The sequence below is a fragment of the Pseudomonas juntendi genome (assembly GCF_009932375.1).
Lineage (GTDB): Bacteria > Pseudomonadota > Gammaproteobacteria > Pseudomonadales > Pseudomonadaceae > Aquipseudomonas > Aquipseudomonas juntendi.
The window spans coordinates 1-48,399 of record NZ_BLJG01000115.1 but is presented as its reverse complement, the minus strand read 5'-3'; the positions used below and the strand labels follow the sequence as shown (position 1 = coordinate 48,399).

Genomic DNA, 48,399 nt, shown 5'->3' with positions numbered 1-48,399 from the left:
GCTTCGCGGAGGAGGGTTGGGGCAAGCGAGGGGGTTTTCTTGGGGGTACGGGGGCTCATGGCCGTGCTCGTATGGCCGTGGTTGCAGGTATGGAAGTGATGCAGTGCTGCCCAGGTGCCCTCTCGGTGGCGCCCGGTCCCCTGAAGCAACCACGACCGCCAGCCGTGTGGCGATCATGGGGGGGCGGGCAGGCCGCGAAGTGGCCGAAACCGGTTTAACCGGCAGTTGGCTTTTTGACCGCCCGTGGTTTCTTCGCCGCCGCGGGTTTTACCCCCGGCAGTGCCGCGACCTTGGGTTCGGCCGGCGGCTTGGGCTCGGCTGCCGACTTGGGTTTGGCAGGGGCCCGCTTGCGCGGTGCGGCTTTTGGCGCCAGGGCCTCGGCCTCGGCCAGCTTGCGGGCCATTTCCCAGTGGCGGTCTTCTTGGCCGGCGGGTTTACCTTCTGACTCCCAGATCTGGTAGGCAAATTCGCGAATACGCTTTTCATCGACACTCATCGAAACGCTCCTGATGCTCAAGATTGTTGGATCAACAGGTTGACCGGAAACTCCGCCAGCACGGCGCTCAACATCAGCTCCCTTGATGAGCTGACCGCCGCGCATGGGAAAAGTCCCGTCGAATTGGCAGGTGATACGGCAAACGGTAAAACCAGCCGGGTGTCGTCCCAGTTCTGTGCCGGGATCAACGGTGTTGGCGCGCTGCCGAGCAGGCTGCTGGCCAGGCGCGGGGCCACGACGATGGCGCGTTCGCCTTCACCCAGCCGGGCGAAGGCGATGACCTTGTCGGCATGCCGGCCCTGTACCGTCAGCGGCAGGTAGGCACCGCGGCGGAACAGCTCGGCATGTGCCTGGCGGCAGTCCAGTACACGGGCGACCAAGGCCTGCTTGAGGCGGCCATCGCGCCAGTGCGACAGCAGCTCGGCCACGGGGGTGGCGCTTTCCAGGGTGGCACGCCGCAAAGCGTAGTCCACGGCGCGGCGGTTGTCCGGGTCGACCAGGCTCAGGTCCCAGTATTCGTTGCCCTGGTACAGGTCGGGCACGCCCGGGGTGGTCATGCGCAGCAGGGCCTGCACCAGGCCATTGAGGGCGCCGGGGCAGGCGAGCAGTTGTGCGGCATCGGCCACCGATTGGCGCAACTGCTGGTTTTCACTGCCCAGCAGCAAACCGTCCAGGTAGCGGGCACAGGCCGCCTCGTAGGCTTCGTTCGGTGCGTTCCAGCTGCTGCGCAGCTTGGCCTCGCGCAGGGCCTTCTGCTGCCACTGGCGCACGCGTTCGGCGTATTGGCGCAAGGCGTTGGCGTCGTGCAGGTCAAGGTCCAGCGGCCAACTGCCGAGCAGCGTCTGCAACAGCATCAGCTCGTCGCCGGGGCTGGGCGCCAGGCCGTCCTCCAGCGGCGCACGCAGCGGCGCCGCCAGCTCGCGCCAGTGCTCCACGCGGCTGGCCAGCCACGGCCCACGCTCGCTGAGCACGGCCAGGCGGGCGCGTGTGTCTTCGCCACGCTTGTGGTCATGGGTGGCGGTGGCCAGCAGGTTGTCGGGGAAGTCGCGCAGGCGCCGTTGCGCTTCGTTGTGGAAGTGTGCCAGCGGGGCACTGAAGCGCTCGGCCTCGAAGCCCACATCGTTGCGCGACAGCAGCCGCGCGCTGCGGTAGAAGGCCGTGTCCTCCACCGCCTTGGCGGCACTGGGTGCGGTCAGTTGCTGGAAGCGCACGCAGGCATGGCGCAACTGCTTGCGCGCGCGCCCCGGCGGCAATTGCCGCCAGCCTTGGCCACCCAGCCACTGTTCCAGTTGGTCGAGCAACGGCCAGTCGGCTTCCGCCAGGTCCTGGCGGGCATTGGTCAGGGCTTGCTGGAAAAACCCTTCGTCTTCAGCCGGGCGCCCGCAAGCATTGAAGTAGGTGCGGTACACCGGATAGTGCGCCACCAGCGCCTGCAAGGCACGGCGGATGGCGCCCAAGGTCAGGTCGCGGGTCATCAGGTCGTTGCGGGCGACCTGCAACAGCGCCTGGGCTACCGACTCGCAGTCGCCTGCCAGGCTGGCGTTGAGCACCAGGTGGCGCGCCTGGCGCACTTCTTCAGCAAAGGCCGGGCGCTCGCTGACGTTGGCCCACAACTCGGTCAGCGGTGCCTCGCCGGCCGGGTCGTGCTGCAGCAGCGATACCTGGTTCATGAACTCGTAGCCAGTGGTGCCGTCGGTGTGCCAGTCGAGGTGCAGGTGTTCGCCGCTGCCGAGAATCTTTTCCACGTAGATCGGGAAGTGTTCGACCGCGGCGTTCAGCGGCCGACTGGCCAGCAGGCCGTCGACGCGCCGGCGCAGCTTGCGGCAATAGCCGCGCGGGTCGGCCAGGCCGTCGATATGGTCAATGCGCAGGCCGTCCACCAGGCCGCGTTCGATCAGCTCGAAGAGCTTGGCGTGGGTCGCCTCGAACACCACCGCGCGCTCGACCCGCAGGCCACCCAGTTCGTTGATGTCGAAGAAGCGCCGCCAGTTGATGTCGTCGGCGGCGGTGCGCCAGCTGGCCAGCCGGTAAGTCTGGCGCTCCAGCAGCAGGTGCAGGCGCTTGAAGCCGCTTTCGGCACGGCTGTCGAACGCCACCAGGGCCGATTCGAGGTCTGCACCCTGCTGCACCAGGCGCGCCAGTTCGGCGTGCAGGGGCAGGGCGTCAGCCAATGGTGTGGCCGCTTCGCCCAGCGCCGTGAAATGCTCTGCAAGGGCCTGCAAGGCGGGGTCCGGGCTCAGGGCCAGGATCCAGCCGTAGTCGATCGGGCAAATCGGGAAACGGTGCTGGTAGTGGGCGACTTGCAGCACGCCTCGGTCCTTGTCGAACTCCAGCGGAAGTTCGCCGTTTTTCAAGCACACGCCATAGTCGTTGCCCAGGAACGGCAACAGCAATTGCCCGGCCAACAGCGGATCGCTGGAATGCCACTGGATGTCGAAGAATTCTGCGTACGGGCTACGCCGGCCCCAGGCCAGCAGGCATTGCCACCACGGGTTGTCCGCGCCGCCTACGGCCATGTGGTTGGACACGGTGTCGAGGATCAGCCCCATGCCATGCTGGCGCAAGGCCGCGACCAGGCGCTGCAACGCCGCCTCGCCGCCCAGCTCGGGGTTGACCTGGGTCGGGTCGACCACGTCGTAGCCGTGGCGTGAACCGGCACGGGCCTTGAGGATGGGTGAGGCATACAGGTGGCTGATGCCCAGTTGGGCGAAGTAGGGCACCAGCGGCACGGCGTGGTCGAGGGTGAAGTCACTGTGGAACTGCAGGCGCAAGGTGGCGCTCAAGGGCTTCATCGGTCACGCTCCCAGGCTTGTTCGCGGGCTTGGGCAAGCAGCTCCAGGCGCCGCGCGGCATCGTCGTCATTGAGCAGTTCATGCACCGGGCGGGCGAAGCGCCGGCGCCAGTTGGGGTGGCCGGTGGTGGTGCCTGGCAGGTTGGGTTGCTCGTCGCAGCCCAACAGGTCTTCCAGCGGTATTAGCACCAGGGGCGCCCGGGTATGGCCCACGTAGCGGATGGCGGCATCGATCACGGCGTCATCGTCCTTGAGCACGCCATAGTTGGCCTGCAAGGTGCGGCGCAGGCCGTCGTGTTGTTTCTGGCGGTCGTGGCGCCAGTGCAGTTCGGTGGCAGCGTCAATGAGTTGCAAGCGGTGGCTCCAGTCGATGTCGCGGTTTTTCAGCCAGCCGGCCAGGGGCGCCAGGTCGTGTGTACCGGTAGTGGCCAGGGCGTTGTCGGGCCAGTCCAGTATCGGCGTGAACTGCCCAGGCTGGCGCTGCTCGAAAGGCAGCACGCGCATGCCCAGCACGGCTTTCTCGGCCAGGGCTTCGCGCAGGCCGGCGGGCACCGTGCCCAGGTCTTCGCCAAGGATGATGGCCTGGTGGCGGCGCGATTCCAGCGCCAGCAGCCGCAGCAGGTCCTCCAGCGGGTAGTTGAGGTAGGCACCTTCGCTCGGCTCGGCACCTTGTGGTATCAGCCACAGCCGGCGCAGGCCCATGACGTGGTCGATGCGCAGGCCGCCGGCATGCGCCAGGTTGGCCCGCAACATTTCGATGAACGCGCGGTAGCCGTTGCGCTTGAGGCCTTCGGGCGAAAAGGCGCAAATGCCCCAGTTCTGTCCGGCCCGGTTGAGAATGTCGGGCGGTGCGCCCACATTCAGGCCCGACAGCAATTCGTCCTGGCGGCTCCAGGCCTGGCTGCCGGCACCGTCGGCGCCAACTGCCAGGTCGGCGATCAGGCCCACCCTCATGCCGTTGCCGCGGGCGGCCTCGTGGGCGCGTTGCAGGCCACGCTCGGTGAGCCATTGGCAGAACGCGTGGAATTCCACCTTGGCCGGGTAGGCCTCGGCGATGGCCTGGACTTGCGGGTGACAGGGGTCTTGCCAGGGCGTGGGCCAGTGCCGCCAGTCGGCGCCCAGGCCGTGCTCCACGGCATGGGCCTGCAGCACTTCGAAGCGGCAGTGATGCTCCAGCGCTTCACCGGCGGCTTCGCGGAAGCTGTCGAAGTCCTCGCGCAGCGGGTGGCTGCCTTGGCTGAACCCCTGGTACAGCGCCTCCAGCACACGCAGCTGGGCGCTGGCGGCACGTGGCCAGTCAACCAGCGGGCGCTGCTGCAGGTCTTCCAGCTGTTGCTCCAGGCCGCAGGCTTCGATGGCCATGCGCACTTCCCGTTCACCCAGCAGGGCGGCGGGGCTGGCGTACAAGGTATTGAGCAGCAGGCGGCTGGAGGGCGAGTAGGGGCTGTAATGTTCCTGGTCGATGGCCGACAGGGCATGAATCGGGCTGATGGCCAAGGCATCGGCGCCGCGCTCTGCGGCCGAGCGGGCCAGTTGTTCAAGGGCCAGGCAGTCGCCATAACCGCCGTCGCCAGGGCGGCGCAGGCTGTACAGCTGAACCGCCAGCCCCCAGCAGCGCGCGGGTGTTTGCTGCGCGCTGTGCTCAAGGCTGTCTTCAAGGCTATGGCAACGGGGCGGCGCTACGGCCACCGTGAAACGGCGGCTGTCGATTTCGACCTGGTGGTAGCCGACAGGCAGTTCACCGGGCAGGCGGGCCTGCCGGTCAAGTTCCAGCACACGCGTGGCGCTGTCCTCGAGGGTGCAACGGGCGACCCTGGCCGCGCTGAAATAGCGCGACAGGTCCAGCGGCTGGCCCTGGTCGGCCGTCAACAAGGGCGGTAGGTGCTCACTGTCGTCAGCGGTCTCCAAGGCCTGCAGGCTTGCGGCGATTGCCGCATCGTCGCCGGCCGGGTGGCCCAGGCTTTCGAGCAGGTTGCGCAGCACGTGGTCGCTCACGCGCTGAGGGCGGTCATTGGCGTCGATCCAGTCGCGGCTAAGCCCGACGCGGCTCGCCAAGCGGTGCAGGGCGGTTTCGCTCATGGGCGCTCCTGGGCAGGGGGAAGCAGGCTGACCACGCAGCTGTACGCCGCCAGTTGGCTGTCGGGGTGGCGAGCATCGCCGCTGTCGAACAACCGCAAGGGCGGTGGCGGCAGCTCGACCGGCTGCGGGCTGTCGGCCAGGTTCAGGTCGATGCGCAAGGTGTTGCCATTGCCCAGCCGCCAGCGTGCGGTGACTGCCTTGTCACCGTGCACCTCGGCGCCCAGCGCACAGCTGCCAGGCAGGTGCGGTACCACATGGTGGCGGCGCAGGTCGAGCAACTGCTGATACAGGCCGTGCCAGCCGGCCAGCACCTGCTTGCTGTAAGGGCGCGATGCGGCATAGGTCTGTTCGGCGTTGGGATCGGGAATGTGCTCGCGCTGCTCGGGGTCAGCGAAGGCCTTGAAATGGGCGAACTCGCCACGGCGGCCTTCGCGCACTGCATCGGCCAGTTCGTCGTGGAAGTCGGTAAAGAACAGGAAGGGCTGGCAACTGCCTTCTTCGTCACCCATGAACAGCAAGGGGATCATCGGTGCCATCAGGAGCAAGGTGGTGGCAGCGCGCAGCGCCGGCGGTGGGCACAGGCGGGTCAGGCGCTCGCCCAGTGCGCGGTTGCCCACCTGATCGTGGTTCTGCAAGAACAGTACGAAGGCACTGGGTGGCAGATGCGCACTGGGTTCGCCGCGCGGCGTTCCGTGGCGGTTGGCCTGGCCCTGGAACACGAAGCCTTCGGCCAGGCAGCGTGCCAGCTGGTCGATGGGGCGGTCCTTGTAGTCGGCATAATAGCCTTCGGTCTCGCCGGTGAGCAGCACATGCAGGGCGTTGTGGCCGTCATCGTTCCACTGCGCGTCGAAACCCTGTTGCAACAGGGTGGCCTGGTTGTGCTCGTTCTCCAGCACCAGCCACACGTGGCGCCCGGGCTCCACTGCGGCACGCACGCGCTCGGCCAGTTCCACCAGAAAATCGGGCTGGTCGATGGCATGTACGGCATCCAGGCGCAGGCCGTCGCAGCGGTAGTCGCACAGCCACATCAGTGCGTTCTGGATAAAGTATTCGCGCACCTGCGGGCGGCGGAAGTCGATGGCCGCGCCCCAGGGCGTCTGCCGGTCTTCCCGGAAGAACGGGCTGGCATACTGGTGCAGGTAATTGCCGTCGGGGCCGAAGTGGTTGTACACCACGTCCACCAGTACCATCAGCTTTTCACCATGGGCCTGGTCGACCAGCGCGCACAGTTGCTCAGGGCTGCCGTAGGTGTGCTGCGGGGCGTAGGGCAATACACCGTCGTATCCCCAGTTGCGCTCGCCCGGGAACTGCCCCAGGGGCATCAGCTCTATTGCGCTGATACCTAGCGCGGCCAGCTTCGGCAGTTGCCGGGCTACGCCCTGGTAGCCATCGAGCAGGCCTACGTGCAGCTCCTGAATGACCGCCTCGTGCCAGGGGCGGCCTAACCACGGGTGCTGCCAGGGGTAGCTGGCCACATCCACCACCTGGCTGGGGCCGTGCACGCCAGTGGGCTGGTAGCGCGACGCCGGGTCGGCCACCTGCAGTTCATCATCAATTCGAAAGTGGTAACGGTCGCCGGCCCGGCAGGGCGCCACGCCGCTGAACCAACCGTCTTCATCGGGCTGCAGGGCGATAGCCGGCTGCTGCTCCAGTTCCACGCTCACGCTGCGCGCATCGGGTGCCCAGAGGGCGAAGCGCGCCGACGTGGCGTCCAGCAAGTGTGCGCCATGCCTGTGCATCTTACTGCCCTCGCTCAGTAGTGGCTCAGTTGTGCTTGCTTGACCAGGTCTTCGTACAGCCGGGCGTAGGGTTCCACCGCCTGGCACCAGTTGAACGGCTGGGTCATCGACAGGCAGCGCATGGCGTTGAGCAGGTCCTTCTTGCCATAAACATAGAAGGCGCGGCCAAGCGCTTCGCGGTAGCTGTCGACGGTCGACTCGTTGAACAGGAAGCCCGTGACCCCGCACTCGATGGTGTCAGCCAGGCCGCCGGTATTGCGCGCCACTGGCAGGGAGCCAAAGCGCTGGGCATACATCTGGCTGAGCCCGCAGGGCTCGTAGCGCGAGGGCATCAGCAGGAAATCACTGCCGGCGAACATGCGCCGGGCGTCGGTTTCGTTGAAGCCGATGCGTACCCCGATACGGCCTGGGTGGCGCAGCGCCAGTTCGCGCATGGCCTGTTCTTCCTCGGGCTCGCCACGGCCGATGATCGCGATCTGCCCGCCTTGTTCGACGATGTAGTCGGCCACGCCCAAGGTCAGGTCCAGGCCTTTCTGGTAAACCAGGCGCGAAACCACTGCGAACAGTGGGCCGTCGGAGTCGTCCAGGCCGAACAGTTGGCGTACTTCGTGGGTATTGCGTGCCTTGCCTTCCCAGTCATTGATGCTGAAGTTGTGCTGCAGGTGCTTGTCGGTGGCCGAGTCCCAGCTTTCGTCGATACCGTTGGGTATGCCGCCAAGCAGGCCTTGCTGGGCTTTGCTGGCGAGGAAACCATCCAGGCCGCAGCCGAATTCCGGGGTGGTGATTTCCCGGGCATAGGTGGCGCTGACCGTGGTGATGTGGCTGGAGTAGGCAAGGCCGGCCTTGAGGAACGACAGCTTGCCGTAGAACTCCATGCCTTCCTGCTGCATGGCGTGTTCCGGGATGGCCAGTTCGGGGCTGCAACCACGGCTGTACACACCTTGGTAGGCCAGGTTGTGGATGGTGAACAGGGTTGGCGTGTTGAGGCCGCGCCAGTGCATGTAGGCTGGCGCCAGGCCGGCAGGCCAGTCATGCGCATGCACCACTTCGGGCTTCCAGTGGATCATGCCTTCGCCGGCTGCGATTTCCGCCGCGGCCAGGCCCAGGCGAGCGAAACGGATGTGGTTGTCTGGCCAGTCGCGACCGTTGTTGGCGCCGTAGGGGGTGCCGTCGCGCTGGTACAGTTCGGGGCAGATGAGCACATAGATGACCAGGCCGTCGGGCATGTCCATGCGGCCGATCTTGCATGGCGGCAGGGCTGCGTGGCCGCCCAGTTCGCCGACGATATGGATCGGGTTGTCGCTTTCGACCACCTGCGGGTAGCCCGGGATCAACACCCGAACATCGTGCAGGTGCGCCAGGGCGCGCGGCAGGGCTGCAGACACGTCACCCAGGCCGCCCGTCTTGACCAGGTCGGCGATTTCCGAGGTCACGAACAGAATCTTGCGCTTGTTGGGGTTGTGCTGGCGCTGGGCGCCGGGTGCCTTGGCTGTCGTGGCGAAATCCGGGGTGAGCGGTTCGCGCTTCTCGGTGGTGAACGTGTTTACGTGTGGCTCGACAGCGGCACTGATCATACTTCTCTCCGTCCCTATGCTTGCCGGGTGCTGGCACCCGTGGCGTTGTTTCGTGCTAATTCTCTCTGCTTGCTGAATACGTACTGCTTTCCATGCCCCAAGGTCGTGCGCACAGGCACCGCGCTCCCGGCGTTCCGGCCGAAGGCGTTTGAGCGGGTAGGGGTGGTGGCCGAAGCTGGGAGATCCCGTTGCGTTTGGCCTACTTAGTTCCTGACCTGCCCGCGTTCCGTAAAGTTCGACTTATTTTCGTCACTCTTCCATTGAGCAAATCGCGGGCCGAAAACCGAGTGTAGGAGAGAAAAGGCAGAAAAGGTGACCCACCGGTCACATTTGAGAGCACGCGGGCTAGACGCAAACGTTGGCGTTTGTGAGTGGATGTGAACAAGCATGAAGCGGGGTGGGTAATTGCGTGCTGATGCCGCGCCTTTTTGTGGCGCTATGGAGGGCATGCGCCATGTTGGTGCGCTTGTGCTCGCCCGACAAAGGGCCGCCGGTTGGGCGCGGGGTTTATCCGCGAAGCGCCGCTCGCGCGGCGCTCGATCTGGCAGAAGGTGAGCCGCTACAGGCCTTCACCCAGCACCCGGTCGATGCTGTCGACAAAGTAATCCACGCTGGCCCGGCTGGTGCACATTGGCGGCTTGATCTTGAGAATGTTCAGGTGATCCCCTGTGGGTTGCATGAAGATGCCCAATTCCCGCAGCCTGTCGCAGAGCAGCTGGGTTTCCTGCGTCGCGGGCTCTAGTGTTTCGCGGTCACGCACCAGTTCCAGGCCCAGGTAGAAGCCCGAGCCATGCGCGGCGCCGGCCAGCGGGTGCTTGTCGACCAGCGCCTGCAGGCGCGCCTTGAAGTAGCGCCCGGTGTCGCGGGCGTTGTCCCACAGGCCTTCTTCCTGCATCACGTCCAGTACTGCCATGCCAATGCGGCAACTGACCGGGCTGCCACCGGCAGACGAGAAGAAATAACCCTCGGCCTCCAGTGCTTCGGCAATGTCGCGGCGGGTAATGACCACCCCCAGCGGCTGGCCGTTACCCATGCCCTTGGCCATGGTGATGATGTCGGGCACCACGCCTTGCTGCTCGAAGCCCCAGAAGTATTCACCCAGGCGGCCATAACCGACTTGCACCTCGTCGGCGATGCACACGCCGCCCCTGGCCCGGACCTTGGCATAGGCCTCGCGCAGGTAGCCCGCTGGCAGCGCGATGCCACCGGCATTGCCGTACACCGGTTCGCAGATGATGCCGGCCAGCTGTCGGCCGCGGGCATCGAGGTCGGCCAGCTTGGCGTCGACATCGCGCAGGTAGTCTGCTGCGCAGTCGGCGCCACGGTAGCGGCCGCGGAAGGTATTCGGCGCCTCGACCGGGTGCACCCAGTCCGGGCGGGTGTGCAACGCTTGCGGGTTGTCGGCGATCGACGTGGAGATGGCATCGGTGGCCACCGACCAGCCGTGGTAGGCCTCCAGCACGCTGAGCAGGTCGCGCCCGCCGCTGTAGGCCCAGGCCAGCCGTATCGCCAGGTCGTTGGCTTCGGTACCGCTGTTGACCATGAAAACCCGGTCGAAACCTTCGGGTACCAGCTTCAGCAAACGCTCGGAGAATTCGGTGACGGCCGCGTAGTGAAAGCGCGAGTTGGTATTGAGCAACGACCACTGCCGCGCCGACTCGGCGACCATGCGCGGGTGGCCATGGCCCAGTACCGCAACGTTGTTGAGCATGTCGAGGTAAGCGCGGCCTTGCATGTCGAACAGGTAGTTGCGCCAGCCACGTTCGATGTGGGGTGGCTGCGCGTAGTAGTGTTTCTGCGAGCGCGCGAAGCTGGCGTCGCGACGCGCCAACAGGGCCTGTGGGTCAGGCAGTGGCTCGGCATCGCAGTCCAGGCCCAGCAGCGGCGCGGGAGAAGGGCACAGGGCCAGCCAGGCATCGGCATGGGACGGGGGGGCGAAGAACGGTGGCTGGGTGTCGGTGCCCAGGCACACTTGTACGCGAAGCACGCCGCAACTACGGCCCAGCGCCTGGCCCTGGGCCACGGCCTGGCCATCGGCTGGCGCATCCTGCAGCCCCTGTAGCCACAGGGCCCAGTGCGCAGTACGCAGGCAACCGCCAGCATCGCCATGGCGCTGCCAGGTGCCTGCCGCCGGTGCCTGGAGCAGGCTTGCGTGCGGCACATGCAGTTCAACGCCGAGGGCGCAAGTGGCCGGTTCTGCGGCGCGGTCGATATGGGTTTGCGACAGTCGATACTGCCCGTACAGGGTGCAGGCAGGGGCAGGTTGCCGGGTGAGCAGGTGCTGGTCGAAGCCAGGTTGCTCCCAGTTGCCCGCCTCATAGTGCGCACTGAGCACGCCGAGGTCGAGCCGGTGCACCGCCTGCCCATGCAGTTCGGGAAGCAGCGGCGCGCAGCCGCTCATGTCTGGCGTGGCGACCGGCAACCCCGCAGCCCGCAGGATCGCTGCCTGCATCAAGGCGAAGGGCACGGCGGTGGCGGTGTCGAAAATTTCCCACTCATGGGCGACATTGTCGCGGGTGTACTGGTTGCCTGGGTCCACCGCCAACTGCTGTGCGCTGCTCAGCACCAGTACTGCGGCGCGGTTCAGCACCAGTGGCCACAAGGCCCGTAGCTCTGCCTCCGTGAGTGGGTTGTGGGCCTGATAGGCGCTGATCGCCGGGAGGATCCGCAGCGGGTCGCCTTCGGCGTGGTGCAGCAGCGCCGCACAGGTTACCGACAGGTCGGCGATGCGCCAGGTACGTAGCAGGTCGCCGAAGTCGATCAGCCCTCGCAATTGCCATTGGCGCTGGTCGTCGCGCGCCCACACGGTGTTGTCGTCGGTGATGTCCAGGTGCACGGCTTGGCTTGGCAGGCTGCCGATCAGGGGTGCCAGGTGGTGGGCAGCGACCGCGGTGGCCTGTGTGATGCGGCGGCGCTGGTCGGCATCGTGCAGCACAGGGAGCAGGTGCTCTATCAGCGTTTGCGCATGCTTGGGGTCCCATTGCAGGGTGCGCTCGAGGCCAGGGTGGTCGAAACCGGCCAAGGCCCGATCAAGCTTTGCGCAAAGCCCGCCCAGTTCGGCCATCAGTTGCGCCGGGAGGTGGGCAAGGCGCGTCAGCGGTTGCCCCTCGATGTATTCCAGCAGGCGGACCCGCAATGGCTGGTCTGCGACGTCCAGGGCCAGCAAGGCTTCGCCACTGAGTGCCGGGCGCACGCCTGGCACGGGCAGGCCATGCTCGCGCAGGTAGGCGAGGGCCGCATGCTGGGCCTCCAGTTCGACCTGGGCGTAGCTGCCATGGCATGCCTTGAGCACGAAGCTGCCTTGCGGCGCGACCACACGCAGGTTCAGGTCCTGCTGGCTGCCCAAGGCCGACAACTCACCGGTGAGGCCGTAGTGGGCCTGCAGCAGGCCTTGCGCCTGGGGGGCGCTGAGCACAGGGCCTGGCAAGCTGGAACGCTGGACCAGCGCGTGGAGGGCAGGGGAGGCAGTTTGGGGGTGACTGGGCATGGGCTCTACCGTTGAGGCGGGTGGACGGAGCGACTTTATGCCCTACCTAGCTGATGACTAAAGACGATCGTCATCAGATTTTCTGATGACTGGTGCAGTGGCTGTTACACACTGAAACGGTACGTGTGTGCCCGTGAAACCGGGGGTTGGTGAACTTCCTTCGTGGGCCGATCTCTTACTAGGCAGGTGATGTTGCATCACCGTCTGTCGAAATTTAATGCGAAAAGTTGTACAAAAATTTCTCTCTGTACAAGTATTGATGTAGCGTAGTGCTATTACTCTATGCTTGGGTCCGCGTGGGACAGGTGAGATGCCATGAAAGTTGCCCCCGTTCCGCCCAATGAACCCGACCGTTTGGCGAAGATCGCCGAATGGTGCGTACTGCATCAGCCGCAGAGCAGCGAACTGACTGCGCTGGTCGAGATGGCCCGCCGCTACTTTTCCATGCCGATCTGCCTGGTTTCGATCGTAGGGGAGTGTGAGCAATGGTTCATGGCCAAGGGCGGGCTGGCCGCTGATGCCACCCCCCGGGATGTTTCATTCTGTGCCCACACCATTCTCCAGGCACAGCCACTGGAAGTGCTGGACGCTGCCCTGGACCCGCGCTTTGCCGACAACCCTCTGGTCACGGGTGAGCCTGGCATTCGTTATTACTGCGGGGCCCCGCTGCTGGTAGACAGCCAGGTGGCCATCGGCAGCTTCTGCATCATCGATACTGCACCACGGCCCGCCCTGGATGAGGCGCAACGGTCGATGCTGACGTGCTTCAGCGAAATGGCCATGCACATCATCGCCGGCATGCGCCGCAACAATTTTCACGACCAGGCCACCGGCCTGTTCAACCGCCTGAAGCTCGAGTGTGATGTGGTGGCGGGCCTGGACCGGGGTAAGTCGCTGACCCTGTTGGCGGTGGACATCATGGCCGCCGAGGCCCTCAGCGATATCATCCGCGGCCTGGGTTACAACTTCGCCCACGACCTGACGTTGCAGGCCAAGGCGCGCATCGCCAGCCAGCTGGATAACGGCTTGTCGTTGTACAAGATCAGCCCGACCCGCTTCGGTGTGCTGCTGGAAGACGCAGCCGACGTACAGCCTTTGTGCGAGCGGATTGTCGACGCCCTGCAGGCGCCTGCGCAATGCCACCAGATTCCGGTGTTGCTGGACGCCGGTATCGGCATCGCCCCCATCACGCAGCAGTGCGAAGACCGTGACGGCATGGAGTGGATGCGCCGGGCAGTCGCGGCAGCGGATACCGCGCGGCGCAGGCCTGGCCGGCATGGGTGGTACGAGCCGGACGTGGACGCTGCGCAACGCCGTGCGTTTCTGTTGCTGGCGTCGTTGGCCCAGGCGCTGCAGAGCGACGATGAACTGAGCCTGCACCTGCAACCGCGGATCGAGCTGCCTTCGGGCCGATGCTGTTCTGCCGAAGCCTTGCTGCGTTGGCGCCACCCGTTACTGGGCGATGTCGCCCCGGCGGAGTTCATCCCTTTGGCTGAAAAAACGGCGCTTATGGCCAGCCTCAGCCTTTGGGTGATGCGCGCAGCCTTGCGGGTGCTGGCCTGTACCCGGGACCTGGATTTCAGTCTCAGCTTCAACGTCACCGCGCGCGACCTGGAAAGCGCAGGGTTCATGGATGCACTGCTGCACAGCTTGCAGGCCCAGGCCATCGAGCCGCAGCGGGTACAGCTCGAATTCACCGAGAGTGTCTTGATCGAACAGCCCGAAGAAGTGCTGCAGCAACTGCTGCGTGCGCACCAGGCAGGCATCGCCATTGCCATCGATGACTTCGGCACGGGCTACAGCAACTGGGTTTACCTGACGCAAATCCCCGCCAGCATCGTCAAGCTCGACAGGTCGCTGGTGCACCGTGCCGCTTCGGGTACGCGTGAAGCATTGCTGGTGCAGTCGGTGGTAGGGCTGGCCAACGAACTCGGTTATCAGGTGGCCGCCGAAGGGATCGAAACCGCCGAACAGCTGGTCCAGGCCTGCGCCTGGGGCTGTGTTGAAGCGCAGGGCTATTTCATCGCCAGACCGATGCCTGTAGCCGTTTTCAAGGAGTGGTTTCACGACACTCAACAGAAAGTGTCTGTTGTCTGACTTCCCATCATGATGCATAACATCGCAGGTCTTATTGATGTTTAATCGCCACCTCAAAACTGCACTGGCAGCGCAACAGACCGAGCTCGTGCAACTGCGTCAGCGGCTGGCCGAACTCGAGCAGGGTGCCATGCTGCGTCTGGACGGGCAGAACCGTATCGCGGAGTGCACCGCGGGTTTTGCCCAGGCACTCGGCGCCGCGCCGGGCAATGTCGTGGGCATGCCCCTGCAACAGTGGCTGGCCGCGCCTGGGCTGGAAAGCCAGGCGTTGCTCGAGGCCTTGCTGCGTTCCACGGCGATGATCCAGTTTGGCCTGGACGGCAGGGTGCAAGCTGCCAACCCGATGTTTCTCGCCGCCATGGGCTACCGCCTGGAGCAGCTGGTCGGCCAGCACCATCGAATTTTCTGTGATGCCAAGGAAACCGCCAGTGCCGAGTACACGGCGTTCTGGCGCACGCTCAATGCTGGCCGGTACGTGACCGGGCGATTCCGGCGTATTGACAGCCAAGGGCGCGAGATCTGGCTGGAGGCCAGCTACAACCCGGTCCATGATGCCAGTGGCAAGCTGGTGAAAGTGGTCAAGTTCGCCACGGTGGTGACCGCCCAGGTCGAGCGTGAACAGGCGGTAAGGCAGGCGGCCAACATGGCGCTGGACATTTCCCGGCGCACGGACGCCAGTGCCAGCGATGGTGTCACGGTGATGCAGGGCATGCAGCAGGCCATGCAGAACGTGGCGAGCCAATTACACTGCGCTGGCGATACCATTGCTGCCCTGGGCCAGCAGTCCACGGTCATCAGTACGATCGTGCAGACCATTGGGGCCATTGCGTCGCAGACCAACCTGCTGGCCCTGAATGCCGCGATCGAAGCTGCGCGCGCCGGCGACCAGGGGCGGGGCTTCGCCGTGGTGGCCGATGAAGTGCGCAAACTGGCGGGGCGCACCAGCACCGCCACGGCCGAGATCGATGCGGTGGTCGCGCACAATCATCTGCTGGCCAACCAGGCGGTCAGCGAGGTCGAGCGCAGCCGCCAGGAAGCGGCCAATGCGGTGGATTTCGTTACCCAGGCGAGTACGGCCATAGGCGGTATTCAGGCCGGTGCCAGGCAAGTGGTGGCGGCCGTTGGCCGGGTGAGCGAAGACCTGTAGCCAGGCAGCGGGCAACGCGCCGCCCAGGCTCGCATCACCCCAGCAAACTGTCCGGGCGCGGCTTCACGAAGGCTCCACCTCCAGAAACGCCGCCTCCAGTAGCTGCCGGGTATACGGATGTTGCGGGGCATGGAAGATTGCCTGCGCATCCCCCTGTTCAACCACCTGCCCATGCTTGATCACCATCAACTGATGGCTCAGTGCTCTGACCACCGCCAGGTCATGGCTGATGAACAGGTAAGTGAGGTTGTATTTTTGCTGCAGATTACGCAGCAACTCGACCACCTGGCGCTGCACCGTGCGGTCCAGCGCCGAGGTCGGCTCATCCAGCAGAATCAGCGCCGGCTTGAGCACCAGCGCCCGGGCGATGGCAATGCGCTGGCGCTGCCCACCCGAAAACTCATGCGGGTAGCGGTGCCGGGTGCCCGGGTCGAGCCCTACCTCTTCCAGCGCCGCAATGATGGCCGCCTCCTGCTCCTGGGCATTGCCGATACCGTGAATGCGCAAGCCTTCCCCAACGATGTCTGCCACGCACATGCGTGGGCTGAGGCTGCCGAAGGGGTCCTGGAACACCACCTGCATCTCGCGCCGTAACGGGCGCACGGCTTTCTGGTTCATCCCCTGCAGGTCTTGCCCATGGAAGCGGATACCCCCCTGGCTGGAAATCAGCCGCAGGATCGCCAGGCCCAATGTCGACTTGCCCGACCCGGACTCCCCGACGATGCCCAGCGTTTGCCCCTGCGGCAAACTGAAGTTGACCCCGTTCACCGCCTTGACATGGTCGACAGTACGCCGCAGCAGGCCTTTCTTGATCGGGAACCAGACCTTGAGCTCATCGACTTGCAGCAGCGGCGCGCCTACCGGGTTGTGCGCCGGCAGCCCGCTGGGCTCGGCATTGATCAGCATCTGCGTGTAGGGGTGTTGCGGCGCGCTGAACAGGGCCGCGCAGTCTGCCTGCTCGACAATCTGCCCGCGCTGCATCACGCACACGCGGTGGGCAATGCGCCGCACCAGGTTCAGGTCATGGCTGATCAGCAGCAGCGCCATGCCCAGGCGTGCCTGCAGTTCCTTGAGCAGGTCGAGAATTTTCAGCTGCACGGTCACATCCAGCGCCGTGGTCGGTTCGTCGGCAATCAGCAGTTCCGGCTCGTTGGCCAGGGCCATGGCGATCATCACCCGCTGGCGTTGCCCGCCGGACAGCTCGTGGGGCAGGGCCTTGAGGCGTTTGCGCGGCTCCGGGATGCCGACCATTTCCAGCAGCTCCAGGGTGCGCGCAGTGGCTTGCTTGCCGGTCAGGCCCTTGTGCAGCAGAAGGATTTCATTGATCTGCTTTTCGATGCAGTGCAGCGGGTTCAGCGACGTCATCGGCTCCTGGAAGATCATCGCAATGCGGTTGCCGCGAATGCGCTGCAGGGTTTTTTCGTTCTGCTGCAGCAAGTCCTTGCCTTCATGGCGGATGCTGCCGCGGGGGTGCTGGGCCAAGGGGTAGGGCAGCAGGCGCAGGATCGAGTGCGCAGTCACCGACTTGCCCGAGCCGCTTTCACCGACCAGCGCCAGCGTCTCGCCTTTGCGGATGTCGAAACTGATGCCATCGACCACCCGGTTGACTTGGTCGCCGGTTACAAACTCGACGACCAGGTCGCGCACTTCGATCAGGTTCTGTTCACTCATGTCACTTCCTCGGGTCGAAGGCGTCGCGGGCGGATTCGCCGATGAATACCAGCAGGCTCAGCATCAGCGCCAGCACCGCAAAGGCGCTGATGCCCAGCCAGGGTGCCTGCAGGTTGGACTTGCCCTGGGCCACCAGCTCGCCCAGCGAGGGCGAACCGGCGGGCAGGCCGAAGCCGAGGAAGTCCAGGGCCGTGAGGGTACCGATGGCGCCGGTGAGAATGAACGGCATGAAGGTCATGGTCGAGATCATGGCGTTGGGCAGGATGTGCCGGTACATGATTGCGCCGTTGCGCATGCCCAGGGCTCGGGCGGCACGCACGTACTCCAGGTTGCGGCCGCGCAGGAACTCGGCGCGCACCACGTCGACCAGGCTCATCCAGGAAAACAGCAACATGATGCCCAGCAGCCACCAGAAGTTCGGCTGCACGAAACTGGCAAGAATGATCAGCAGGTACAGCACCGGCAGCCCCGACCAGATTTCCAGAAAGCGTTGCCCGGCCAGGTCGACCCAACCGCCATAAAACCCCTGCAAGGCACCCGCGAGGACGCCGATGATGGAGCTGGCCACGGTCAGGGTCAGGGCGAACAGCACCGATATGCGGAAGCCGTAGATCACCCGCGCCAGCACATCGCGGCCTTGGTCGTCGGTGCCTAGCCAGTTGTCCGCCGAGGGCGGTGCCGGGGCCGGAACACGCAGGTCGTAGTTGATGCTCTGGTAGCTGAACGGGATCGGCGCCCACAGCACGAAGCTGTCTTTCTTGGCCAGCAGCTCGCGGATGTAGGGGCTCTTGTAGTTGGCTTCCAGCGGGAACTCGCCGCCGAACGTGGTTTCCGGATAGCGCTTGAAGGCGGGGAAGTACCACTGGCCGTCGTAGCGCACGGCAATCGGTTTGTCGTTGGCGATCAGTTCGGCACCCAGGCTGAGGCCGAACAGGATCAGGAACAGCCACAGCGACCACCAGCCACGGCGGTTGGCCTTGAAGCGCTCGAAGCGCCGTCGGTTGAGGGGGGACAAGGCCATGTCAGTGCTCCCGGCTGGCAAAGTCGATGCGTGGATCGACCAGGGTGTAGGTCAGGTCGCCGATCAGTTTCACCACCAGCCCCAGCAGGGTGAAGATGAACAGGGTGCCGAAGACCACCGGGTAGTCGCGGTTGATGGCCGCCTCGAAGCTCATCAGGCCCAGGCCGTCGAGGCTGAAGATCACCTCGATCAGCAGGGAGCCGGTGAAGAAGATACCGATGAACGCCGAAGGGAAGCCGGCAATCACCAGCAGCATGGCGTTGCGGAACACATGGCCATACAGCACCCGTGGCCGGCTCAGGCCTTTGGCCTTGGCGGTCACCACGTATTGTTTGTTGATTTCGTCGAGGAAGCTGTTCTTGGTCAGCAGGGTCATGGTCGCGAAGTTGCCGATGACCAGCGCGGTGATTGGCAGCACCAGGTGCCAGAAGTAGTCCAGCACCTTGCCGGTGGTGCTCAGCTCATCGAAGTTGTTGGAGGTGAGGCCGCGCAGCGGGAACCAGTCGAAGTAGCTGCCGCCGGCGAACAGCACGATCAGCAGGATGGCGAACAGGAAGGCGGGGATCGCATAGCCGACGATGATCGCCGAACTGGTCCACACGTCGAAGGGGCTGCCATGGCGTACCGCCTTGGCGATGCCCAGCGGGATCGACACCAGGTACATGATCAGGGTGCTCCACAGCCCCAGCGAGATCGACACCGGCATCTTTTCGATGATCAGGTCGATGACCTTGGCATCGCGGAAGAAGCTGTCGCCGAAATCCAGTCGGGCGTAGTTCTTGATCATGATCCACAGGCGTTCGGGCGGCGATTTGTCGAACCCGTACATGCGCTCGATTTCGGCGATCAGCGCCGGGTCCAGGCCTTGGGCGCCACGGTAGTTGGAGCCCGCCACGGACACCTCGGCACCGCCACCGGCAATGCGGCTGGTGGCGCCCTCGAAGCCTTCGAGCTTGGCGATCATCTGTTCGACCGGGCCACCAGGGGCAGCCTGGACGATGATGAAGTTGATGATGAGGATGCCGAACAGGGTCGGGATGATCAGCAGCAGGCGGCGCAGGATGTAGGCCAGCATCTCAGTTGGCCTCGTCCGCAGGAGCTGCGCTGACGGCCGGGCTTACCCCGGGCTTGATCCACCAGGTGTCGATGCCGATGTCGTACTTGGGCGACACTTTCGGGTGCCCGATGTGGTTCCAGTAGGCGACCCGCCAGGTCTTGATGTGCCAGTTGGGGATGACGTAATAGCCCCACAGCAATACCCGGTCGAGGGCGCGGCAATGGTCGATCAGGCTTTGGCGCGAGTCGGCATTGATCAGCTGGTCGACCAGCTGGTCGATGGCCGGGTCGCGCAGGCCGATGAAGTTGCGGCTGCCGGGGTTGTCGGCGGCGGCACTGGACCAGAATTCGCGCTGCTCGTTGCCAGGCGAGTTGGACTGCGGATAGCCGCCGACGATCATGTCGAAATCGCGCGAGCGCAGGCGGGTGATGTACTGCGAAACATCGACCCGGCGGATGTTCAGCTCGATACCCAGGTCAGCCAGGTTGCGCTTGAACGGCAGCAGGATGCGTTCGAACTCGGTCTGCGCCAGCAGGAACTCGATGCTTACCGGCTTGCCCTGGGCATCGACCATCTTGTCGTCGACGATTTTCCAGCCGGCCTCCTGCAGCAGCTTGTAGGCCTGGCGCTGCTGCTCGCGGATCATGCCGCTGCCGTCGCTGACCGGGTTGTGGAAGGCCTCGGTGAACACCTGGTCGGGTACTTTGCCGCGCAGCGGCTCGAGGATCTTCAGTTCGCTGGCGCTGGGCAAGCCACGGGCGGCCATTTCCGAGTTTTCGAAGTAACTGCCGGTACGGGTGTAGGCACCGTTGAACAGTTGCTTGTTGGTCCATTCGTAGTCCAGCAGCAGGCTCAACGCGTGGCGTACGCGCACATCCTGGAATACCGGCCGGCGGATGTTGAAAATGAAGCCCTGCATGCCAGTGGGGTTGCCGTTGGGCAGCTCTTCCTTGATCAGCCGGCCTTCGCGCACGGCGGGCACGTCGTAGGCGGTGGCCCAGTTTTTCGCGCTGACTTCCAGGCCATAGTCGAACGCCCCGGCCTTGAGCGCTTGCAGGGCTACGGTAGTGTCACGGTAGGCGTCGAAGGTCATGACATCGAAGTTGTAGAACCCGCGGTTGATCGGCAGGTCCTTGGCCCAGTAGTCCTTGACCCGCTCGTAGCGCACCGAGCGCCCGGCCTTGACCTCGGCCACCTTGTACGGGCCGCTGCCCAGTGGAATTTCCAGGTTGCCGCGGTTGAAGTCGCGGTTTTCGTACCAGTGCTTGGGCAGCACCGGCAACTGGCCGAGGATCAGCGGCAGCTCACGGTTGTTCTGGTGCTTGAACTTGAACAGCACTTTCAACGGGTCTTCGGCGACCACCTCGGCGACGTCGGCATAGTACTGACGATACAGCGGCGCACCATCCTTGATCAGGGCGTTGAAGGTAAACACCACGTCGTCGGCACGCATGGGGTGGCCATCGTGGAAACGTGCTTCGGGGCGCAGGTAGAAGCGCACCCAGCTGTTGTCCGGGGCTTTCTCGATCTTGCCGGCGACCAGGCCATATTCGGTGAAGGGTTCGTCCTGGCTCTGGCGCATCAGGGTGTCGTAGATGATGCTGATGTTTTCGGCCGGCACGCCCTTGTTGATGAACGGGTTGAGGCTGTCGAACCCGCCGAAACTGGACTGGCGGAAGGTGCCACCCTTGGGCGCCTCGGGGTTCACGTAGTCGAAGTGCTTGAAGTCGGCAGGGTATTTGGGCGGCTCGTCGTACAGGGTGAGCGCATGTTGCGGTGCGGCCAGGGCGGGAAGGCTCAGGCAGGCGAGCAACAGGCTGCCAGCCAGCCGGCGCAGGCGGTGCGTTGGCATCATTGGGCTTTCTCCGAAGTCTTAATCCACCAGCTGTTCAGCCCAAGGGTATAGGGCGGTGTGGTGACGAAGGCGTACCGGTTGCGGTAGGCCAGGCGATGGTTGTCCAGGTACCAGTTGGGGATCATGTAGTACTGCCATGAGAGGACGCGGTCCAGGGCGCGGGCGGCAGCCACCTGGTCGTCGCGGGTGCGTGCGGCCAACAGGGTGTCGAGCAGGTGGTCGACCACCGGGTCCTTGACCCCTGCATAGTTCTTGCTGCCCTTGGTGCCGGCCTGGCTCGAATGGAAGTACAACCACTGCTCCAGGCCGGGGCTCAGGGTCTGATTGAGGGTCATCAGAATCATGTCGAAATCGAACTGGTCCAGGCGTTGTTTGTACTGGGCACGGTCCACGGTGCGCAAGCGCGCATCGATACCGATGCTGGACAGATTTTCGACATAAGGTTGCAGGATGCGTTCAAGGTTGGGGTTTACCAGCAACAGCTCCATGCGCAACTGCTGGCCTTTGCTGTCGACCAGGCGCTGGCCGTTCAGCTTCCACCCCGCCTCGGCGAGCAGGGCCAGTGCCTGGCGCAAGGTTTCGCGGCTGACGCCACGGCCGGCGGTGTGGCTGACCTGGTACGGTTCGCTGAACAGTTTGGCGGGTAACTGGTCACGGAATGGGGCCAGCAGCAGCCATTCCTTGCCGGTGGGCACACCGCTGGCGGCGAACTCACTGTTGGGGTAGTAGCTGGTCGAGCGCCGGTAGGCGTTGCTGAACAGGGCGCGGTTGGTCCACTCGAAGTCGAGCATCAGCCCCAGTGCCTGGCGTACCCGCGGGTCGCTGAAGGTCGCCCGGCGGCTGTTCATGAACAGGCCCTGGGTTTGCGTGGGGATGCGGTGCGGGATCTGCGCCTTGATCACCTCGCCACGGCGCACGGCCGGGAAGTTGTAGCCGTTGGCCCAGTTCTTCGCCTGGTGTTCGATATAGATGTCGAATTCACCGGCCTTGAACGCTTCGAAGGCCACGGTGGCATCACGGTAGAATTCGTACTCCACGCGATCGAAGTTGTACTTGCCTCGGTTGACGGCCAGGTCCTTGCCCCAGTAACGCTTGACGCGCTCGAACACCAGCCGGCGCCCCGGCTGCACCTCGGTGATGCGGTACGGGCCACTGCCCAATGGCGGCTCGAAGGTAGTGGCCTTGAAGTCACGGTGCTGCCAGTAGTGCTTGGGCAGCACGGGCATCTCGCCCAGGCGCAGGATGAGCAGTGGGTTGCCAGCGCGCTTGAACACGAAGCGGATGCGCAGCGGGCCGAGGATGTCGACCCGCTGCACCTCCTGCAGGTTGGTGCGGTAGATCGGGTGGCCGTCCTTGAGCAGCGTGCGGTAGGAGAAGGCCACGTCTGCCGCGGTGATCGGCTTGCCGTCATGCCAGCGGGCTTCCGGGCGCAGGTTGAACACCACCCAGCTACGGTCCTCGCTGTATTCCACCGAGCGGGCGATGAGGCCGTAGCTGGAGGTGGGCTCGTCGCCGGACGGGTCGTATTGGCCGGTACCGACCATCAGCGGCTCGTTGAGCTCGCTGATACCGTACTGCTGGAAGTTGGGCGTGGTAACCGGGCTCGACCCCTTGAAGGTATAGGGGTTGAGGGTGTCGAAGGTGCCAAAGGCCATCGCCCGCAACGTGCCGCCTTTGGGCGCTTGCGGGTTGACCCAGTCGAAGTGGGTGAACGTGGCTGGGTACTTGAGCGTGCCGAACTGCGCGTATCCGTGGCTTTCGCTCACCATCGCGACTGCGGGAAAGCTCAAGGCCAGGCTGATTGACAGCAGGAGGGGACGTATCAAGTCGGCATCCGATCCAGAGGCGTTGGGCTTTTGTCGGCGTACAGTAACAGCTTGGGGGGGTGGGAAAAAGAGAGCTGCAAGCTTGAAGCTTCAAGCTTCAAGCTTCAAGAAAAAGCGGCGGTGTACGCGCATTGCTTTTTTCTTGCTGCTTGCAACTTGCAACTTGCAGCTTGCAGCTTGCAGCTTGCGACTTTCAATGCCCGACGTAGACGGTCAGGGTCTGCCCGGGCTTGAGGGCATGACCGCTGCGCGGGTTCCAGCGCTTGAGGTGCTTCATTTCCACGTTGAAGCGCTTGGCCACCAGGTACAGCGAGTCACCCTTGCGCACCTTGTACTGGGTAGAGCGCTGCGCCGACGCCGCTACGCGATTGCCGGCGGCGCTCGGGGCGTTGCCGCCGCGCAGGGCCAGGACCTGGCCAGCGCGGAGGTTGTTGCCGGACAGGCGGTTCCAGCGCTTGATGTCCTTGATCGATACGCGGTTGGCCTTGGCAATGGCGCCCAGGTTGTCGCCACGCTTGACCCGGTAGCTGCGTGCAGCCGCCGGTGCCCTGGTTTCGGCCACGGCACGGGCGAACACGGCCTTGTTCGGTTGCAGGGCGACCAGCTGCTCGGGGTTGAGGTTGGACAGGCTGTTGCTCAGCAATTGTGCCTTGGCGGTCGGCACCAGCAATTGCTTGGGCCCGTCCACGGTCATGCGTTTCTTGAAGGCGGGGTTGAGCTGGATCAGCTCGTCTTCGTCGATGTTGGCAAAGGCCGCCACCCGCGACAGGTCGAGCCGATCATTGATGGCCACGGCTTCGAAGTAGGGTTCGTTGGCGATCGGGTTCAGGTTCACGCCGTAGGCTTCAGGGGTAAGCACCACTTGCGACAGGGCCAGCAGCTTGGGCACGTAGTCGCGGGTTTCCTGGGGCAGCGGCAGGTTCCAGTAGTCGGTTGGCAGGCCCAGGCGCTCGTTACGTTCGATGGCGCGGCTGACCGTGCCTTCGCCGGCGTTGTAGGCGGCCAGGGCCAGCAGCCAGTCGCCGTTGAACATGTCATGCAGGCGGGTCAGGTAGTCCAGCGCGGCATTGGTCGAGGCGGTGATGTCGCGGCGGCCGTCATAAAAATTGGTCTGGCGCAGGTTGAAGTGGCGACCGGTTGCCGGCATGAACTGCCACATGCCTGCGGCGCTGGCCCGCGAATACGCCATCGGGTTGTAGGCGCTTTCGATGGCTGGCAGCAGCGCCAGCTCCAGGGGCATGTCACGCTCCTCGAGGCGCTCGACGATGTAGTGTAGGTACAGGCTGCCGCGCTCGCCGGCGCTTTCGATGAAGGTGGGGTTGCTGGCGAACCACAGGCGCTGCTGCTCGATGCGCGGGTTGACGTCGATGCTGTCCTGCAGGGCAAAGCCCTGGCGCATGCGCTCCCACACGTCCTGTGGCGCCTGCTCGGCCGGCTTGACCAGCAGCGGCGCGGGCTTGTGCTTGATCCGCGCCTGGTAGTTGTGCGCGCGAACGCTATCGGATTCGTCGAGCTGACGGGTGCTCTGGCAACCCACCAGAGTGGCGGCCAGAGCCAGCGCACTGATTTGGGCCAGGCGCGTCAGGGCGACTGAATGAGAGGTTCTGCGGCTACGGGAAGACATCGGCTGAGACAGGTATCCGGGCAAAAAATTTCGGCGATTCTAGAAACCGCTCCGGGCCGGGTCAACCGTTGAACACAGGTTGCGATATATCTTGCGGTTATCAGAAGGTGTCTTTCCAAGACCTCAAGGCAGCAAAAACAGCGACATGCGTAGCGTTTGAATGTCCCTTCCATTCGTCTGCTTTTTGTTTAACTAATGTTTCAGAGGTGCGCAAAAAAGGGTTGGTCAGGCGCTCCAGGCCAATCGTCGACGGCAATGTGATGCGCTGGTCGGCGCGCAACCGGGTCACCTCGTCGAAGCGCTGCTGCACGTGCCGGTTGTCGGGCTCGACGGCCTTGGCGAAGCGCAGGTTTGCAAGCGTGTATTCGTGGGCGCAGTACACCTGGGTGTGCTCGGGCAGGGCCGCCAGGCGGGCCAGGGCAGGTTGCATCTGCTCGGGCGTGCCCTCGAACATGCGCCCGCAACCGGCCGCGAACAGGGTATCGCCGCTGAACAGGAGCGGGGTTGCCGGCTGGTCACTGAAGAAAGCGATATGGCCCAGGGTGTGGCCGGGCACCGCCAGCACCTGGAACACCACGCCCAGTACTTCGACCTCGGCGCCCTCGTCCAGCGCCAGGTCACGGCAAGGAATCTGCTCGTTGGCCGGGCCACAGACCCGTGCGCCGGTCAGTTGCTTGAGCCTTGCCACGCCGCCGACGTGGTCGTTGTGGTGGTGGGTAATGAGGATGTCGCTCAGCGCCCAGCCGGGGTTGGCGGCCAGCCAGCGCTCCACCGGGCCGGCGTCGCCGGGGTCGACCACCGCACAACGGCGTTTGGCAGTATCCTGTAACAACCAGATGTAGTTGTCGGAGAAAGCGGGAAGAGCATCGATCTGTATCATGGTGCGGATCCGATTCACCTAGCGTGGCACATGAAGGCATCTTAGCCGCGATGGCGCGGCGGGAGAACCTTCGAGGGAGAGCGCAATGACCGACCAAGCCTTTGCCCAGGCCGATCCGGACTGGGTCGAGCTGATCAGCCTGGCCCGTGAGTGGTTCAATGGCCCACTCGGCCAGCTGATGCTCAAGGAAGAAGACCAACTGCTGGAAGAAGAGCTGGGGCGCTTTTTTGGCGGTTACCTGGTGCATTACGGGCCCTGCGCCGAAGCGCCGCCCAAGGCACCCCAGGTGCAGCGCAATGTGCGCCTTGGTGCGCCGTTGCCGGGGGTTGAAATTGTTTGCGAGGAACAGGCCTGGCCGCTGAGCGAGCATGCTGCCGACGTGGTGGTGCTGCAGCATGGCCTGGACTTCTGCCTGTCGCCCCATGGCCTGCTGCGCGAGGCAGCCAGTGCCGTGCGCCCGGGCGGGCACTTGCTGATCGTGGGCATCAACCCGTGGAGCAGTTGGGGCATGCGCCATTTCTTCAGCCATGGCGCCTTGCGCAAGGCGCGCTGCATCTCGCCGTCGCGGGTTGGCGACTGGCTCAACCTGCTGGGCTTCGCGCTGGAGAAACGCCGCTTCGGGTGCTATCGTCCGCCGCTTGCCTCACCGGCCTGGCAGCAGCGCCTGCAAGGCTGGGAGCGGCTGGCCGGCGGCTGGCAAGGTGCCGGTGGTGGGGTCTACCTGCTGGTGGCGCGCAAGATGGTGGTCGGGCTGCGGCCCCTGCGTCAGCAGCGTCGCGAGCCCATGGGCAAGCTGCTGCCGCTGCCGCTGGCCAAGGTCAACCGCACGGCAGCCAACCCTGAAACTGACAAGCACTGAATTCAAGAGTGGTACATGAGCGATAGCGTCGAAATGTTTACCGATGGTGCCTGCAAGGGCAACCCTGGCCCAGGTGGCTGGGGGGTGCTGATGATCTACAAGGGCGTCGAGAAGGAACTGTGGGGCGGCGAACGTGAAACCACCAACAACCGCATGGAGCTGATGGCGGCGATCCAAGGGCTGATGTCGCTCAAGCGTGAATGCGAAGTCGTGCTGACCACCGACTCGCAATATGTGATGAAGGGCATCAACGAGTGGATGGTCAACTGGAAGAAGCGCGGCTGGAAAACCGCGGCCAAGGAGCCGGTAAAAAACGCCGACCTGTGGCAACTGCTCGATGAGCAGGTCAACCGCCACAAGGTCACCTGGAAGTGGGTACGCGGGCACATCGGCCACCCCGGCAACGAACGGGCCGACCAGTTGGCCAACCGTGGGGTCGATGAGGTGCGCGCCCAGCGTTGAGCTGGGGTACAATCGCCGCTTTGTAACTGATGCAAGTTGGAGCGCCCGGCGTGGAGCAGCAGCAAGATAAACGGTACGTGATTCTCGATACCGAGACCACGGGTATGCCGGTTGGCGAAGGTCACCGGATCATCGAAATCGGCTGTGTCGAGGTGATCGGCCGGCGGCTGACCGGGCGGCATTTCCATGTCTACCTACAGCCGGACCGCGAAAGTGACGAGGGGGCGATCAACGTCCACGGCATCACCGACGCGTTTCTGGTCGGCAAGCCGCGCTTCGCCGATGTAGCCGATGAATTCTTCGAGTTCATCCAGGGCGCCACGCTGGTCATCCACAACGCGGCGTTCGACGTAGGCTTCATCAACAACGAATTCGCCTTGCTGGGCCAGCAGCATCGCGCGGACGTGTCCCAGTACTGCACCGTTCTCGACACCTTGCTGCTGGCGCGTTCGCGCCACCCGGGGCAGCGCAACAGCCTCGATGCGCTGTGCAAACGCTACGATATCGACAACTCAGGTCGCGAGCTGCACGGCGCACTGCTCGACTCGGAACTGCTGGCCGACGTCTACCTGGCGATGACCGGTGGCCAGACCAGCCTGTCGCTGGCCGGTCATGGGGCGGATGCCGAGGGTGACGGGCAGGCTGGCGGCGGTAGCGAAATCCGCCGGATCACCGGGCGAGCGCCGGGGCGCGTGATCATGGCCAATGCCCAAGAGCTGGAAGCGCATGCCGAGCGGTTGGCAGCCATAGCCAAATCGGCAGGCGGGCCTTCGATGTGGCAGGTGCTGACCGAGGCATCTGCCGGCTGATTGTGGCTAGCAGTCATGCTGCTGCCGGTCATCCATCACCGGCCATGCGCCACGGCTTGCTTCACGGAATGCGGATGAGCTCGACACCGCTGCGCGCCAGCTCGAAGCGGTTTTCACCCAGGTAATTGACCTTGTCGCCGATGGCCAGGCGATAGGTGGTGATGGGGGCGCCCAGTGTGCTGCCGTCAAGTTGCAGGGTCGACTCCTGAAACTCGTGCACGGGGTAGATGCGGCCTTCGGCGTCACGGGCGTGGAATTGGCCGACCATTACTGCTGCCATTTGGGTGGAAACCTCTGAAATACGTAGGAAATGTCTGTAGTCATAGACCGTGCAGGAGGGCTGGAAGTTTTCGCGTCGATGAAAAAAAACCAAAGCGGCGAGAAACGGTCATCTATAACTACATCGTCCTTTAACCCGTATAGGTAGGAAATTGCCATGAGCCAGGTGTATTCGGTTGCGGTTGTTGTCGGTAGCTTGCGCAAGGAGTCCTACAACCGTAAGGTCGCCCGCGCACTTGCGGAGCTGGCATCGTCCAGCCTTGCCCTGAAAATCGTCGAAATTGGCGATCTGCCGCTGTACAACGAGGATGTCGAGGCCGAGGGTGCTCCCGAGTACTGGAAACGGTTTCGCGATGAAATTCGCCGCAGCGATGCCGTGCTGTTCGTCACCCCTGAATACAACCGCTCGGTCCCCGGCTGCCTGAAGAACGCCATTGACGTTGGCTCCCGGCCTTACGGGCACAGTGCCTGGAGCGGCAAGCCCACTGCGGTGGTGAGCGTTTCGCCAGGGGCTATCGGCGGCTTTGGTGCCAACCATGCCGTGCGCCAGGCGCTGGTATTTCTGGACATGCCGTGCATGCAGATGCCCGAAGCCTACATTGGCGGTGCCGCCAACCTGTTCGACGAGTCGGGCAAGCTCAACGACAAGACCCGGCCATTCCTGCAGGCCTTCATCGACAAGTTTGCTTCATGGGTAAAGCTGAACCGGTCGGTCTGAACCGCCAACCCACTCGTGGGATGCCCCTTGCCGCAGTGGCCTGGCCCGCTGCTGCAAGGGGCGCCATGCGTCAGCGGAAGCTGTAGGAAACCCCGGCGTATACGCTGAAGCCTTCGCCCGGGGTGGAGCGCGCATTGTCATTACCGGCATCGTTGTAGGCGGGCGTCACCGTCGCTGCATAACGCTGGTTGGTGAGGTTGCGCAGGTCCAGCCAGGTTTGCCAGTCCTGGCGGGGTGAATCCCAACCGATACGCGCGCCGAGCAGGGCATATTCATCAGCGTGGTAGCTGTTGGCGTAGTCCACCTGAACCTTGGATGCCAGCTGGGTATTCACCCCGGCATGGAAACCGTTCGGCCAGTCGTAGCGCAGCTCGGCTTGGTAATAGTGCATGGGGATGCCAGGCAGGCGATTGTCACCGAACGCCTCGTCATCGCGGTAGTGGAAGTCACTGAATGTATAGGCCTGGCGCAGGCTCAACTTGCCCGTGCCTGCGCGTTCCCACAACGTGCTGACGAGGCCGGCTTCCACACCTTGGTGCACTGTGGCGCTGGCATTGAACTCGGAGGTGAAGTTCGGCACCACTTCCACGGCGAGCAGTTCGTGGCGCACCTGTGCGTAGTACCAGGCCAGGTCCCAGCGGCCGATGGCCGAATCGCCACGTGCGCCCACTTCCAGGGTGGTTGCAGTCTGGTTCTGCATTTCGATCGGCTGGATCTGTTTGCCGCCAGTACTCGGTGCGCTCCAGATCAGCGACCAGGGGTGTGGCGGCTCGACTGAACGGCTGAGGTTGCCATACACCTGCAGGTCCGGCCGAAGGTCGTAGCGCAAGCCCACACGGGGGGCGTAATCCCAGTCATGCATGCTCACTTTGCCGCCCTCGGCAGGGTAGGTGACGTCGCTTTCACGCCGGGTGTAGATCATGGCCAGGCCGGTGGTCAGCCACAGGTTGGGCACCAGTTCCAGGTCATTGCCGGCATGCAGCACGGTATCGGAGCCCTGGTAGGTGAAGTCCCGCGTTCTTGCACCGAACACGTCGCCAGTGCGGGCGAACTGCGAGGCGCCGCTGTTTGGCAGGTGTTTGGTGGTGCGCCAGCCGAGAGTGGTCTTGCTCTCGTGGCCGTACAGGCTGTCGCGGCGCGAATAGTTGAGCGTGCCGCTGACGTCGGTATAGGCCACCTTCAGGCGCATCGGCCCTTCGCGCAGGTCCATGGGGTAGTCGTGGTAGACCAGGCCGGCTTCCACCCGCGCGTCATCGTCGAGGTAGAAGGTAGTCTTGTTGCCTACCCAGGTGCTGCCCGGTTGCGGGCGGCTATCGTCACGGGCCAGGTAGGCCGGGTTGGCCGCCCGAGGGTGGTGTTTGATCTGGTCCTTGGTCAGGCGCCCGGCCAGTTCGTTCTCGGTTTCCCGGTAGCGCAGGTAGAAGCGCGTTTCGAGGTTGGGGTTGAAGCGGTAGCCGACATTGGCAGCCACGCCCTTGGCACTGCCGCTGCTGTGAGCCTGGTAACCGTCGTATTCGGCATCGGTCAACGCGACGTAGTAGTCGAGGTTGCCCAGCACCTGGCCCGAGCTGATATGCCGATGCTGGTAGCCGCGGCTGCCCACCTCGTAGCGTACCTGCAGCGGTGCAGCGTCATAGCCGGTGTGGGTGACGTAGTTGATCGCGCCACCCAGTGCCAGCGCGCCCTGATCGAAGCCGTTGGCGCCGCGCAACACTTCGGCGCGGCTTAGCCACAAGGGTTCGAACAGCTCGTAGGGAGTGCCCCCCGGGCCGGTCAATGGCAGCCCGTCGAACATCGTGTAGATGCCAGAGCCATGTGCCCCCGGGGCACGATTGAGGCCTGAGCCGCGGATCGACAACTTGATCCCGTCGTTGCCTGCCGATTGTGCGAACACACCGGGCTGGTAGGCCAGCACGTCCTGGTTGCTGGCCACCCGGCCTTGGCCGACGCGTTGCATGTCCACCAGGTTGCTGGCGCCCGGTATTTCGCGCAGGCGCTGGGTGGCGGCCGTCAGTTCGGTCTGCTCCTCGTCGGTGATCAGCACCTGGTCGAGCTCGACCGAGGGTGCCGCCACGACGGGCTGGGTGGCGCCCATGGCAGCCAGCAGGCCCAGGCAGGATGACAGGGGCATAACGCGACGCATTGTACGACTCCAGGCGAAAAGCGAATGGACAACGGCGTTGAGACGAGCGAAATGCCGCCGGGAGCACGAAGAAAAGCACTCATTTTCCCGCTGCTTTCGTCAGACGCTTTTGTACGAAAGTTCTTTACAAGCGGCGGCGATGGAGGCTGCCGCCCGGGCTTCGTAAGGTGAACGCAGATCGGCAAGCGTGCCGTGCTCACTCACCCGCGGAGTTCAAACATGACCGACAACGCTCGACATTCGCAGCACCCTCTGGCGGACGCCCCGGTGCGCCTGACACCACGTGAACAGCAGGTGCTGCTGTGGTGCGCCTATGGCAAGAGTTCCTGGGAAATCGGGCAGATCCTGGCGTGCAAGGAGTCGACCGTGAATTTCCACGTGTCCAACATCCTGCGCAAATTCGATGTGCCCACCCGGGTAGCTGCAGTGATCAAGGCTATTCGTTACGGCATGCTGGCCGAGCAATGAGGAGGTGACGCATGAGTACCGATCGCCTACCACGCATTGCCGATAGCCACGACCCGTTCTGGCCGCGGGTGGACTTGGGCAGGTTGCATGAACGGCTGAAGCTGCAGCAGCCAGTCAGTGATGCGGCGCTGGAGGTGGCCGCGCGCTGTGCCGTGATTGCCGCGGCAAGCGAGTTCGCCCGCTGGCGAGCGGCGCTGCGTGAGCGGGGCTACCAACGCCTCGAGGACGTGGCCGGGTATGACCATGGGCGCGCCTTGCACGTGTGTTACACCCGTTTTGTCGAAGCCGCGATCCTGCATACTTTGGGTTCCGCGCCTTGCCTGGCTGGACCGCGACGAGGGCTGAAACATGCCTGAACAATGGTTCTGCGACCACTTGGGTTCAACCCTGGCGCAGATGCTGGGGGTGGATGGCAATGTGTTGTTCGCCGCGCTGCTGGGGGCGTTGCTGGTCAGTGCCGCACGCGACCGGTTGATCACCAACACCGCCAAGCGGCTGACACTGGCCAAGAAACTCTTGCTGGTGTTCGTCACCGTAGGCGTGGGCCATTTGTTCGAGCCGCTGATTTCGGAGTCGGCGCCCTTGCTGTCACGTGGCATGGCCGGTTTTGTGGCAGCGGTAATCGTCATTCCGGTCAGCCTGAAGGTCATGGTGCTGGTCGACACCCTCGACCCGCGTGAACTGATCCAGCGCTGGCGTAAGCGGGGTTAACCTGCCAGCTCGCTCAACCGCTGTTCCAGTTGCCGGATTCGCTGCTTGTCTTCGATGAACAGCAAGATGGCTTGGCGGTCGCTGGGCGACAAGGCGCGCAGGCGTTCGAGCACATCGGCTTCCCAACCCGTCAGGCCCCGGCTTGCCGGGGCCTGCTCGCCATGGCCGAGCAGAAGCCAGTCCAGCGAGCAGGCATGTTGCCTGGCGATCTCGATGCAAAGGGAATAGGGAATGCTATCGCGCACTTTCCAGCTGCTGAGCGTCTGCGGGCTCACCGACAGTGCGCGCGAAAGATCGGCGTCGGACTGCGCGCCAGTTAGAAGCTTGAGCCGCGTGAGCACCGCAGCCAGTACGTGAGTACTCATAACAAATATCCATGACTGGTTTAATGATATTCCATGGGCTTAAACTACTCGTTATGAATACAGCCCTGCGTTTTAAGGAGCATTTCTGCAATGAGAAACACCAAACTGAAGAATAGTCCCGATTTTGTGGCCAATACTGACACACTCTCGCGAGCATTCTCACTGAAGTTGAACCTGAACAGTGCTTGCAGGTACTTGCCGTGAGTACTTACAAGCTTGTCTGCCCGCACTGCCACAGCAGGATGCGCATCCGCACCAGTGAAGGTCGCCATATTTTCCTGCGCATTGCTTATTTGCAATGCACAACCGAGGCCTGTGGCTGGTCGGTACGTGCCGAATTCGAAATGACCCATGAACTGTCGCCCAGCGGCATGCCCAACCCGGAAGTCTACCTGCCTTCAGCCAATGGTGATTTGCGCAAGGCGGCCCTGCCTGGCGCAGGGCTGGGTAGCCCTGGTGAATGAGCAGGCATGCTCAGCAACCTAAAACACGCACATAAAAAAACACCCCGCATCAGCGGGGTGTTTTCATTGCCAGGGCAATCAGCCGATCAGTTGCAGGCCGGCTTGCTGGACCATTTCCAGCAGGGGTTGCGGGTACACACCCAGTACGAAAGCAAGAATGGCGATGGCCAGCAGCATGACGCCACCGGTGCGCTGCTCCCACTTCAGCGGTGCGTCGTGGCGACGCAGGTTCGGCTCGACCAGGTACAGGGTGACCATGACACGCAGGTAGTAGTACACGCCAATGGCGCTGCCGATCACCAGGGCACCAACCAGCCACCACAGGTGCGACTCGACACCGGTGGCGATGATGTAGAACTTGCCGATGAAACCGGCGGTCAGCGGGATGCCCGCCAGCGACAGCATCATCACGGTCAGCACTGCAGTCAGGTACGGGCGGCGCCAGAACAGGCCGCGGTATTCGTACAGGGCATCGGCGTCACGGCCGCCATAGGGCGAGGACATCAGGGTGATGACCCCGAAGGCGCCCAGGCTGGTGATCACGTAGGTGACCAGGTACACGCCCATGGCTTCCAGGGCCAGGCCCTTGCTGGCGATCAGGGCGATGAGCAGGTAACCGAAGTGGGCGATGGACGAGTAACCGAGCAGGCGCTTGAGGTTGCTCTGGGTCAGCGCCAGCAGGTTACCGACCAGGATGGAGGCAACGGCGATGACCGCCAGTACGGTGCTCAGCACGCCGCTGCTGGCAGCAGGGGAGAGCATGAACAGGCGCACGACCACGGCGAACACCGCGACCTTGCTGGCGGTTGCCAGGAACGCGGCAACCGGCGCCGGGGCGCCTTCGTACACGTCCGGGGTCCACAGGTGGAAAGGTACCAGCGACAGCTTGAAGGCCAGGCCGACCAGCATCATGCCCAGGCCCAGTTGGGCCACCAGGCTTGGCATGCTGGTAGCCGCCAGGGCCTTGCCGATCTGGTCGAAGCTCAGGCTGCCGGCGTCGGCGTACAGCAAGGCCATGCCGAACAGCAGGAACGCTGACCCGGCGGCCGACAGCACCATGTACTTGATACCGGCTTCCAGCGAGCGTTTGTTGAAGAACGCATAGGCCACCAGGCCGTAGACCGGCACCGACAGCAGCTCCAGGCCGATGAACAGCCCCGCCAGGTGGTTGGCGCTGACCAGCACCAGGCCACCGAGTGCCGACATCAGTAGCAGCAGGTAGAGCTCTTCACGGTTGCCCGGGAAGCCTTTGGAGCCTTCGCCCAGGTAGGCGTGGGCCAGGGTGACGCAAGCCAGCGTGGCCACCAGGATGATCGCCATGTACAGGCAGGCGAACTTGTCGATGGTCAGCAGCGGGGTGACCGCCAACGGTGCCACCTTCAGCACCGGCAGGATCGACAGCAGCGCCAGGTTCAGGCCCACGGTGGACAGCAGGAAGGTTTGCGAGTGGTTGCGCTTCCAGGCGATCGCCAGCATCACCACCACCGTGGTGATGGTGGTGATCAGCATCGGCGCCAATGCGATGAAGTGTTGAGTGGTGAATTCCATAGCGCTCTTACCGGGCCGAAGCGAGTTGAGTGAAAGCGGAGCCGAGCCACTGCTGCACACCACTCATGGTGGCGGCAGAGGTGTCGAGGAATGGCTGCGGATACACGCCCAGCAGGATCAGCAGGACCGCAAGGCCCAGCACCATGATCAGCTCGCGACCGTCCATGCCGGCCAGTACGGTGTCGCTCTTGGCCGGGCCGAAGTAGGCGCGGTGGATCATGATCAGCGAGTACACCGAGCCAAATACCAGGCCGGTGGTGGCGATCACGGTGATCCACGGTACATGCACGAAGCTGCCGAGCAGGATCAGGAACTCGCCGACGAAGTTGCCGGTGCCGGGCAGGCCCAGCGAGGCAGCGGCGAAGAACAGGCTGATGGCGGGCAGGTAGGCGATACGGTGCCACAGGCCGCCCATCTGGCGCATGTCACGGGTGTGCAGGCGCTCGTACAGCTGGCCCGACAGGATGAACAGCGCGGCAGCCGACAGGCCGTGGGCCAGCATCTGGATCACCGCGCCTTGCAGGGCCTGCTGGCTGCCGGAGTAGATACCGATCAGCACGAAGCCCATGTGCGAGACGCTGGAGAAGGCGATCAGGCGCTTGATGTCGGTTTGCGCGAAAGCCAGGAACGCACCGTAGAAGATGCCGATCAGGCCCAGGGTCATGGCAATCGGCGCGAACTCGGCCGAGGCGTTCGGGAACAGCGGCAGGGCGAAGCGCAGCAGGCCATAGGCCGCAGTCTTCAGCAGGATACCGGCCAGGTCCACGGAACCTGCAGTGGGCGCCTGGGCGTGAGCGTCAGGCAACCAGGAGTGGAACGGCACCACCGGCAGCTTCACCGCAAAGGCGATGAAGAAGCCCAGCATCAGCAGGTATTCCACGCCCGCAGGCAACTGGGCCTTGAGCAGGTCGCTGTAGTTGAAGGTGAGCACGCCGGTGGTGTTGTAGTTGACCAGGACCAGGCCAAGGATCGCCACCAGCATGATCAGGCCGCTGGCCTGGGTGAAGATGAAGAACTTGGTCGCCGCGTAGATCCGGGTCTTCTTGCCATCTGCCGAGCTGTGACCCCAGAGCGCGATGAGGAAGTACATCGGCACCAGCATCATTTCCCAGAAGAAGAAGAACAGGAACAGGTCCAGTGCCAGGAACACACCGACCACGCCGCCCAGGATCCACATCAGGTTGAGGTGGAAGAAGCCGACGTGACGCTGGATTTCTTTCCACGAGCACAGGACCGACAGCACACCGAGCAGGCCGGTAAGCAGGATCATCAGCAGCGACAGGCCATCGAGGGCCAGGTGGATGCTGATGCCGAAGCGCTGGATCCACTGGACTTTGTATTCCAGGGCCCAGGCCGGTTCGGCGCCAGGTGCGGGGGCGAGGGTGTAATCGCCGTGAGCCCACAGCCACAGGCCGATGCCTAGCAGCAGGGACATGGTCAGCAGCGCGATCCAGCGCGGCAGGGTGGCGCCGAAGCGCTCACCCAGCCAGCACAGGAAGCCGCCGATGAAGGGGATCAGGATCAGCCAAGGCAAAATCATGACGGGTTCGTTTCCTTTTGCAGGGTCGCAAGGTTCGCAAAGTTCATGGTCATACCGCAGCCACTACCACAGCGCCGAGTACCAGCACTGCGCCAACGGCGATCGAGGCGGTGTACCAGCGCAGTTGGCCTGTCTCGGTCTTGCTCATGGCGACGTGGCCGCCGCGAGCCAGGCGAGGGATGAGGCCAATGCCGCGGTCAACCGGATCCTTGCGCAGCATGTGGCTGATCAGCAGGTAAGGTTTGACGAACAGCTTGTCGTAGATCCAGTCGAAGCCCCAGGCAGCGAACCACCAGGCCGAAAGCACGCGGCCGATGCTGCTGTTGGCCACCGCACTGACGAAGCTGCGCTTGCCCAGGAACAGCAGGGCTGCCAGCAGGATACCGGCAATGGCGATCGACCCCGAGGTGATTTCCAGCGCGTGCTTGGCGGCGCCACCGGCATGGCCGGCGCTTTCAGGCAGCACGCCGGCCAGCGGTGGGGTGATCCAGGCACCGATGAAGGTCGACAGCACGATCAGTACGCCCAGCGGCAGCCAGTGGCTGATGCCGTGGCCGGCATGCGCTTCGGTCTTGGCTTCGCCATGGAAGGCGATGAAGATCAGGCGGAAGGTGTACAGCGAGGTCATGAACGCGCCCACCAGGCCGGCGTACAGCAGGCCGGTGTTGCCGCTGGCGAAGGCTTCCCAGAGGATCTCGTCCTTGGAGTAGAAGCCTACCGTCACGATCGGCAGTGCGGCCAGGGCCGCGCCACCGATCACGAAGCTGGCATAGGCCAGGGGCAGTTTCTTCCACAGGCCGCCCATCTTGAAGATGTTCTGCTCGTGGTGGCAGGCAACGATCACCGCACCGGAGGCCAGGAACAGCAGTGCCTTGAAGAACGCGTGGGTCATCAGGTGGAAGATCGCCGCGTCCCAGGCACCGACGCCCAGGGCCAGGAACATGTAGCCGATCTGGCTCATGGTCGAGTAGGCGAGGATACGCTTGATGTCGGTTTGCACCAGCGCGGCGAAGCCGGCCAGTACAAGGGTCACGCCACCGACTACGCCTACCAGGTGCAGGATGTCGGGTGCCAGCAGGAACAGGCCGTTGGTACGGGCGATCAGGTACACGCCCGCAGTCACCATGGTCGCGGCGTGGATCAGTGCCGAAACCGGGGTCGGGCCGGCCATCGCGTCCGCCAGCCAGGTCTGCAGTGGCAGCTGGGCCGATTTACCCACCGCACCGCCCAGCAGCATCAGCGTTGCCAGCACCATCCAGGTGTCGCCCGCCTGGAATTTCTGTGGTGCCAGTACCAGCAGCTCCTGCACGTTCAAGGTACCCAGCTGGGCGAACAGGATGAACAGGCCGATGGCCATGAACACGTCGCCGATGCGGGTGACGATGAATGCCTTGAGCGCGGCATTACCGTTGTTGCGGTTGCTGTAGTAGAAGCCGATCAACAGGTACGAGCACAGGCCCACGCCTTCCCAGCCGAAGTAGATGAACAGCAGGTTATCGCCAAGGATCAGGAACAGCATGCTGGCGATGAACAGGTTGGTGTACGAGAAGAAGCGCGAGTAGCCGGCTTCGCCACGCATGTACCAGGAGGCGAACAGGTGGATCAGGAAGCCGACACCGGTGACCACGCCGAGCATGGTGACCGACAGGCCGTCCAGGTACAGGGTGAAGTTCGGCGCGAAGCCGTCCACCGACATCCACTGCCACAGCAACTGGCTGTAAGCGCCGCCTTCAGGTGGGGCGACGTTGAATTGCCAGATGACGTAGGCGGCCGTGGCCGCCGACAGGCCTACCGAGCCGACGCCGATCAGCGCGGACAGGTTCTCCGAGAACCGTCCGCGCGAGAACGACAGCAGCAGGAAGCCGATGAGGGGGAAGACGAAAGTCAGGAAGAGAAGGTTCATCCGCGCATCTCACTGGCAGCATCGATGTCGAGAGTGTGGAACCGGCGGTACAGCTGCAGCAGGATGGCCAGGCCAATGCTGGCCTCGGCAGCTGCCAGGCTGATCACCAGAATGAACATCACCTGGCCGTCGGGCTGGACCCAACGGGCCCCGGCGACGACGAACGCCAGGGCAGAGGCGTTCATCATGACTTCCAGGCTCATGAGCACGAAGAGGATGTTGCGGCGGACCATCAGGCCAACCAGACCTAAGCAGAACAGGATGCCGGCGACTGCCAGGCCATGTTCGAGAGGGATAGCACCCATGATTTACTCCTTCGCCTCGTTGCGGCCCAGGTGGAAGGCGGTCACAGCTGCCGCCAGCAGCAGCATCGACGCCAGTTCGACCACCAGCAGGTAGGGGCCGAACAGGCTGACACCCACGGCTTTCGGGCCCACGGTGGTACCGCTGATGCCGGCGCCGCTCGGGGTGACGAACAGCACGTACAGCAGCTCTGCCAGCAGCAGGGCGCCAAGGATGACCGGCCCGGCCCAGATGCCGGGCTTGAGCCAGCCGCGCTCCTGGGCCACCGAAGCCGGCCCGAGGTTGAGCATCATCACCACGAACACGAACAGCACCATGATGGCGCCGGCGTAGGCGATCACTTCCAGGGCACCGGCGAACGGTGCACCCAGGGAGAAGAAGATCATGGCCACGGAAATCAGCGAAATGATCAGGTAAAGCAAGGCGTGCACGGGGTTGGTGCCGGTCACCACCCGAAGGGTGGACACCACGGCGATCCCGGATGCGAAGTAGAAAGCGAATTCCATCTTTCTGTCCTTATGGGAGCAAGCTCTTCACGTTGATCGGCTCGGCTTCGTTCTGTGCAGCGCCTTTCGGCTTGCCAGCGATGGCCATACCCGCAACACGGTAGAAGTTGTAGTCAGGGTTCTTGCCGGGGCCGGAGATCAGCAGATCTTCTTTCTCGTACACCAGGTCCTGACGCTTGAACTCGGCCATTTCGAAATCCGGAGTCAGCTGGATCGCGGTGGTCGGGCACGCTTCTTCACACAGGCCGCAGAAGATGCAGCGCGAGAAGTTGATGCGGAAGAACTCCGGGTACCAGCGGCCGTCCTCGGTTTCGGCTTTCTGCAGCGAGATGCAGCCGACCGGGCAGGCCACCGCGCAGAGGTTGCACGCTACGCAGCGCTCCTCGCCGTCGGGGTCGCGGGTGAGCACGATGCGGCCGCGGTAGCGCGGCGGCAGGTACACGGGCTCTTCGGGGTACTGAAGGGTGTCGCGTTTGCGAAACCCGTGGGAGAACACCATGGCCAGGCTGCGCAGCTGGGTGCCGGTGCCTTTAACGATGTCGCCGATATACTTGAACATGGGTCAAATCCTCACTGGGCCGCGACGGCTGGCGTGTTGTAGAGCACGAGCGCAGCGGTCACCAGCAAATTGATCAGGGTCAGCGGCAGGCAGAACTTCCAGCTGAAGTCCATCACCTGGTCATAGCGTGGGCGCGGGATCGAGGCGCGCAGCAGGATGAACAGCATGATGAAGAACGCGGTCTTCAATGCGAACCACAGGAACGGCAGTTGCGGCAGGATGCCGAACGGGCCGTGCCAGCCGCCGAAGAACAGGGTTACCAGCAGCGCCGAGATGAGGATGATGCCGATGTACTCACCGACGAAGAACATGCCCCACTTCATGCCGGCATACTCGATGTGGTAGCCGTCGGCCAGTTCCTGTTCCGCTTCCGGCTGGTCGAACGGGTGACGGTGAGTCACGGCCACGCCAGCGATGAAGAAGGTGCAGAAGCCGAAGAACTGCGGAATGATGAACCACAGGTTCTGCGCCTGGTACTCGACGATGTCGCGCATGTTGAACGAGCCCACCTGCACCACCACGCCCATCAGCGCCAGGCCCAGGAACACTTCGTACGACACGGTCTGTGCCGACGCCCGCAAGCTGCCCAACAGGGCGTACTTGTTGTTCGACGACCAGCCGGCAAACAGCACCGCGTAGACCGACAGGCCGGCCATGGCGAAGAAGAACAGCAGGCCGATGTTCAGGTCGGCGACGCCCCAGCCCGGGGTGATCGGGATGATCGAGAAGCCGATCAGCAGGGCGCTCATGGCCACGACTGGCGCCAGGGTGAAGATCATCTTGTCGACGAAGGGCGGGTTCCAGTCTTCCTTGAAGAACATCTTCAGCATGTCGGCTGCGATCTGGAACATGCCGAACGGGCCGACACGGTTCGGACCGTAGCGGTCCTGCCACCAGCCCAGCAAGCGGCGTTCGACGAAGCTGAGCAGGGCGCCGCAGACCACCACGGCCAACAGCACCACGATAGCCTTGACGACCTGGATGATCACATCGATCACTTCGGGGGTGAACCAGCTCATTGTGCTGCCTCCTGCAGACCTTCGACGGGTGCACCGAAGATGGCAGGCGGAATGCCGGCCAGGCCTTTCGGCAGCGCGACCAGGCCAGCGCCCAGCTCTTCATTGATACGCAGCGGCAGGCGCAGGGCCACACCGGCAACGGTCAGGCTCAGCAGCGCACCTTCGTTGACGCCCAGGCGGTCGGCCTCGGACTTGGCCAGGGCCACGTAGGCCGCCGGAATACGCTGTTGCACCGGGGCGGCGCGCGAGGAGCTTTCTTCACTGCCGAACAGGTGGAAGAACGGCACCGCCGTCCAGGTGCCACGGGCCGGGTTGAAGGCGCCCGGAATGGCGCTGAACCAGTTCAGGCGGTCGCCTTGCGACTCGATCAGGCGCACGCCCGGGTCACCAGCACGCAGGTGGCCACCGACCTCGTCCTGGAACTTGTTCCAGGCTTGCGGCGAGTTCCAGCCCGGCGACCAGGCGAACGGCACCTGCTGGCGCGGTTCGGCCGAGCCCGAGTAGCCTTCCATGGAGAAGGCGAACGCGGTGTCCTTGTCTTGCGGGGTACGTGGCTCGTGCACGCTGATGTTGGCGCGCATGGCGGTACGGCCGGAGTAGCGCAGCGGCTCGCGGGCCAGCTTCATGCCCTTGATGCGGAACGCGGCGCTTGGCGCGGCATTGACGATGCCGGCCAGTTGCGGCGCGGCAGCCGCACAGGCGCTGGTGACGTGGTCCAGTTGCGTCCAGTCGACCGGCTTGTTCAGCAGGGTGGCACGCAGGGCGTGCATCCAGCGCCAGCCTTCGTGGATCTGGATGCTGCTGTCCAGGTACTGCGGGTCGAACACCTGGAAGAAGCGCTGGGCACGGCCTTCCTGGCTGACCAGGGTACCGTCGCCTTCGGCGAACGAGGCGGCCGGCAACACCAGGTGGGCGCGGTCGACCGTCGGGGTTTTCGAGTGGTCGGCGACGATCACCACTTTGGCGGCCGCCAGAGCTGCGTCGACCTTGGCAGCCGCTACGCGGGCGTACAGGTCGTTTTCCAGCACCACGATCGCATCGGCTTTGCCGCTGATGACGGCGTCCAGCGCGGCATCCACCGACTCGCCACCGAGCATGGCCAGGCCGATGCTGTTGGCCTCTGGCACCACCAGGCTCAGGGAGCCGTTTTTCTCGCGCAGCTTCAGGGCCTTGGCGATGTTGGCGGCGGCTTCGATCAGGGCCGGGTCGGCCAGCGAAGTGCCCGCTACCACCAATGGGCGCTTGGCGGCCACCAGGGCGTCGGCGATGCGCTGGGCCAGGGCTTTGGCTTCGGCGTCCAGGCCTTCGACAGCCGGGGCGCTCGGGTCGATGGCGTGAGCCACTGCGAAGCCGAGGCGGGCCAGGTCGGCGGGGGCTGCGTGCACGCACTCTTCAGCCACGTCGTCCAGCTTGGTTTGCGCCAGCGAAGCGATGAACAGCGGGTACAGCGCGTGCTGGCCGATGTTCTTCACGGCAGCGTCGAGCCAAGGCTGCACCTTCATCGCTTCGGCCATGGCCTCGGCCTTGCCCTTGGTCGCCTGGCGCACAGCCAGGGCGACGCGGGCAGCGGTCTGGGTCAGGTCTTCACCCAGCACGAACACGGCGTCGTGGTCTTCGATGTCGCGCAGGGTCGGCACCGGCAGCGGGCTGTTGTTCAGCACGTCCAGGGCCAGGCGCACCCGGGCCAGCTCGCCAGCTTCCATGCCCGAGTAGAAGTACTCGGCACCGACCAGCTCACGCAGGCCGTAGTTGCTTTCGAGGCTGGCGCGTGGCGAACCGATGCCGACGATGGTGCGGCCGCGCAGCAGGTCGGCGGCCTTGTCCAGGGCGGCGTCCAGGCCCAGCTTGGTGCCGTCGGCCAGTTGTGGCTGGCGCGGGCGGTCCGTGCGGTTGACGTAACCGTAGCCAAAGCGGCCGCGGTCGCACAGGAAGTACTGGTTCACCGAACCGTTGAAGCGGTTTTCGATACGGCGCAGCTCGCCGTAGCGCTCGCCCGGGCTGATGTTGCAGCCGCTGGAGCAGCCATGGCAGATGCTCGGGGCAAACTGCATGTCCCACTTGCGGTTGTAGCGCTCGGAGTGGGTCTTGTCGGTGAACACGCCCGTTGGGCAGACTTCGGTCAGGTTGCCGGAGAACTCGCTTTCCAGCACGCCGTCTTCGACGCGACCGAAGTACACGTTGTCGTGGGCGCCGTAGACACCCAGGTCGGTCCCGCCGGCGTAGTCCTTGTAGTAGCGCACGCAGCGGTAGCAGGCGATGCAGCGGTTCATCTCATGGGCGATGAACGGGCCGAGGTCCTGGTTCTGGTGGGTACGCTTGGTGAAACGGTAGCGGCGCTCGTTGTGGCCGGTCATTACCGTCATGTCCTGCAGGTGGCAGTGACCGCCTTCCTCGCACACCGGGCAGTCGTGCGGGTGGTTGGTCATCAGCCATTCGACGACGCTGGCGCGGAACGCCTTGGACTCTTCATCGTCGATGGAGATCCAGGTGCCGTCGGAAGCAGGGGTCATGCAGGACATGACGATACGACCACGGGTGTCGTTCTCGTCGGTGTACTGCTTCACCGCGCACTGCCGGCAGGCACCCACGCTACCAAGCGCGGGGTGCCAGCAGAAATAAGGGATGTCGAGGCCGAGTGACAGACACGCCTGTAAAAGGTTGTCAGCACCGTTGACTTCGAGCGCTTTGCCGTCTACGTGGATAGTGGCCATTGTTCAAAGTTCTTCGTTGGCCCGCGTGAGCGGGCGTGGCTAATGGAAATCGGTGAGCCTGCGGCACGCCACGAGTCATTCGGGCCTGCCGGCGGGCTGGCGGGTGGCACGGACCACCCGCGTTCTATCTTTTTATGCGCCGACCACAATCGGCTTCGCCAGGTTCGGGCGCAGGGTGCCAGCGCTTTCAGGCGCCACACCGGCCTCGAACTCCGAGCGGAAGTATTTGATGGCACTGCCCAATGGCTCGACGGCACCCGGTGCGTGAGCACAGAAGGTACGGCCTGGGCCGAGGAAGTTGACCAGCCCCAGCAGCGTCTCGATGTCTTCGGCGCGGCCCTGGCCGTTTTCCAGTGCGCGGAGCATTTTCACGCTCCACGGCAGGCCGTCACGGCAAGGGGTGCACCAGCCACACGACTCGCGGGCGAAGAACTCTTCCATGTTGCGCAGCAGCGACACCATGTTGACGCTGTCGTCGACCGCCATGGCCAGGCCCGTACCCATGCGGGTGCCGACTTTGGCGATGCCACCGGCGTACATCTGCGCGTCGAGGTGCTCGGGCAGCAGGAAGCCGGTACCGGCGCCGCCTGGCTGCCAGCACTTGAGCTTGAAGCCGTCACGCATGCCACCGGCGTAGTCTTCGAACAGCTCGCGGGCGGTAACGCCGAACGGCAGTTCCCACAGGCCCGGGTTCTTGACCTTGCCGGAGAAGCCCATCAGCTTGGTGCCGTGGTCTTCGCTGCCTTCACGGGCCAGCGACTTGTACCAGTCGTTGCCGTTGGCGACGATGGCTGGCACGTTGCACAGCGTTTCGACGTTGTTCACGCAGGTCGGTTTGCCCCATACACCCACCGCAGCAGGGAAGGGCGGCTTGGAGCGCGGGTTGGCGCGGCGGCCTTCCAGCGAGTTGATCAGCGCGGTTTCTTCACCGCAGATGTAGCGCCCGGCACCGGTGTGCACGAACAGCTCGAAATCGAAACCGCTGCCCAGGATGTTCTTGCCCAAAAGGCCTGCGGCCTTGGCTTCATCGATGGCGCGGTTGAGGTTTTTCGCGGCGGTGGTGTATTCGCCGCGCAGGAAGATGTAGCCGCGGTAGGCCTTCAGGGCGCGGGCGCTGATCAGCATGCCCTCCACCAGCAGATGGGGCTGTTGCTCCATCAGCATGCGGTCCTTCCAGGTGTTGGGCTCCATTTCGTCCGCGTTGCACAGCAGGTAGCGGATGTTCATGGATTCGTCTTTGGGCATCAGGCCCCACTTCACCCCGGTGGGGAAGCCGGCGCCACCACGGCCCTTGAGGCCGGAGTCCTTGACGCTTTGTACGATATCGTCGGCCGACATGTCTGCCAGCGCCTTGCGCGCGGCGGCGTAGCCGTTCTTCGATTCATACTCGGCCAGCCATACCGGTTCGCCGTCGTCACGCAGGCGCCAAGTCAGCGGGTGGGTTTCGGCCGTGCGCGCGATGCGGTTGGCCGGGCCGAAGGAAGTAATGGTCATACGTAACCCTCCAGCAGTTTGGAAACGCCAGCCGGCTGCACGTCACCGAAGGTGTCGTCGTCGATCATCAGCGCCGGGGCTTTGTCGCAGTTGCCCAGGCAGCATACCGGCAGCAGGGTGAAGCGGCCGTCTGCGGTAGTCTGGCCAAGGCCGATGCCCAGTTCGTTCTGGATCTGGCTGACCACCGATTCGTGGCCGCCGATGTAGCAGACCATGCTGTCGCACACGCGGATGATGTGGCGGCCGACTGGCTGGCGGAAAATCTGGCTGTAGAAGGTGGCTACACCTTCGACGTCGCTGGCCGGAATACCCAGCACTTCGCCGATGGCGTGAATGGCGCCGTCCGGCACCCAGCCGCGTTCCTTCTGAACGATCTTCAGGGCTTCGATGGACGCCGCGCGCGGGTCCTCGTAGTGATGCATTTCGTGCTCGATGGCCGAGCGCTCGGTTTCGCTCAGGGCGAAACGGTCTGTCTGGATAAGCGTGCTGTTCATGCTTAGCGGTCCACGTCAGCCATAACGAAGTCGATACTGCCCAGGTACGCAATGAGGTCGGCGACCATGCTGCCTTTGATCACCGAAGGGATCTGCTGCAGGTGCGGGTAGCTCGGGGTACGGATCCGGGTGCGGTAGCTCATGGTGCCGCCATCGCTCGTCAGGTAGTAACTGTTGATGCCCTTGGTCGCCTCGATCATCTGGAACGACTCGTTGGCCGGCATCACCGGGCCCCACGAGACTTGCAGGAAGTGCGTGATCAGGGTTTCGATGTGCTGCAAGGTGCGCTCTTTCGGCGGCGGCGTGGTCAGCGGGTGATCCGCCTTGTACGGGCCTTCCGGCATGTTGCGCAGGCACTGGTCGATGATGCGGATACTCTGGCGCATCTCCTCGACACGGACCATGCAGCGATCGTAGGCATCGCCGTTGTGGGCCAGCGGTACTTCGAACTCGAAGTTCTCGTAGCCGGAGTAAGGGCGGGCTTTGCGCAGGTCGAAGTCGCAACCGGTGGAGCGCAGGCCGGCACCGGTGGTGCCCCAGGCCAGTGCTTCCTTGGTGTTGTAGGCAGCGACGCCGATGGTACGGCCCTTGAGGATGCTGTTCTGCAAGGCCGCCTTGGTGTACTCGTCGAGGCGCTTGGGCAGCCATTCGACGAAGTCCTTGACCAGTTTGTCCCAGCCGCGCGGCAGGTCGTGGGCGACGCCACCGATGCGGTACCAGGCCGGGTGCAGGCGGAAACCGGTGATCGCCTCGATCACGGTGTAGGCGCGCTGGCGGTCGGTGAAGGTGAAGAACACCGGGGTCATGGCACCCACGTCCTGAATATAGGTGCCCAGGAACAGCAGGTGGCTGGTGATGCGGAAGAACTCGGCGAGCATGATGCGGATCACGTCGACCTTCTGCGGCACCTGGATGCCGGCCAGCTTCTCCACCGCGAGCACGTACGGCAGGTTGTTCATCACCCCGCCGAGGTAGTCGATACGGTCGGTGTAGGGGATGAAGCTGTGCCAGGACTGGCGCTCGGCCATTTTCTCGGCGCCACGGTGGTGGTAGCCGATGTCCGGTACGCAGTCGACGATCTCTTCACCGTCCAGCTGCAGCACGATGCGGAATGCACCGTGCGCCGAAGGGTGGTTGGGGCCGAGGTTGAGGAACATGTAGTCCTCGTTGGCGCCCTGACGCTTCATGCCCCAGGCTTCAGGGTTGAAGCGCGCCGATTCCTCTTCGAGCTGCTGCTTGGCCAGGGTCAGGCTGTACGGGTCGAACTCGGTGGCACGGGCCGGGTAGTCCTTGCGCAGCGGGTGGCCTTCCCAGGTGGGGGGCATCATGATGCGGCTGAGGTGCGGGTGGCCGGCAAAGTCGATGCCGAACATGTCCCAGACTTCGCGCTCGTACCAGTTGGCGTTCGGCCAGATGTTGGTCACCGATGGCAGGTTGAGGTCGCCTTCGCTGAGCGACACCTTGATCATCACGTCGCTGTTACGCTCGACCGACAGCAGGTGGTAGAACACGCTGAAGTCGGCGGCTGGCAGGCCGCGGCGCTGGGTACGCAGGCGTTCGTCGACGCCGTGCAGGTCGTACAGCATGCTGTACGGCTTGGCCACGCCACGCAGGAAGCTCAGCACTTCCTTGAGTTGGGCGCGCTTGACCCACAGCACGGGCATGCCGGTGCGGGTTTCCTGGGCGACGAAAGCTTCGGCGCCAAAACGGTTGTGCAGTTCGACGACCACATCCTGGTCGTCAGCCTTGTAGGGCGGAATGAAAATAGCGTTGTCCGCTGTCATGGTCTCGGTCGCTTTGGGTCAACGTTAAGAATGAAGCCAGGCCGCCGGCTCCATGGGGAGCGGGCGGCAGGTCGCTGGATCAGACTTCGTCGGGGCTGCGCAGGTTGGTTACTGCAATGCGCTGCTCACGACGCAAGTCTTTCTGGGCTGGCATCTCGGCACGGTAAATACCTTGATCACCAACAACCCAGGAAAGCGGGCGTCGTTCTTGGCCGATCGACTCCTGCAGCAGCATCAAGCCTTGCAGGAAAGCCTCAGGGCGTGGCGGGCAGCCAGGCACATAGACGTCCACGGGGAGGAACTTGTCGACCCCCTGAACGACCGAGTAGATGTCGTACATGCCACCGGAGTTGGCGCACGACCCCATGGAGATCACCCACTTGGGCTCGAGCATCTGCTCGTACAGGCGCTGGATGATCGGCGCCATTTTCACGAAGCAGGTACCGGCAATGACCATGAAGTCGGCCTGACGCGGCGAGGCCCGGATGACTTCGGCACCGAAGCGGGCGATGTCGTGGGGTGCCGTGAAGGCCGTGGTCATTTCCACGTAGCAGCAGGACAGGCCGAAGTTGTACGGCCACAGTGAGTTCTTGCGACCCCAGTTGACCGCGCCACGCAGCACATCTTCGAGCTTGCCCATGAAGATGTTCTTGTGGACCTGGTCCTCCAGCAGCTGATCGGTGACGGTTTCCCGTTCACCGACCGGGTACTGCTCGTTGGGCGCATCCGGATCGATTCTGGTGAGATTGTATTGCATGCCAAAGCCTCATTGTTTCAGCTTCGCTTGCCGCTTGCGGCGACCTTCGGGAGCCCAATCAAGTGCCCCGACGCGCCATAGGTAGACAAGACCTGCCAACAGAATTGCTATGAAAACGAGTGCTTCGACGAACCCGGTCCAGCCGCTTTCGCGGACGGACACAGACCATGCAAAGAGAAAGAGGGCTTCGATATCGAAGATCACGAACAGCATCGCGACCAGATAGAATTTGGCGGACAGGCGCAGGCGGGCGCTGCCGACGGGCAGCATGCCGGATTCGAAGGGTTCGTTCTTGGCGCGGCCCCATGCCTTGCTACCGAGCAGGCTGGACAGGCCGAGCATGAAGGCGCACAGGCCGACGACACCCAGGAGGAAGATGGCAAAGCCCCAGTTGTGGGCGATGAGTCCTGCCGAATCGGACATGCTAGAAATCCTTATACAGAGACCCAGCTCTGCAGTCTGAAATAAGTGTAGAGCGGCGACCTGGTGTCGCACATGCAGTGACCAAATGTCGCAGCTGAATCAATCGCGCTGATTTTATGGGTAAACCTGGTGCAAGTAAAATTTCTGTAGCAAATTTATCCGTAGGATTTAGTGCAACAGCAGCGCGTAAATGGCTGAAAGCCTTGAAATTCGGGCATTGCGTGCGCTTTTGTTAATTATGTTTCTTGCGAGTGGTAACGAATTACAAGTTTCGTAATGATAATTAATATCATTTGGCCTGGTGCCATTTAATTGGGCTGTTCTGAGCCTTGTAAAGTTCATCTGGCGAGTCCCCCTACTTGTAAATGCGAAAGGGCCGTGTTCTAGCAGCTTTGCGCGGCGGTTGCACCGCTCTGGGTCAATACTTTAGTGGTTGGGTCATGACTGGCTGATGAAGCGGCCGGCCAGTGCTGCCCTGGGTGCGGTGCTGCCACAAGCATAGACGTGATTGTGGGGTTTGTTGGGCTGGCGTGGGTCGCGTGAGGGCCGCCATTTGTATGGCGAAAGGAATGCAGCGCCTGTGAGACCGAGCGCCGCCCGCGCGGCGCATCGCCGGCAAGCCGGCTCCCACATCTGTTTCGGGCCAATGATGCCTGTGTCATTTGCGCGCGGCCCCTTTGGCGCATGGCTCGATACCGCGCCGTATGTACTAGGCGGTCGCCTGCGCTGGTCAGGA

The 48,399-nt window shown here is 63.8% G+C and carries 39 protein-coding genes and 1 pseudogene; 11 read left to right on the top strand and 29 right to left on the bottom strand.

Features of this window, described 5'->3' with window-relative positions; genetic code table 11:
• Positions 1-214: 214 nt before the first annotated feature.
• From GYA94_RS16360 to GYA94_RS16335, 6 genes are all read right to left on the bottom strand, one after another.
• Positions 215-496, bottom strand: coding sequence for a DUF2934 domain-containing protein (locus GYA94_RS16360; protein WP_110676759.1), 282 nt, complete (start codon positions 494-496; stop codon positions 215-217).
• A 17-nt stretch (positions 497-513) separates the two neighbouring features.
• A complete protein-coding gene (locus tag GYA94_RS16355; RefSeq protein ID WP_161892717.1) occupies positions 514-3,288 on the bottom strand; it encodes a malto-oligosyltrehalose synthase in 2,775 nt (924 codons plus the stop codon).
• A complete protein-coding gene (malQ, locus tag GYA94_RS16350) occupies positions 3,285-5,366 on the bottom strand; it encodes a 4-alpha-glucanotransferase (protein ID WP_161892716.1) in 2,082 nt (693 codons plus the stop codon). Before malQ ends, GYA94_RS16355 begins: the two co-directional genes overlap by 4 nt.
• On the bottom strand, positions 5,363-7,105 hold the full coding sequence (gene treZ / locus GYA94_RS16345) for a malto-oligosyltrehalose trehalohydrolase (protein WP_161892715.1): 1,743 nt from the start codon (positions 7,103-7,105) through the stop codon (positions 5,363-5,365). The genes malQ and treZ overlap by 4 nt, the downstream gene beginning before the upstream one ends.
• 14 nt (positions 7,106-7,119) lie before the next feature.
• Positions 7,120-8,679 carry a glycogen synthase GlgA gene (glgA, locus tag GYA94_RS16340; protein ID WP_054912205.1) on the bottom strand — a complete coding sequence of 520 codons (1,560 nt, stop codon included), beginning with the start codon at positions 8,677-8,679 and terminating at the stop codon, positions 7,120-7,122.
• A 559-nt stretch (positions 8,680-9,238) separates the two neighbouring features.
• Positions 9,239-12,166: an aminotransferase gene (locus GYA94_RS16335; RefSeq protein WP_161892714.1), complete on the bottom strand. Its 2,928-nt coding sequence runs from the start codon at positions 12,164-12,166 to the stop codon at positions 9,239-9,241.
• A gap of 315 nt (positions 12,167-12,481) precedes the next feature.
• Here GYA94_RS16335 and GYA94_RS16330 point away from each other — a divergent pair, with 315 nt between their 5' ends.
• The 3 genes and pseudogenes from GYA94_RS16330 (at position 12,482) to GYA94_RS28740 (ending at position 15,410) form a co-directional block, all read left to right on the top strand.
• Positions 12,482-14,263, top strand: a complete 1,782-nt coding sequence (locus GYA94_RS16330) for a sensor domain-containing diguanylate cyclase (RefSeq protein WP_161892713.1) — start codon at positions 12,482-12,484, stop codon at positions 14,261-14,263.
• 37 nt (positions 14,264-14,300) lie between these two features.
• Positions 14,301-14,876: pseudogene (locus tag GYA94_RS28745) on the top strand (PAS domain-containing protein); the annotation flags it as partial.
• Between the two features lie 30 nt (positions 14,877-14,906).
• Positions 14,907-15,410, top strand: a complete 504-nt coding sequence (locus GYA94_RS28740) for a methyl-accepting chemotaxis protein (protein WP_223809676.1) — start codon at positions 14,907-14,909, stop codon at positions 15,408-15,410.
• A gap of 63 nt (positions 15,411-15,473) precedes the next feature.
• On the opposite strand, the gene GYA94_RS16320 is transcribed toward GYA94_RS28740, so the two are convergent.
• From GYA94_RS16320 to gloB, 7 genes are all read right to left on the bottom strand, one after another.
• Positions 15,474-17,081, bottom strand: a complete 1,608-nt coding sequence (locus GYA94_RS16320; RefSeq protein WP_161892712.1) for an ABC transporter ATP-binding protein — start codon at positions 17,079-17,081, stop codon at positions 15,474-15,476.
• Between the two features lies 1 nt (position 17,082).
• Entirely contained in the window at positions 17,083-18,102 is a 1,020-nt protein-coding gene (locus tag GYA94_RS16315; RefSeq protein ID WP_029886648.1) for an ABC transporter permease, read from the bottom strand.
• A 1-nt stretch (position 18,103) separates the two neighbouring features.
• Positions 18,104-19,177 (bottom strand): microcin C ABC transporter permease YejB, encoded by a 1,074-nt coding sequence (locus tag GYA94_RS16310; protein ID WP_161892711.1) that lies wholly within the window; start codon positions 19,175-19,177, stop codon positions 18,104-18,106.
• A 1-nt stretch (position 19,178) separates the two neighbouring features.
• Positions 19,179-21,014, bottom strand: a complete 1,836-nt coding sequence (locus GYA94_RS16305; RefSeq protein WP_110676780.1) for an extracellular solute-binding protein — start codon at positions 21,012-21,014, stop codon at positions 19,179-19,181.
• The gene (locus tag GYA94_RS16300; protein ID WP_212623502.1) at positions 21,011-22,840 is read right to left on the bottom strand and encodes an extracellular solute-binding protein; all 1,830 of its coding nucleotides are present in this window, start codon (positions 22,838-22,840) and stop codon (positions 21,011-21,013) included. Before GYA94_RS16300 ends, GYA94_RS16305 begins: the two co-directional genes overlap by 4 nt.
• A 193-nt stretch (positions 22,841-23,033) precedes the next feature.
• Positions 23,034-24,464 (bottom strand): lytic transglycosylase domain-containing protein, encoded by a 1,431-nt coding sequence (locus GYA94_RS16295; protein ID WP_029886645.1) that lies wholly within the window; start codon positions 24,462-24,464, stop codon positions 23,034-23,036.
• 100 nt (positions 24,465-24,564) lie between these two features.
• Positions 24,565-25,344 carry a hydroxyacylglutathione hydrolase gene (gene gloB, locus GYA94_RS16290; protein ID WP_161892710.1) on the bottom strand — a complete coding sequence of 260 codons (780 nt, stop codon included), beginning with the start codon at positions 25,342-25,344 and terminating at the stop codon, positions 24,565-24,567.
• A gap of 85 nt (positions 25,345-25,429) precedes the next feature.
• On the opposite strand from gloB, the gene GYA94_RS16285 reads away from it, so the two are divergent.
• Genes GYA94_RS16285 through dnaQ form a run of 3 tightly spaced genes read left to right on the top strand, consistent with a single transcriptional unit; the run spans position 25,430 to position 27,474 of the window.
• Positions 25,430-26,203, top strand: a complete 774-nt coding sequence (locus GYA94_RS16285) for a class I SAM-dependent methyltransferase (RefSeq protein WP_161892709.1) — start codon at positions 25,430-25,432, stop codon at positions 26,201-26,203.
• Positions 26,204-26,218: 15 nt separating this feature from the next.
• On the top strand, positions 26,219-26,665 hold the full coding sequence (gene rnhA / locus GYA94_RS16280) for a ribonuclease HI (RefSeq protein WP_029886642.1): 447 nt from the start codon (positions 26,219-26,221) through the stop codon (positions 26,663-26,665).
• Between the two features lie 50 nt (positions 26,666-26,715).
• The gene (dnaQ, locus tag GYA94_RS16275; protein WP_110676786.1) at positions 26,716-27,474 is read left to right on the top strand and encodes a DNA polymerase III subunit epsilon; all 759 of its coding nucleotides are present in this window, start codon (positions 26,716-26,718) and stop codon (positions 27,472-27,474) included.
• Positions 27,475-27,535: 61 nt separating this feature from the next.
• Here dnaQ and GYA94_RS16270 read toward each other — a convergent pair whose 3' ends face one another.
• Positions 27,536-27,754, bottom strand: coding sequence for a hypothetical protein (locus GYA94_RS16270; protein ID WP_009686408.1), 219 nt, complete (start codon positions 27,752-27,754; stop codon positions 27,536-27,538).
• Positions 27,755-27,910: 156 nt separating this feature from the next.
• Here GYA94_RS16270 and GYA94_RS16265 point away from each other — a divergent pair, with 156 nt between their 5' ends.
• Complete coding sequence (locus GYA94_RS16265) at positions 27,911-28,471, top strand: NADPH-dependent FMN reductase (protein ID WP_161892708.1); 561 nt, start codon at positions 27,911-27,913, stop codon at positions 28,469-28,471.
• A 70-nt stretch (positions 28,472-28,541) separates the two neighbouring features.
• Here the strand turns inward: GYA94_RS16265 and GYA94_RS16260 are convergent, their stop codons facing one another.
• Positions 28,542-30,614 carry a TonB-dependent receptor family protein gene (locus tag GYA94_RS16260; RefSeq protein WP_161892707.1) on the bottom strand — a complete coding sequence of 691 codons (2,073 nt, stop codon included), beginning with the start codon at positions 30,612-30,614 and terminating at the stop codon, positions 28,542-28,544.
• Between the two features lie 219 nt (positions 30,615-30,833).
• Here GYA94_RS16260 and GYA94_RS16255 point away from each other — a divergent pair, with 219 nt between their 5' ends.
• From GYA94_RS16255 to GYA94_RS16245, 3 genes are read left to right on the top strand one after another with little or no spacing between them, the layout of a single operon-like run.
• Positions 30,834-31,082: a helix-turn-helix domain-containing protein gene (locus tag GYA94_RS16255; RefSeq protein WP_009686412.1), complete on the top strand. Its 249-nt coding sequence runs from the start codon at positions 30,834-30,836 to the stop codon at positions 31,080-31,082.
• An 11-nt stretch (positions 31,083-31,093) separates the two neighbouring features.
• Entirely contained in the window at positions 31,094-31,438 is a 345-nt protein-coding gene (locus tag GYA94_RS16250; protein WP_161892706.1) for a head completion/stabilization protein, read from the top strand.
• Entirely contained in the window at positions 31,431-31,793 is a 363-nt protein-coding gene (locus GYA94_RS16245; RefSeq protein ID WP_161892705.1) for a hypothetical protein, read from the top strand. The genes GYA94_RS16250 and GYA94_RS16245 overlap by 8 nt, the downstream gene beginning before the upstream one ends.
• Here the strand turns inward: GYA94_RS16245 and GYA94_RS16240 are convergent.
• On the bottom strand, positions 31,790-32,158 hold the full coding sequence (locus tag GYA94_RS16240) for a helix-turn-helix domain-containing protein (RefSeq protein WP_161892704.1): 369 nt from the start codon (positions 32,156-32,158) through the stop codon (positions 31,790-31,792). The genes GYA94_RS16245 and GYA94_RS16240 overlap by 4 nt on opposite strands.
• 200 nt (positions 32,159-32,358) lie before the next feature.
• Between GYA94_RS16240 and GYA94_RS16235 the strand changes: the two genes are divergently transcribed.
• Positions 32,359-32,622: an Ogr/Delta-like zinc finger protein gene (locus GYA94_RS16235; protein WP_110676793.1), complete on the top strand. Its 264-nt coding sequence runs from the start codon at positions 32,359-32,361 to the stop codon at positions 32,620-32,622.
• A 78-nt stretch (positions 32,623-32,700) separates the two neighbouring features.
• Here the strand turns inward: GYA94_RS16235 and nuoN are convergent, their stop codons facing one another.
• The 13 genes from nuoN to GYA94_RS16170 all read right to left on the bottom strand — a co-directional run bounded on the left by nuoN (position 32,701) and on the right by GYA94_RS16170 (position 47,663).
• Complete coding sequence (nuoN, locus tag GYA94_RS16230) at positions 32,701-34,170, bottom strand: NADH-quinone oxidoreductase subunit NuoN (RefSeq protein ID WP_009686417.1); 1,470 nt, start codon at positions 34,168-34,170, stop codon at positions 32,701-32,703.
• A gap of 7 nt (positions 34,171-34,177) precedes the next feature.
• A complete protein-coding gene (nuoM, locus tag GYA94_RS16225; RefSeq protein WP_029886633.1) occupies positions 34,178-35,710 on the bottom strand; it encodes an NADH-quinone oxidoreductase subunit M in 1,533 nt (510 codons plus the stop codon).
• Positions 35,711-35,759: 49 nt separating this feature from the next.
• Positions 35,760-37,613 carry an NADH-quinone oxidoreductase subunit L gene (gene nuoL / locus GYA94_RS16220; protein WP_161892703.1) on the bottom strand — a complete coding sequence of 618 codons (1,854 nt, stop codon included), beginning with the start codon at positions 37,611-37,613 and terminating at the stop codon, positions 35,760-35,762.
• Positions 37,610-37,918, bottom strand: coding sequence for an NADH-quinone oxidoreductase subunit NuoK (gene nuoK / locus GYA94_RS16215; protein ID WP_003251446.1), 309 nt, complete (start codon positions 37,916-37,918; stop codon positions 37,610-37,612). Before nuoK ends, nuoL begins: the two co-directional genes overlap by 4 nt.
• Positions 37,919-37,921: 3 nt before the next feature.
• Positions 37,922-38,422: an NADH-quinone oxidoreductase subunit J gene (nuoJ, locus tag GYA94_RS16210; protein WP_009686420.1), complete on the bottom strand. Its 501-nt coding sequence runs from the start codon at positions 38,420-38,422 to the stop codon at positions 37,922-37,924.
• Positions 38,423-38,432: 10 nt separating this feature from the next.
• Positions 38,433-38,981 (bottom strand): NADH-quinone oxidoreductase subunit NuoI, encoded by a 549-nt coding sequence (nuoI, locus tag GYA94_RS16205; protein ID WP_016488223.1) that lies wholly within the window; start codon positions 38,979-38,981, stop codon positions 38,433-38,435.
• Positions 38,982-38,992: 11 nt separating this feature from the next.
• Positions 38,993-40,000 (bottom strand): NADH-quinone oxidoreductase subunit NuoH, encoded by a 1,008-nt coding sequence (gene nuoH / locus GYA94_RS16200; protein WP_029886631.1) that lies wholly within the window; start codon positions 39,998-40,000, stop codon positions 38,993-38,995.
• Positions 39,997-42,711, bottom strand: a complete 2,715-nt coding sequence (gene nuoG / locus GYA94_RS16195; protein WP_029886630.1) for an NADH-quinone oxidoreductase subunit NuoG — start codon at positions 42,709-42,711, stop codon at positions 39,997-39,999. Before nuoG ends, nuoH begins: the two co-directional genes overlap by 4 nt.
• Positions 42,712-42,843: 132 nt before the next feature.
• Positions 42,844-44,205: an NADH-quinone oxidoreductase subunit NuoF gene (gene nuoF, locus GYA94_RS16190; RefSeq protein WP_009686424.1), complete on the bottom strand. Its 1,362-nt coding sequence runs from the start codon at positions 44,203-44,205 to the stop codon at positions 42,844-42,846.
• Positions 44,202-44,699 carry an NADH-quinone oxidoreductase subunit NuoE gene (gene nuoE / locus GYA94_RS16185; RefSeq protein WP_161892702.1) on the bottom strand — a complete coding sequence of 166 codons (498 nt, stop codon included), beginning with the start codon at positions 44,697-44,699 and terminating at the stop codon, positions 44,202-44,204. Before nuoE ends, nuoF begins: the two co-directional genes overlap by 4 nt.
• 2 nt (positions 44,700-44,701) lie before the next feature.
• Positions 44,702-46,483 carry an NADH-quinone oxidoreductase subunit C/D gene (nuoC, locus tag GYA94_RS16180; protein WP_110676799.1) on the bottom strand — a complete coding sequence of 594 codons (1,782 nt, stop codon included), beginning with the start codon at positions 46,481-46,483 and terminating at the stop codon, positions 44,702-44,704.
• A gap of 79 nt (positions 46,484-46,562) precedes the next feature.
• Positions 46,563-47,240, bottom strand: a complete 678-nt coding sequence (locus tag GYA94_RS16175) for a NuoB/complex I 20 kDa subunit family protein (protein WP_003251429.1) — start codon at positions 47,238-47,240, stop codon at positions 46,563-46,565.
• A 9-nt stretch (positions 47,241-47,249) separates the two neighbouring features.
• Positions 47,250-47,663 carry an NADH-quinone oxidoreductase subunit A gene (locus GYA94_RS16170; RefSeq protein ID WP_003251427.1) on the bottom strand — a complete coding sequence of 138 codons (414 nt, stop codon included), beginning with the start codon at positions 47,661-47,663 and terminating at the stop codon, positions 47,250-47,252.
• Positions 47,664-48,399: the final 736 nt, after the last annotated feature.

Excerpts from the sequence above, each read along its gene's own strand:
- GYA94_RS16360 (WP_110676759.1), bottom strand. The coding sequence starts at position 496 with ATGAGTGTCGATGAAAAGCGTATTCGCGAATTTGCCTACCAGATCTGG.
- GYA94_RS16355 (WP_161892717.1), bottom strand. The coding sequence starts at position 3,288 with ATGAAGCCCTTGAGCGCCACCTTGCGCCTGCAGTTCCACAGTGACTTC.
- malQ (WP_161892716.1), bottom strand. The coding sequence starts at position 5,366 with ATGAGCGAAACCGCCCTGCACCGCTTGGCGAGCCGCGTCGGGCTTAGC.
- treZ (WP_161892715.1), bottom strand. The coding sequence starts at position 7,105 with ATGCACAGGCATGGCGCACACTTGCTGGACGCCACGTCGGCGCGCTTC.
- glgA (WP_054912205.1), bottom strand. The coding sequence starts at position 8,679 with ATGATCAGTGCCGCTGTCGAGCCACACGTAAACACGTTCACCACCGAG.
- GYA94_RS16335 (WP_161892714.1), bottom strand. The coding sequence starts at position 12,166 with ATGCCCAGTCACCCCCAAACTGCCTCCCCTGCCCTCCACGCGCTGGTC.
- GYA94_RS16330 (WP_161892713.1), top strand. The coding sequence starts at position 12,482 with ATGAAAGTTGCCCCCGTTCCGCCCAATGAACCCGACCGTTTGGCGAAG.
- GYA94_RS28740 (WP_223809676.1), top strand. The coding sequence starts at position 14,907 with ATGGCGCTGGACATTTCCCGGCGCACGGACGCCAGTGCCAGCGATGGT.
- GYA94_RS16320 (WP_161892712.1), bottom strand. The coding sequence starts at position 17,081 with ATGAGTGAACAGAACCTGATCGAAGTGCGCGACCTGGTCGTCGAGTTT.
- GYA94_RS16315 (WP_029886648.1), bottom strand. The coding sequence starts at position 18,102 with ATGGCCTTGTCCCCCCTCAACCGACGGCGCTTCGAGCGCTTCAAGGCC.
- GYA94_RS16310 (WP_161892711.1), bottom strand. The coding sequence starts at position 19,177 with ATGCTGGCCTACATCCTGCGCCGCCTGCTGCTGATCATCCCGACCCTG.
- GYA94_RS16305 (WP_110676780.1), bottom strand. The coding sequence starts at position 21,014 with ATGATGCCAACGCACCGCCTGCGCCGGCTGGCTGGCAGCCTGTTGCTC.
- GYA94_RS16295 (WP_029886645.1), bottom strand. The coding sequence starts at position 24,464 with ATGTCTTCCCGTAGCCGCAGAACCTCTCATTCAGTCGCCCTGACGCGC.
- gloB (WP_161892710.1), bottom strand. The coding sequence starts at position 25,344 with ATGATACAGATCGATGCTCTTCCCGCTTTCTCCGACAACTACATCTGG.
- GYA94_RS16285 (WP_161892709.1), top strand. The coding sequence starts at position 25,430 with ATGACCGACCAAGCCTTTGCCCAGGCCGATCCGGACTGGGTCGAGCTG.
- rnhA (WP_029886642.1), top strand. The coding sequence starts at position 26,219 with ATGAGCGATAGCGTCGAAATGTTTACCGATGGTGCCTGCAAGGGCAAC.
- GYA94_RS16270 (WP_009686408.1), bottom strand. The coding sequence starts at position 27,754 with ATGGCAGCAGTAATGGTCGGCCAATTCCACGCCCGTGACGCCGAAGGC.
- GYA94_RS16265 (WP_161892708.1), top strand. The coding sequence starts at position 27,911 with ATGAGCCAGGTGTATTCGGTTGCGGTTGTTGTCGGTAGCTTGCGCAAG.
- GYA94_RS16260 (WP_161892707.1), bottom strand. The coding sequence starts at position 30,614 with ATGCGTCGCGTTATGCCCCTGTCATCCTGCCTGGGCCTGCTGGCTGCC.
- GYA94_RS16255 (WP_009686412.1), top strand. The coding sequence starts at position 30,834 with ATGACCGACAACGCTCGACATTCGCAGCACCCTCTGGCGGACGCCCCG.
- GYA94_RS16250 (WP_161892706.1), top strand. The coding sequence starts at position 31,094 with ATGAGTACCGATCGCCTACCACGCATTGCCGATAGCCACGACCCGTTC.
- GYA94_RS16245 (WP_161892705.1), top strand. The coding sequence starts at position 31,431 with ATGCCTGAACAATGGTTCTGCGACCACTTGGGTTCAACCCTGGCGCAG.
- GYA94_RS16240 (WP_161892704.1), bottom strand. The coding sequence starts at position 32,158 with ATGAGTACTCACGTACTGGCTGCGGTGCTCACGCGGCTCAAGCTTCTA.
- nuoN (WP_009686417.1), bottom strand. The coding sequence starts at position 34,170 with ATGGAATTCACCACTCAACACTTCATCGCATTGGCGCCGATGCTGATC.
- nuoM (WP_029886633.1), bottom strand. The coding sequence starts at position 35,710 with ATGATTTTGCCTTGGCTGATCCTGATCCCCTTCATCGGCGGCTTCCTG.
- nuoL (WP_161892703.1), bottom strand. The coding sequence starts at position 37,613 with ATGAACCTTCTCTTCCTGACTTTCGTCTTCCCCCTCATCGGCTTCCTG.
- nuoK (WP_003251446.1), bottom strand. The coding sequence starts at position 37,918 with ATGGGTGCTATCCCTCTCGAACATGGCCTGGCAGTCGCCGGCATCCTG.
- nuoJ (WP_009686420.1), bottom strand. The coding sequence starts at position 38,422 with ATGGAATTCGCTTTCTACTTCGCATCCGGGATCGCCGTGGTGTCCACC.
- nuoI (WP_016488223.1), bottom strand. The coding sequence starts at position 38,981 with ATGTTCAAGTATATCGGCGACATCGTTAAAGGCACCGGCACCCAGCTG.
- nuoH (WP_029886631.1), bottom strand. The coding sequence starts at position 40,000 with ATGAGCTGGTTCACCCCCGAAGTGATCGATGTGATCATCCAGGTCGTC.
- nuoG (WP_029886630.1), bottom strand. The coding sequence starts at position 42,711 with ATGGCCACTATCCACGTAGACGGCAAAGCGCTCGAAGTCAACGGTGCT.
- nuoF (WP_009686424.1), bottom strand. The coding sequence starts at position 44,205 with ATGACCATTACTTCCTTCGGCCCGGCCAACCGCATCGCGCGCACGGCC.
- nuoE (WP_161892702.1), bottom strand. The coding sequence starts at position 44,699 with ATGAACAGCACGCTTATCCAGACAGACCGTTTCGCCCTGAGCGAAACC.
- nuoC (WP_110676799.1), bottom strand. The coding sequence starts at position 46,483 with ATGACAGCGGACAACGCTATTTTCATTCCGCCCTACAAGGCTGACGAC.
- GYA94_RS16175 (WP_003251429.1), bottom strand. The coding sequence starts at position 47,240 with ATGCAATACAATCTCACCAGAATCGATCCGGATGCGCCCAACGAGCAG.
- GYA94_RS16170 (WP_003251427.1), bottom strand. The coding sequence starts at position 47,663 with ATGTCCGATTCGGCAGGACTCATCGCCCACAACTGGGGCTTTGCCATC.